The organism is Leisingera sp. ABM4_101, assembly GCF_056158725.1.
On record NZ_JBSWTV010000004.1, the window covers coordinates 1 to 57228 of the forward strand.

Sequence of the window (57228 nt, forward strand, 5' to 3'; positions counted from 1 at the left end):
TGACACGCTCTCCGGCGGCGATGGCAATGACTTCCTGAAAGGCGGCGAGGGCGATGACGACCTCTACGGCAATGACGGCAAGGATGTCTTCATCATCGACCTGACCTGGGACGGCGCCAGCTTTGCCTCCACCGACGGCACCGACACCATCCACGACTTCGACATTGACCAGGACCACGATGTGCTGCTGTTCCGTGTCACCAATGTGGGCGGCGGCCTGGGCACCTCGGCACAGGATGCCTTCGGCGCCTTGGACGGCGGCGGCGCCACCGTCACCGACAATGGCACCGACACCAGCATCAGCGCCGGCGGCGCCACGGTGAACATCCTCGGCCTGACCGGCCGCGAGGCGCCGTTCACCTCGCTGGGGCAGGACGCGATCCCGATCGGCGGCGTGGGCATCAATGCGGTGACCACCGGTGATGCCGGCTCTTACGAGGCGATCCGGGTGCTGGCCTCCGACACCGGCTTTGACGACAGCTACGACAACATTTGGGGTCACGCGGTCATCTGAGCCACCGGAACGGCGGGCCTGGGGATTTCCCCGGGCCCGTCCAGCCCTGGTTCAGGACAGCGATTTGGTCCCCGGCCAAGGATTGCATCCTTGGACCAGGGCGCTGTTCTCCAGATTTTATAACTTCAATTTCGTGCAGCCGGGGGGCTACGACAATGAAGGTAAGACGGGTATTTGATGGTCAGCGGGGCGTGCTTGCCGCCATTTTCACGGCAAGCATTTTTGTAAACCTCCTTGTCCTGACAGCGCCGCTCTACATGCTGCAACTGTTTGCCCGGGTCATGGCCTCGGGCAGCATTCCCACATTGATTGCTCTGACCACCGGCGCGTGCATCGCGCTGGTGTTCTTTTTTCTGTTTGACATGATCCGCCAGCGCCTGGTGGCGCGGCTCGGATCCCGGCTTGAGGCGCGGCTCAGCCCGGTGGTGCTGGACGGTATGATCAGCGGCCGCCTGCCGCCCGCGCTGCGCACGGCCGAACCCGTCCGCGACATCCAGGACCTGCGCGGCTTTGTCACCAGCCCGGTGTTCCTGGCACTGCTGGACGCGCCCTGGTCGGTGGTGTTCCTGCTGCTGATCTTCCTGTTCAGCCCGATCCTGGGGATGGTGGCGCTGGCGGGCATCGCGCTCTTGTTCACGCTGGGGCTGCTCAGCGAGATGATGGCCCGAAAACCGCTGGAGGAGGCCACCAGGCAAGCCTCCGAAACCAATACCGCAGTGGCCGAGATGATGACCAACGCCGGGCTGATCCACGCCATGGGCAAGACCGGCCCGCTGATCGCGCGCTGGCAGCTCAAGGCGTTTTCCGCCCTGGTGTTCAACACATTGGCCACCGACCGGGTGGCGCTGATGACCTCGCTGGCCAAGGCGGTGCGCATGGGGCTGCAGATCGCGGTGCTGGGGGTCGGCGTGGTGCTGGTGATCAGCAACCAGCTGACGCCGGGGCTGATGATTGCCTCCTCGATCCTGCTGGGCCGTGCCGCCGCACCGGTGGAACAGTCGATTGCCGGCTGGCGCGGCTTTCTGAACGCGCGCGGCGCCCATGGGCGGCTGAACATGTTCCTGGCCCATCTCGGCGCCGCGCCGGAGCGGCTGACCCTGCCCGAGCCCGAAGGCCGGCTGTCGGTGGAAAACGCCACCGTGGTGCTGCCGGGGCGGCCGGAGCCGCTGCTGCTGGATGTCAATCTGCAGCTGAAGCCGGGCCAGTCGCTGGGCCTCATCGGCCCCTCGGGCGCGGGCAAGACCACATTGGCCCATGCGCTGGCGGGCCTGCAGCCCCTGGTGCGCGGCCATATCCGCATCGACGATGCCGCGCTCAGCGACTGGGACCCGGCGCAGATCGGCCAGCATATCGGCTTCCTGCCGCAGCGGGTCGAGCTGTTCCAGGGCACGGTGGCGGAAAACATCGCCCTGATGGACCCGGACGCCAAGCCCTCGGATGTGGTGGCGGCGGCCAAGCTGGCGCAGGTGCATGAGATGATCCTGGCGCTGCCCGGCGGCTATAACGCCGAAGCGGGCCCGCGCGGCGAGTTCCTGTCGGCAGGCCAGCGCCAGCGCATCGGCCTGGCGCGCGCCTTCTTCGGCAACCGCAAACTGATCATCCTGGATGAGCCCAATGCCAATCTCGACCCCGAGGGCGAAGAGGCGCTGGCCCGGGCCATCGAGGCCGCCTGCGCCCGCGGCGCCGCGGTGGTGGCGGTGACCCACCGGATCAGCCTGTTGCGCCGCGTGAGCCATGCGGCGCTGCTGCAGGACGGCCGCATCGCCCGCTTCGGCGAAGCCCGCCAGGTGATCGAGGCGGCGGCGCAGCCGCTGGCCCGGGCCCAGGCCGCCCAGGCCCAGGACGACCCCAAGATCGCCCCCTTCCGCCACCGCAGCACCGCAGAGGGCACGGCCGGGGACACCGCAGGAAATACGGGGGACGGCCCGGGAAAGACCCCGGAGGGCCCCGCCCTCCGGACCCAGGATAAAGGAGCACGCGCATGAGCCTGGTGGACCCTGAGACCCGCAGCCCGGCCCCTGGCGCCAGCGCCGGCAGCGGCTTCCGCGACCTGATGCCCGCCGGCGACAGCCAGCAGGTGGTGCTGCCGCAGCGCCCGCCGACCCGGGTGCGCCAGCTGGTGCTGTGGATGGTTGTCTGCGGCTTCGGCCTGTTCGGCGGGCTGGTGTTCTGGTCGACCCGGGCGGAACTCACCAGCGCGGTGGTGGCGCCGGGCGCCTTCAACGTGGCCGGCGACCGGCTGGCGGTGCAGCATCTGGAGGGCGGCATCCTGCGCGAGCTGAACGCCGCCGAGGGCGCGCGGGTTGCCAAGGGCGATGTGATTGCCCGGCTCGACGGCCGCCGCATCCAGGCGCAGACGGCGATCCTGAACGGCCAGCTGGCCAGCCTGCTGGCGCAGCAGGCGCGGCTGCAGGCGGAACGCCGGGACACGCCCGGCCTGCAGCCGGGGGCCGAGCTGGCCGCGCTCACCGCCCGCACGCCAGAGCTCAGCCAGCTGGTGGCGGTGCAGCAGGATCTGCTGACCTCGAACCGGGCGCTGTACCAGGGCCAGATGGATATCACCGCCGGCCGCATTGCCCAGCTGCAGGACCAGCTGAAAGGGCGCGATGCCCGCATCAAAGCCACCGAGGAGCAGCTGGCGCTGGTGCAGGCGGAGCTGGCTGATCTCACCGGATTGTTCGAAAAGGGCCTGGTGCCCAAGACCCGCATCAGCCAGCGGCAGATGCAGCAGAGCGGCCTTCTGGGCACGCTGGGGGCGCTGGAAAGCGACCGCGGCAATGTGCTGGAGCGGATCGGCGAGATGGAGGAGCGCCGCCTGCAGGCCGGGCGCGACCGGGCGGCGCGGATCGCTGCCGAAAGCCAGCAGGTGCAGGAGCAGATCCTGGACCTGCGCCAGCGGCTGGACGCCACCAGGGACGTGGCTGAGCGCCAGACCATCCGGGCGCCGCGCGATGGCCGGGTGGTGGGGCTGATGATCAACACCCTGGGCCAGGTGGTGGAACCCGGCCAGACCCTGCTGGAGCTGATGCCCGAGGATGCGGGCCTGCTGCTGGAAACCCGGGTCGCGGTGGAGGATATCGACGAGGTCTCGCCAGGCAGCCAGGCCCGGGTGCAATTGACCGCCTACAGCTTCCGCTCCACCCCGCCGGTCCAGGGCGAGGTGGTGATGGTGGCGGCCGGCAGCAGCACCGACCGGACCACCGGCCAGTCCTATTACCCGGTGCATATCCGCATCAATGAGGCAGAGCTCGCCGCCCTGCCCAATGTCAAGGCCCTGCCCGGCATGCCGGCCCAGGCGATGATCGAGACCGGCCGCCAGAGCCTGGCCGACTATCTGATCAGCCCGGTGCTCTCCAGCATGTCCCAGGCCCTGAAGGAAGGCAGCGGCTAGGGGGAGCCGCGCTCAGCAAGGCTGCGGCCCTGGGGGGAGGGCCGCGCCTGTCCCGGCCCGCGTCAGCCGCCAGGCTGAGGCGGGCCTGCTGTTTTGCCCCGCCCGCCCCCTCCGGCCGGGCAGAACCCCTGACCCTTGGACCGCCGGGCATAGCCCTCAGCACCCTCCGCCTATCCTTTGGTGCAGCAGCGCAGGCCCGCAGCCCATGTTAGAAAGAGGTCAGCAACGGAACTCTTTCCAAGGACACATGACATGGCCCTGATCAGCACTCTCACCGGCGCCGCAACCGCCCTGACCGCCATCGCCGCCAGCAGCTTCGTCTTCACCCTGGCGCCGCTGCTGGCCCTGGTCCTGCTCTACCCGCTGGCCGCCGCCGGCGTCAGCCGCGCCATCGAATATTTCTTCGACCGCCAGGAACAGATGATCCGCCGCCCGGACCTGCCTTACTACAGCGCCAAGCCTTATTTCGGCTGATCCCCGCCCCCCGCAGGGTCTCCGCCCCGGCCGGCAGTGCAGCCCCTCCCCCGTGCTGCGCTGCCCGCCCGATGCAGCCCCCGGCAGCGGCCCTCACCTCCCCCCTCCTGAACGGGGGCCCGCGCCGGGGAATGCCCTCCCGCACAGACAGTCCCCGCAGATCCCGCACCGGCGCAAAATAGGTCCGGTCCGGACCAAATGTTTCGCGCGCGAAACATTTGGTCAACAATGCTGACCTTCTGAGGATACCTCCGGCGGAAGTATTTTGAACCGGAAAAAAGCGGCAGAGCCTCCCCCGCCCTGCCGCTTCTTTCTGGTCTTAAATACTCAAATCCCCCGGCCTGCCGGGGCGCCGCCGCGGGCTATTCTGCGGCGCGTTTCCTGACCCAGCCCAGGAACGCCGCATCCGGAGCACGCAGCCGCGGGCTGCCGGAGCGCAGCCACATGGCGCGCCACTCCGCCTCCAGCGCATAGGCGTCCGAGCCCGGGATCAGCGCCCGCGCCTGCTCCAGCGTCTGCGGCTTCAGGCTGGGCGCGTTCAGCACCGCCTCGGCAACGGCGGATTTCTGGCTGAAGCGGATCAGGTCGCCCTCCAGCTCCTCCAGCGCGTAGTCCGGCAGCGGCTGCGCGGCGATCATGTCGCGCAGCATCTTGCGGAACACCCGGCGGGGCGAGGCAGAGCCCGATTTCTTCAAGAGGGTTTCCACCGAGACCTGCCAGCTGTTCTGCCGCCCGCAATGCTTGCGCGCCAGCTCGTAGATCCGCCGCTCCAGCGGTTTCCTGAGCCGGAAGTAATCGCGGCTGAGCGTCAGCACCGATTTCGACAGCACCGCCCGGTACAGCCAGTCGCTGAGCGTCACCGCCACATTGACCATCTTGCCGCCGCGGGCCTTGCGCACGATTTCCCATTTCTCGATCAATCCGAAACCGGTGGTGACCTCCTGTTCAAACCCCGGGCCGCCGGTCACGATATTGGTGGTGATGCGGGTGCCCGCCAGCCGCTCAAACGCCTCGCGCAGGCGCCGGTAGGCATCGCCGGAGGTCTCGCGGTTGGTGGCGATCAGCAGATCATGCGCCTTCAGATGCAGGGTGCGGCTGACCTGGCGGCCGGCATTCAGCGCCGCCATCAGCTGGCTGATGCAAAAGATCAGGATGTCCTTGTCATGGATCGTCGCCAGCCCCTTGACGCTGGGGGTCACGGTGATCTCGGCACCATTGTGCTGGTAGTTCAGAATGCGCCGGTCCGGCCGTGTCGCCAGCGAGAACAGCGGATGCTCCATCGACGCCAGATCGTTCTTGGGGATCGCCCCGAAGATATCGCAGAGGAAGAAATCCCCCTGCCCCTCTGGCGGAATCGCTCCCGCCGCCAGCTCTGCCGCCATCTGCCTGTCCGCCGTCTGCTCAGCCGCGGCCTGGGATCTTCTGCCCCGGTCCCGCGACTTGTTTTATCGTGGTTTTGATTACACTCACCCTAGGGTTATCCACACCCTGCCGCAACGGGGGTTCGGAATCGTCTGATCGGGGGTTCGGAGTCATTTCAACGGGGTTTCAGAGTCACCTGGATGCCGAAATCCTGCCTGATCGCCAATGAAAAAAGGGCTTTGAACACCGGCTGCTTTCCCCCTAACTAATAAATAACTCATAATTAACTAGGCAGATTTTTTTCACCGCCCTCAGCAGCCCCCCTGCCCGCCTGCCGCAACCCTTGAATTTGCTTAGAAAAATCAGAAGGGATGCGCATTCCTCTTCCATGTGCCGTGTTTTGTGGTATTCTGGCAAAAAGGCAGCACATTGGTACTGCAGAGCAGACAGAACAGCATTTCACACGGGCAGGGCCGCAATGGCCCAAGGACAGCAGGCAGATCCTCATGGCGCGAGATATCCACAAGGCGGGCAGCAGCCTCCCCCCCTATTTCAGCATTGATCCGGAGGCGGCTTTGGCAGAGCTGGACACCCCCGCCAGCACCGCCGGTTTTGCCGAGATTGCCGCCGCCTGCGCGCAAGGCCGCGCCGACCTTGCCAGCCGCGGCATGAACGAGGAAGGCCGCAAGGAGCTGCGCCTGTTCTCCACCTGGGAGATCACCCGCTATCTGATCCCCGTCGCCCAGGCCCATTTCCGCCGGGTGCTGAAAGCCAACCCCGATCTGCCCCAGGGCCGCTCCGAGACCGAGGGCGGCGCCAAGTGGTTCACCCTGGATGAGGTGCTGCGGCTGCGCGCCTTCTTCGGCGCGCAAGGCTCCAAGGCCAAGGAATACATCCCCTACCGCCCCGAAGGGCTGCCTGCGAAAATGGTCGCGGTGGCGAACTTCAAGGGCGGGGTGGGCAAGACCTCCACCGCGGCGCATCTGGCGATGTCGGCGGCGCTCGACGGCTACAGGGTGCTGGTGATCGATCTGGACAGCCAGGGCTCGATGACCTCGATCTTCGGCGGAAGGGTGGAGGATGAATGGCAGACCGCCTTCCCGCTGCTGGCGCGCCACTACGGCGAGCATCTGCGGCTGGAGAACCAGCGCCGCCTCGACCGCGGCGACGCCCCGCAGCCGCTGGACGAGGCGCTGGATGCAGCGATGGAGATGACCGCCAGGGACGTGATCCAAAACACCCACTGGCCCAACATCGACCTCATCGGCGCCCAGCTGAACCTCTACTGGGCGGAGTTCCAGATCCCGGTCTGGCGGATGGCGGCGCGCAGCTGGAAGCTGTGGGATGCGCTGACCGAGCGGCTGGAGGCGGACGGGGTGCTGGACCAGTATGACGTGATCTTCATCGACACGCCGCCGGCGCTTGGCTACCTGACCATCAACGGGTTGTCGGCGGCCGATATCCTGCTGGTGCCGATGGGCGCGTCATTTCTGGAGTTCAACTCGACGGGCCGTTTCTTCGACATGCTGCATTCCACCTTTGCCAGCATCGAGGAGGGCGAGAACCTGGCCGCGCGTGCCCTGGGCCGGCCCGGGCTGGCGTTTGAATGGGATGCGGTGCGCACGGTGATCACCCGCTATGACAGCGCCCAGCAGGGTGAGCTGGCCGCCCTGATGCAGGCCTATATGGGCCGGGTGCTCAGCCCCCACAAACAGGATTACACGGCGCTGATCGGCCAGGCCGGCGAGCAGGTGAGCGGCATCTACGAGGCCGACTACCGCGACTTCAACCGCGAGACCTATGCGCGCGGCCGCGAGACCTTTGACGAGACCTATGCCGCCTTCAAGAAGCTCTTGATCGGCGTCTGGCACCGCGAGGTGTTGCAGGACGCGGCGGAACAGCGCGCGGCGGGCTAAGGCCCTAACAAGGAATTTCCGGCAGTATGCCTGCGCGGAGACAGACAGACAGGTCAGGACAGGATATGGCAAAACGCAAACGGCTTTCCCCGGCGCAGACGGATTACCTGACGGCCGCACCCGCCGGCAAACCCCCCCTTGGCAGCGCCTCTTCGGTGGGGGCGGCGCCGATTGCCCAGGTGGCCTCCGATGCCTCCGCCCAGGCGGCGCTGCAGGAGCTGTCCGGGGTTCTGGAAACCGCCCGCGCCAAGGGGCTGATGATCGAAGAGCTGCCGCTGGCGCAGGTCGACGAAAACCACCTGGTGCGCGACCGGATCGAGCAGGACGAGGAAGAGCTGCAATCGCTCATGGACTCGATCCGCGCCCGCGGCCAGCAGACCCCGGCAGAGGTGGTGCCGCTGGAGGATACATTTGGCGGCCGCACCCATGGGCTGATTTCCGGCTGGCGCCGCCTGACCGCCTTGCGCAGGCTCTACGCCGAGACTTCAGACCCGCAATTCGCCACGATCAAGGCGCTGGTGATCCACCCGGACAGCGCCGAGGGTGCTTATGTGGCGATGGTCGAGGAAAACGAGATCCGGGTGAACCTGTCCCATTACGAGCGTGCCCGGATCGCGGTGCGCGCTTATAAGGAGGGCGTCTTCACCCGCCGCAAATACGCGCTGCAGGCGCTGTTCGGCAATGCCACCCGCGCCAAGCGCTCCAAGATCGGCAGCTTTGTCACCCTGGTGGAGGCGCTGGATGCGGTGCTGTTCTACCCCACTGCCATCAGCGAGAAGCTGGGCCTGGCGCTGGTGCGGGAGATCGAGGCGGATGAGGGCTTTGCGGAGCGCGCGAAACAGATGCTGCAAGCCGCAGACCGCTCCAGCCCGGAGGCAGAACTGGCGGTACTGACCCGCCTGACAGAGGCGCAGCCTGAAAAAAAACCTAAGTTAGAGTCTGATTTTCCCCCGCCCCCGCCGTCCCTCGCAAAGCTGGCAGCCGAAAGCGGCACTCTCCCCCCTGCCCCGCCGTTGCCTGCGCCGCCCAAGCTGCCCCCGGTTCCGCCGCTGGTCAGCGCCCCGCGGGTGCGCGGCGCCGGCGACTGGGACGCCGCCATGCCGGGCGAGCGGATCAACCTGCCCGCGCCCAAAGGCGTGCGGCTGGCCTATACCCCCAGTGAGAAGAAGATCGAAATCAGCGGCGAGGCGGTCAGCGCCGCGCTGGTGAAGGAGCTGGAGGCCTGGCTGAAAAAGCTCTGATCAGAGCCTGGAGAACGAAAAAGGGCGCGGTTTCCGCGCCCTTCTTTTTGCCTTGTTAGAGCCTGATATTAGGTCAGTACGGTTGACCAAATGTTTCGCGCGCGAAACATTTGGTCCGAACCGGACCTATTTGGCGGCACCGTTCATCTGGCCCCGGCCCACCGCCACATAGGTCTCAAACCCGGCCCGTTTGGCGGCCTTGGGCGAGTAGATATTGCGCAGGTCCGCCATCCGCGGCACCTCCATCTTGCGGGCCAGCTTCTTCAGGTCCAGGGCGCGGAATTCATTCCATTCCGTGAGCAGCACCACCAGGTCGGCGTTCTGCGCCGCCTTATAGGGGTCCTCCTCCCATTTTACCCCGGGCAGCAGCGCCTCGCCTTCGGCGCGGCCCTGCGGGTCCACCACCCGCACCCGGGCGCCGCCGCCGACCAGGGCGGGCACGATGGTGAGCGAAGGCGCATCGCGCATGTCATCGGTGTTGGGTTTGAAGGTGACGCCCAGCACCGCGACGGTCTTGCCGTTGAACGACCCGCCGCAGGCATCGCGCAGCTTTTCGACCATCCGCGCCTTCACCTCGTCATTGACCCGCATCACCGTCTCGGTGATCCGCATCGGAAAGGCATGGTCCTGGCCGATCCGCGCCAGCGCTGCGGTGTCCTTGGGAAAACACGAGCCGCCATAGCCGGGCCCTGCGTGCAGGAACTTGTTGCCGATGCGCCCGTCAAAGCCGATGCCGCGGGACACTTCCTTGACGTCGGCGCCGACCCGCTCGCACAGGCCCGCCACCTCGTTGATGAAGGTGATCTTGGCGGCCAGGAACGCATTGGCGGCGTATTTGATCATCTCGGCCAATTCCAGATCGGTGGTCAGGATCGGGAAGTCGCGCAGGTAAAGGGGGCGGTAGATCTCTGCCATCACCTCTGCGGCGCGCTCGTTCTGGACGCCGACCACCACCCGGTCGGGCTTCATGAAATCCTCGATCGCGGCGCCTTCGCGCAGGAACTCCGGGTTGGAGGCGACATCGAACCGGGCGTCGGGATTGGCCTTGGCAATCACCTGTTTCACCTGCCGGTTGGTGCCCACCGGCACGGTGGATTTGGTCACCACCACCGCATATCCGGTCAGCGCCCCGGCGATTTCTTCCGCCGCGGCCATCACATAGGTCAGATCCGCATGGCCGTCGCCGCGCCGGGTCGGGGTGCCGACGGCGATGAACACCGCATCCGCCCCTTCCACCGCCTGCGCCAGGTCAGAGGTGAAGCTGAGCCGCCCGGCGGCCACGTTCTTCTCCATCAGCTGATCAAGGCCCGGCTCATAGATCGGCACTTCGCCGCCCTGCAACCGGGCAATCTTGCCCGCGTCCTTGTCGACGCAAATCACGTCATGGCCGAAATCCGAAAAACAAACGCCTGACACCAGTCCGACATAGCCGGTGCCAATCATCGCAATGCGCATGAGAATGCCCTTTCCCCAATCCCCTTCCGGCTGCTTTGGGGCAGCCGTTGTAATGAGTTAGAAGAATATACGCGCCCGGACAGGGCGGAAACCGGTTTTTTTAAGAGCCGGCTGAGAAGGCGGAAGATAGGTCCGGTCCGGACCAAATGTTTCGCGCGCGAAACATTTGGTCCGAAGCGGACCTATTTGGGGAGGCGGGTTTGGACAAAGAAAACGCGGCAGAGCCTGCCTGCCCTGCCGCGTCTTTGTGGTTTCAAACACCCAAAGCCCTGGGCCGGCCCCGGGCTCAGATGCTGTAATATTCCCGGTACCAGGCGGCAAAGCGGGCGACGCCCTCAGCGACGCTCACCCCGGGCTGATAGCCGGTCAGCGCGCTCAGCAGGCGGGTATCGGCCCAGGTGGCGGGCACGTCGCCGGCCTGCATCTCCATCATGGTCTTCTGCGCCTTGATCCCCAGGGCGTCCTCAAGCGCGGCGATATAGTCCATCAGCGGGGTCGGCTTGCTGGCGCCGATATTGACCACCCGGAACGGCGCCACCGGGCTGAGACTGTCCTGTTCGCAGACCGGTTCCGCGCCCGGCACCGCCTCGATCAGCCCGGTGATGCCGGAAACCAGATCATCGATATAGGTGAAGTCGCGGCTCATTTGCCCGTGGTTGTAGACGTCGATCGGCTCCCCCGCCAGCATCGCCCTGGTGAATTTGAACAGCGCCATGTCGGGCCGGCCCCAGGGGCCGTAGACGGTGAAGAAGCGGAACATGGTGGTGGGCAGCCCGTAAAGATGGGCATAGGAATGCGCCATCGCCTCATTGGCCTTTTTGGTGGCCGCGTAAAAGGACATCTGATGGTCGGCCTGCTGGCGCTCCTCAAACGGCATCTCGGTGTTGGCGCCATAGGCCGAGGAGGTCGAGGCCATCAAAAGATGCGCGGGCGGATGGGCGCGGGCGGCTTCCAGCAGCTCGAAGACGCCGATCAGATTGGCCTCCAGATAGTCGCGCGGGGCGTCGATCGAATGGCGCACCCCGGCCTGGGCGGCCAGGTGGATCACCGCATCCGGCTGGTGGTCCTCAAACAGGCCCATCAGGCGGCCCGGATCCTCCAGCCTGCCAATGACGGGGGTGAAGCCCGGGGTCTGCGCCAGCATCCCGTGGCGGCGCTCCTTCAGGGCGACGTCGTAATAGGGCGACAGGCAGTCCAGCCCGATGACCCGCCAACCTGCCGCCAGCAGCCGGGCTGCCAGGTGATATCCGATAAAGCCGGCCGAGCCGGTGATAAGAGCTGTCTGCATCCCCTTTAGGTGGCGGCTTCCTGCCGGTCTGTCAAACGCTTTGCGGCCGGGCGGCGGCGGTAAAGGATTTGACAGGGCCGGGGATTTATGAGCTTTCGGGGCCGCACATGCGGCATCAAATTCCCTCAGACAGGCAAGGAGCCCCCGGGTGAATAAAGCACAGGCAATCGGCACAGCTGCGGCAGAACCGGCAGAGACCGGAGCCGGGCAGGGGTCTGAACGGGCGGCTGAACGGGGGGCAGGCCGGCTGGTGGCGGTGGTGGTCACCCACAACCGGCTGGACAAGCTGAAAGCGACGGTGGCGCGCCTGCTGCAGAGCCCGGCCCATGAGCTGGCGGCGCTGGTGGTGGCCGACAATGCCTCCAGCGACGGCACCGCGGCCTGGCTGGCGGCCCAGGACGACCCCCGGCTGGATGTCTGCCTGAGCGAAACCAACCGCGGCGGGGCCGGCGGGTTCGAGATGGGCATGCGCCGGGCGATGGAGCATCACGCCCCGGACTGGCTGGCGGTGATGGATGACGACGGGCGGCCCGCAGCGGGCGGGCTGGCGGCGTTTCACGCCCTGCCGTGCCATCGCGCCGAAGGGCAGGCGGGGGCGCGCGGCTGGGATGCGGTGGCGGCGGCGGTCTATTTCCCGGACGGCCGCATCTGCGAGATGAACCGCCCCTCGCGCAACCCGTTCTGGCACGCCCGCGAATTCCTGCGCACCCTGCTGGGCGGCGGCAGATCGGGCTTTCACGTGCAGCCCTCCGATTACAACGGCGCGGGGATGCAGATTGATGTCACCTCCTTTGTCGGCTTCTTCATTTCGGCGCAGGCGGTGCAGCGCATCGGCTATCCGGACCCGGAGCTGTTCATCTATGGCGATGACGGGCTGTATACGCTGGGGCTGACCAAAGCGGGCGGGCGGATCGGTTTTGAACCCTCGGTGCGGTTCGAACACGACCTGTCGACCTTCCAGGGCAAGGCGGGCCAGGGCAACGCGGGCCAGGGCAAGGCGGCGGGCACGCAAAAGGCGGATGCGGCGCAGCGCGGCCGCTTCGTGCCCCTGTGGAAGGCCTATTATTACCACCGCAACCTGCTGCTGCTCTACCGGATGGCGGCGGGCTGGCTGTTCTGGCCGGTGCTCTGCGTGGTGCTGCCGAAATGGCTGATGAAGGCGCGCCAGCACGGCGGCAGCCGCCGGCTGTTCCTGCGGCTGATGGCCTATGCGGTGCGCGACGGGCTGCTGCGGCGCACCAAGGTGAGCCATGCGCGGGTGCTGGAGCTGAGCGGCGAAGGCTGATCCGGCAGGCGGGCCAGGCAGGCGGGCAAGGCAGGGGCAGGGCGGCTCAGCGGTTCAGGATATCGCGGTGGAAGCGGCCCATCAGCACCAGCCCCAGCGCCAGCAGGGACAGGCTGACGCCCAGCACAAAGGCGCTGCTGGCATAAGAGGCGCTGTAGGTGGGGTAGAAGCCGGTGCGCATCAGCCCGGTGATGTGGAGCAGCGGGTTGTACCACAGGATATCCTGGGCCAGCGGCGGCAGGTCCTCGTAGATGTAGAGAACGCCGGAGGCCAGGAACAGCGGCCGGGTGATGATCGACCAGGCCACGTCCCATAGGGGATACAGCCCCATCAGCACGCAGTTCAGAGTGCCGACCCCGAGGCTCAGCCCCATCGCCAGCCCCATCGCCAGCACCGCCGCCGGCAGGTCCAGCACCGCCCGGCTGTCGGCGGCCAGCAGCACCCCGCCGACCAGCAGCAGGGTGATCAGGATGCCGGTCAGGCTGTTCAGCAGGAACCGGGCCAGCACCGCGTCCATCCAGGTGACGGCGGGGAATTTCAGCAGCGGCTTGGAATAGCTGATGGCCCGGGCGGTGGCGCCGGAAATGCTTTGATAGAGACTGAACACCAGGTAGCCGGTGGCATAAAACAGCAGGAAGCTGGTGCCCAGCGGCGGGGTGCGGATCACCAGCGAAAACCCGGCCGCCAGGAAGAGAACGGCGGCCAGCGGCTCCAGCACCGCCCAGAGATAACCGCCCGGCGTGCGCCCGTAACGGGTCGACATCTCGCGCAGAATCAGGGCGCCGATGGTGCGCGCCGCAGCAAAGCGGCGGCGGCGGGTCCGGGGCATCTGGGCGGCGGGAAGGGCGGCCGGGGCGGCCGGAGCTGCGGAAGCAGCAGGAGAGGAGCTGGCCATGAGGGAATGCGGTGATTGTATGGTTGTGAATGGATGCGTCGCAGGCGATACTATGGAAGAAAGACGAGGCAATTACAAACGGCTGCAGGCCGGGGTAAGCAGATTATGAAACAGGAACGTCCGGCGGCGCGGCGCAAGTCCGCGGCGCAATTCCGTACTGGCCGCAAACAGTCTGGCGCAACCGCTCCGGCAGAGCCGGAGACCGGCGCCGCCGCAGAGGCCGGCCAGCCGGAGCTGCCCGCCGCCGAGGCGGGCAATGTGGAACAGCTGCCCGGCGCCCGCGGCCCCCGCGGCAGGGGCAAAGACGGCAGGGGCAAAGACGGCGGGGCAGAGGAGGGCCCGGGCGGCAAAAAACGCCGCAAGCTGCGCAAATGGCGCAGCCGCGCCAAGGCCGCCCTGGCCGAGCTGGAGGCCGCCCGCGCGCAGGCCCCGGCCTATCCGGTGGCCCGTCCGGCGCGGATGAAGAAGCGCCATTGGGGGCTGATCGCCAGCTTTGCGCTGATGGTGCTGGCGCCGCTGGCGGCCGCGGTGTTCTACCTGTTTGCCGTGGCCGAGGATCAATATGCCTCCACCGCCGGCTTCACGGTGCGCAGCCAGGACAGTTCCGGCGCCAATGACCTTCTGGGCGGGCTGGCCAGCTTTGCCGGCAGCAGCACCGCCTCAGACAGCGATATCCTCTATGAGTTCATCCAGAGCCAGGAAATGGCGGCGGCGGTGGAGGCGCGGCTGGATCTGCGCAGCCACTACAGCCAGCACTGGCCAACGGACTGGGTGTTCTCGATCTGGCCGGAGGCCACGCTGGAGGAGCTGGTCTGGTACTGGCAGCGGATTGCCCGGATTTCCTATGACAGCGGCTCCGGGCTGATCGAAGTGCAGGCGGTCGGGTTCGATCCGCAGATGGCGCAGGCGGTGACCCGGGCCATCGTCGAGGAAAGCCAGACCCGCATCAACGTGCTGAACGAACAGGCCCGCGCCGATGCGATGCGCTATGCCGAGACCGACCTGATGGAGGCGGTGGAGCGGCTGAAACAGGCGCGCGAGGATCTGACCCGGTTCCGCACCCGCACCCGCATCGTCGACCCGGAGGCCGATATCCAGGGCCGCATGGGGGTGATGAACAACCTGCAGCAGCAGCTGGCCGCGGCGCTGATCGAATACGACCTGCTGGCGGGCACCGTCAGCCCGGGCGATGTGCGCCTGAAACAGGCGCGCCAGCAGATCGAAGTGATCCGCGAGCGCATCAACATCGAGCGCCAGACCTTTGCCTCCAGCAACACCGACACCGGCGCGGTGGGCGAGGATTACCCGTCGCTGATCTCTGAGTTCGAGCGGCTGACGGTGGACCGGGAATATGCCGAGGAAACCTACCGCGCGGCGCTGACTGCGCTGGAGACGGCACGCGATGACGCCGCCCGCCAGAGCCTGTACCTGGCCACCTATATCAAGCCGACGCTGGCCGAGGAGCCGGAATACCCGCGCCGCGCGGTGCTGAGCGCGCTGACGGCGCTGTTCCTGGTGCTGATCTGGGCGATTTCGGCGCTGATCTATTACTCGATCCGCGACCGCAGCTGACATGATCCGGCTCGAGAACCTGACCAAGAGCTTCTGGCTCAAGGGGGAGCGCAAGGTGGTGATCGACAACCTGAACCTCACCCTGCCGGACGGCAAGTCGCTGGCGCTGCTGGGCCGCAACGGGGCCGGCAAGTCGACGCTTTTGCAGATCATTGCCGGCATCATGCGCCCCGATCACGGCCGGGTGGTCAGCGACGGCACCATGTCCTGGCCGGTGGGGCTGGGCGGCTCCTTCCACCGCGAGCTGAGCGGCGCCGAGAACGTCCGTTTCATCGCCCGCATCTACGGGGTGGACACCGATGAGCTGGTGGCTTTTGTCGGGGAGTTTGCCGAGCTGGGCAAATTCTACCACATGCCGATGCGCAGCTATTCCAGCGGCATGCGCTCGCGGCTGACCTTCGGCGCCTCAATGGGGATCCGCTTTGACACCTATCTGGTCGATGAGGTGACCGCGGTGGGCGACAAGGCCTTCAAGCGCAAGAGCCGCGCCGTCTTTGCCGAGCGGATGCAGCATTCCAGCGCCATCATGGTCAATCACTCGATGAGCCAGGTGCGTGAGTTCTGCGATGCGGGCCTGGTGCTGGAACATGGCAAGATGCGCTATTACGACGATCTGGAAGAGGCGATCGCGGTGCATGAGGCGATGCTGGCATAGGATATTTTCCCTTGTTAGGGACTGTTTATTAGGCTGATCCAGGGCGAGGCGCGATGAAGGTCATTCTGTTTACCGGGCATCACAAGGTGGGCTCGACATCGCTGCAGAAATTTTTGCTGCACAACCGCATGGCGCTGCTGGAGCAGGGCATCCTCTATCCCAGCACCGCGCCTGCGGGGCTGGCGCAGGACCTGCAGGCGGCGCTGGCGTGGAACCGGCCGGGGCAGCGGCTGATGCGCGGCCTGGGGCTGCGGGGGGCCGGGCTGCAGGCGGCGCGCGCGCTGGGGCGCGCCAGCTGGCCTGCCAATGTGACAGAGCCGCATAATGCGCTGGCGTTCAAACTGCTGAGCGAGGGCAGCCGCAAATGGAAGCTGCCGGACTACCACCGCGGGCTGCCGCATTCGCGCCAGATGCTGCAGGCGGTGGCGGCGCAGGTGGCGGCGCTGCAGCCGCAGGCGGTGATTCTGGCGTCGGAGGTCTTTGCCAATATGGGCCTGGGCCAGCAGGAGATGATCCGGCGCATTGCGGATCTGTTTCCCGGCGCCGAGGTCCGGATCATCACCGTGTTCCGGCAGATCGACAGCTATCTGGCGGCCTGGCACATGCAGCGGCTGCGGTTCGGCGCCCGGCTGCTGCCGCTGGCAGAGGGCGGCCTGCAGGACTATTGGGACACGGTGCATTTCGACTACCGGCAGGCGCTGGCGGGCTGGCGGGCGGTGCTGCCGGAGGCAGAGCTGGTGCTGCGCCCCTATGAAGAGGTGAAGGCGGCCGGCGGCACGGTGGCGGATTTCACCGCCGTCTCAGGGCTGCGGTTCCCGCGCGGGCTGATCCGCCGGTTCCAGGCCAATGCCAGCCTGCATCCGGCGCTGGCGGAACTGGCCCGCCTGGGCAACCGGGCGCTGGCGCCGGAGCCGGCCGCGGCGCTGCGGCAGTTCCTGCAGCGCAGCGGCGCGGCGCACGGCCTGCCGCCGGCTGCGGATGTGGAGGTTTACGGCGCCGGGCTGCGCCGGGAGCTGCTGGAGCGGTTCCGCCCGGTGCATGCCGCACTGGGGGAGCTGTCCGGCCGCCGCCCGTTCTTTGCCGGCCTGGAGGCGGCGGCGGCGGTGCGGCCGCATCCGCTGGCGGCGGCCACGGCGGCGGCGCTGGCGCAGCAGCAGCGGGATCTGTCCGGGCTGCCGGATGCGGCGGCGCGGCAGTTTTTGCAGCAGCTGCAGATTCCCGCCGCTGCGGCCTAGGGCCAGAACCCATTGATTCCACACCGCTGGTTTGGCAGATTTTCAGCCTGACAAGGCGCAGGAGCGCAGGAAATCTGTTTGATTTTCAAGATCCTGTAACGCCGTCAGGCCGAAAATCCGCCAAATCCGCAGGACGCCAAAACTGCTGCATCCCAGCGGTTTGGCCCGCTTGGAAATGGCGCCGCCATTCCCTGCGCGCGCCAAACCGCTGAAATTTTGCGGTTTTGGCGCCAGTGGTGCGGAATCAATGGGTTCTGACCCTAACGCGGACGTGTACTTCCAGGCGTAGCTGCAGTATGCAGCGGGCGGTGCAGGACGGGTGCGAAAGGGTACAGGCATGACAGACGCAGCAGCGGCGGCGGCAGGGTTTACCACATTGCAGGGGCTGATGTGGCCTGAGCTGGGGATCTGCACGGAGCAGGAGCTGTATTTGCGCACAAACGGCCCGGCCGGCCCGGTCCGCGCCGCCGATGGCAGCCCGGGCGGCTACCGGTTTTTTGCGGGCAGCTGCGCCCGTTTCGACACCTGGTTCAATCTGTTCAACGCGGGCACCTGGAAGCGCCAATGCGCCTTGCAGAGCCTGTTTCTGCTGCTGGAGGGCAGGGGCAGCTTCACGGTGTCGGTCTTTGCCGCGCCGCGGGGGCGCTCCTGGGACCGCAGCGACCACATTGTGGAGCTGGCAGAGGGCTGCCCGGTGCGGCTGGATCTGACCGCGCTGATGCAGGCGGCGGGCGATGCGGCGCTGCTGTTCTTCGAGCTGCGGGCCGCGGGCGGCGAGGCGTTCCTGGCGCAGGCGTCCTGGCAGACGCAGGATGCGCCGCGGCGCACCCCGCAGCTGGCGCTGGCGGTGACCACCTTCAAGCGCGAGGCCGAGGCGGCGCGCACGGCGGAGCGGTTCTGCGCCTTCCGCGAGCGCTCCTGGATGAAAGATCACGTGCAGCTGATCATCACCGACAACGGCCAGTCGCTGGAGCTGCCGCCGCGCGACGGGGTGACGGTGATCCCGAACGAAAACCTGGGCGGGGCCGGCGGCTTTACCCGCGGCCTGCTGGAGGCGCGCGTGCGCGGCGCCTCGCACTGCCTGTTCATGGATGACGATGCCTCCATCCATATGGAGAGCCTGGAGCGCACCTGGATGCTGCTGGCCTATGCCCAGGACCCGGCCACCGCGGTGGCGGGCGCCATGATCAGCGAGCAGCACCGCTGGGCAATCTGGGAAAACGGCGCCCGTTTCTTCACCCGCTGCCAGCCGCTGTATATGGGCACCGACCTGCGCGATTTCGAACAGACGGCGGCGATGGAACAGGAGGTCTCCGGGCCGCCGCCGCAGGAGCTGTATGGCGGCTGGTGGTATTTCGCCTTCCCGCTGGAGCAGGCCAGGCATCTGGCGTTTCCGTTCTTTGTGCGCGGCGACGACGTCAGCTTCTCGCTGGCCAACGGGTTCAATATCGTGCGCCTGAACGGGGTGGTGTCGTTCCAGGAAAGCTTTACCGAGAAGGAAAGCCCGCAGACCTGGTATCTGGATCTGCGCAGCCATATGGCCCATCACCTGAGCCTGCCGGTCCTGGATGTGGGCGCCCTGGGGGTGCTGAAGATCGCCGTCTGGTTCTTCCTGCGCAACCTGCCGCGGATGCATTACGATACGCTGGCCGCGGTCAACCTGGCGGTCGAGGATGTGATGAAGGGGCCGGGTTTCTTTGATGCAAATGCCGATATGGCCGGGCGCCGGGCCGACATCAAGGCGCTGACCGGCACCGAGGCCTGGCAGGATCTGGCGCCGCATCAGGCGCTGCCGCCGCTGCGCAGCACGCCGCCTGCCGCCTGGCGGCGGCATCTGATGAAGCTCAGCCTCAACGGGCTGCTGATCCCGGGCTTTGGCCGCTTCGGCCGCAAGATTACGCTGGAGGCACAGAACCGCAGCCATATCGGCTATGCCTGGGGGGCGGCGGAAATCACCTGCCTCAACGCGGAGCGCAGCAAATTTTACACCGTGCGCCATTCCAAATCCGCGGCCTGGCGCGAGATCCGGCGGTTTGCCGCAAACGCCCGCGCGTTCCTGAAAGCCTATGACCGGCTGGCGGCGGACTACCGGATGCAGTATGGCAGCTTCACCAGTGAAACCTACTGGCAGGCCAAGCTGAACCTGGCCCGCCAGCCTCAAGACATGCAGCAGGAAGCCGCCGAGTGAAGCTCATCAAGAAGCTGATCCAGACCTCCGGATCCAAATTCACAGCCCCAGCCCCGGCCCCCGCTCCGGCCTCAGTTCCGGCCCCGGGCGCGCCCGTCCTTCCCCGTCCCGCTGCCGCCGCGGATGCACCGCTGAAGGTGGTGCTGTTCATCGGCCACCACAAGGTCGGCTCGACCTCGCTGCAGGACTTCCTGGCGCGCAATGCGCCGGCGCTGGCGCGCCATGGCATTCTCTATCCCTTTGTGGAATTCGAAGGGCTGTCGCATATGGCGGCCGCTGCCGGCGGGCTGCTGCCGCCGCCTGACGGCAGCCTGCCGATCAACGTGCGCGAGCCGCATAATGCGCTGGCCTTCCGGATGCTGGCCGACCACAGCCATGGCAAGGTGCCGCCCTATCACAAGCGGCTGCCGGCGCTGCCGCAGATGGTGCATGCGATCCAGCAGCAGATCCGCTTTTCACAGCCGCATACGGTGATCCTGGCGGCCGAGGTCTTTGCCAATTTCAATGCCGCCGACCCGGCGCTGATCGAACGGCTGGCAGACTGGTTCCCGGGGGCGGAATTCACCATCGTGGCGACGCTGCGGCGGATCGACGAATACCTGGCCTCCTGGCACGGCCAGCGGCTGAAGTTCGGCCATAAGCTGAAGCCGCTGCGCGGGGACGGGCTGGACGGCTATCTGCGCAGCATCCATTTCGACTACCGGCGGATGGTAGAGGGCTGGCTCAAAACGCTGCCTGCGGCGCGGGTGGTGCTGCGCGATTATGCGCAGGTGCGCGCCAGCGGCGGCTCGGTGGCGGATTTCATCGCCCAGGCCGGGCTGGAGCTGCCCGGGGGGCTGGCGCCGGAGCGGCGCGAGAATGATTCCATCCACCGGGCGTTTTACGAGATCGCCCGGCTGGCCAATCACCAGCTGGAGCCGGAGCAGGCGGCGGAGCTGCGCAAGGCGCTGCGCATGGAGCTGCAGGGCCGGCTGGAGCTGCCTGCCAGCAGCAGCATCGAGCTGTTCGGGGCGGAGAACCGGGCGCGGATGCTGGAGCAGTTCCGGCCGATCGACGATTGGCTTGGCGGGGTTTGCGGGCGCAGCGGATTCTTTGCCGGGCTGGAGCAGGGGCTGGAGGTGCAGCCGCTGCCGGAGCTGGAGGCGGCGGCGGCGGTGCTGGCACAGCTGCAGGCGCTGGACTGGCAGGGCAATGACACCCTGCGCGGGTTCCTGGCAGAGCTGGCGGTCCCGGATGAAGACCCCCATGAAGGCCCCATGAAGGCCCCCGGAGAGGCCTGAGGGGCCTGAAGGGGCGGGGTCAGGAGGCGGTTTCGGCGGCTGCCGCAGGATCCCAGCGGCCATAATCCAGCGGCGCCAGCAGCGGCTGGCGGCCTGGCTTTGCCGGCGTTTCCAGATCCAGCGGATAGCCGAACTGCTGCATCAGCCGGCCCAGCCGCCGTTCCACCCGCTGGATGTCTTTTTGCGCCAGCGCGGTGCGGTATTTGGCAAAATTCCCGCTCATCAGCGGCTGGCTGATGTTTTTGCGCTGCTTGGTGCTGGCCGCAAGCTTGGCTGCCCGGTCGGTATTGTGGAACTCCAGCATACCGGGTTCAAAGGGCATCCCAAGGAAGCTGCACAGGCGCTGCAGCGTGTCTTCGGGCGCCTGCAGCAGGTCTTCGTAGCGGTGCAGGAAGACGCGGTCCGGGCCCAGCAGCCCCAGGGCATGCAGGCCGCCCTGCTGGTCTTCTTCCCAGACTTTGAGCGCCTTGCGGGTGCTGCCGAACTTGTTGCCGCCCTTGACCGCGGCCTTGGCCGAGGCCAGGTAGTCGCGCGGGTCGCGCACCTGAAAGACAAACCGGGCATCCGCAAAGCAGTCGAGCAGGAAGAACATCAGGTTGTGCAGGTTGTTTTCCTTGATGAAAACGGTCTTGCCTGCAGCTTCGGGCATCATGTCCCGGTAGAGAAACCGGGCGATGGCCTTGGGGTCGACCTGGGACTGGGCGTCGAGCCACTGTTTCACCCGTTTGGCATCGGCCGGATCCTGCAGGGCCTCGACGCGGCCGGTGGCGTATTTCTTCAGCCGGGCCCAGGCCGGAGAGGCGGCGCCGCCCTGCAGGGTCTTGTACAGGTTCAGCAGAACGATCCGGCCAAAGTGATGCGGCGGCGGCGCGTAGACCTGGGAATGGGTGCCCATGATGGTGCTGATCAGATTCGAGCCGGAGCGCTCGGAGCAGATCAGGAAAACCGGGGCAGGGGCGGCCGGGCCGGAAGCGGGGGAGGTGTGTTGCATCGGGGGATCACTTTCTGCCGGCAGCTGCGGCCGGAGCGGGCAGGGTTTCGGCGAACAGGGTTTCGGCGATCTGGGTTGAGAACTTGTCGCGCCCGGTCTGGGCCGCCAGGTGGTTGAAGTCCTGGAAATCTTCCGGATCCAGCTCAAACCTTGTGTCGGGGATGATCCGGACGCCGGTTTCCTTGCTCAGCTGGCTGACAAGGGCGCTGAAATGATTGGGCGAGACGCGCTGGCGCTGGGTCTGCAGATCGTCGCACAGGATGGGGTGGATCACCGCGCTGACCTCGTCGCTGACCTCGCGCAGCGCCGCCAGCCCGCGCCGCCAGGCCGCCACAGAGGTCTCGTCCATCGGCACCCCGCCCAGGAAGGTCTGACGGATTTCCCGGGCCCGCCGTTCCTCCCAATTGGCCGCGGGCAGTTTGGTGCGGGCCTTCTTGGGCGGGGCAATGGTGCCGCCGGCATCCTGGTCCCAGACGGTCGAGGCGTCATAATAGATCCGCTCGACACCGTCGAAAGTGCCCTTGCGGTAATCCGCGACAATGCCGATGTCGCCCACCGGGGGCAGGATGCTCAGCTGCATGATCTCCAGCTCCAGCACCGCATGCGCGATCCGCTTGTTCTGCTCCGCCATGGTGTCGCGGACAAATTCGCACAGCTCGGCAATGCCCTCGATGCTGAGCATCGCCATGCCGAGGTTGGCCGCCCGCACCCGCTGGCCGCGGCGCCGGGCCTCGGCCTCGATGGCGGGGGCGCTGATGCCGCGCATGAAGCCGGAGGAGCCGATGCACAGCACCAGGGGATCAGCGGCGGAGCGGCTGAACCCGGGGAACTTGTCGAGCATGTCCAGGGACCGCATGGCCCGGTAATGCGGGTTCTGCCGCCGCACCGAGCGGCTGGCATGGGCATTGGCCAGCGGCTCGAAACTGGCGGCGCCTTCCGGTTTTTTTGCCTGCCGGATAAAGGTCAGGATCTGGCGCAGGGACATATGCGACAGGGCCGCCACCGTGTCCTGGGTGAGTTCCAGGCCGAACCGTTTTTCCAGCTGGATGGTAAATTCGACAAAGCCCATCGAATCCAGGCCGATATCCATCAGGTTCCCGGCCTTCTCGATATCCGCGTGGGAAATGGCCGGATTGATCTTCTGGATATCCTGGACCAGCGTGTCATAGCGGTTCGCCTTGCCGGGGCCGGCCGCCTTGGCCTGGCGCTTCTCCAGCCGGCGGACCACCCGCTCGCCGATCCGGCCGCGGTCCACCTTGCCGCTGGCGTTCTTGGGGAATTGCTTCATCAGCATCACCTTGGTGAGGCTCATGTAATCGGGCAGCTTGCCGTCCAGGGCCTTCAGCAGCTGCCGCGGCAGGCCCTCCCAGCCCTCGACCACGCCAACCAGGCTGGTGGGGGTGGGGGATTTCAGCGGCAGCGGAACCACAACGGCGTTGCAGCCCTCTGCATGGCTGCGCAGCACCGCCTCGATTTCCCCCAGCTCGACCCGGTAGCCGCGGATCTTGATCTGGTTGTCGATGCGGTCGATGAACTGCAGGCTGCCGTCCGGCCCGGCTTCCACCCGGTCGCCGGTGCGGTAGTGGACCGCGCTGCGGCCTTCCGGCACCACAAAGGCCCTGGCGGTTTTCTCGGCATCCGCCACATAGCCGTCGGCGACCTGCGCGCCGGTGACCAGCAGCTCGCCGCTCTCGCCGGCGGCGGCCGGGCTGCCGTCTTCCCGCAGCACCAGCGTCTGCATGCCCGGCAGCGGCAGGCCGATCGGCACCAGGTTGAAGCGGCCCTGGATCTGTCCGGGATCGGCGGGCAGCGGGTAGCGGGTGCAGGCAATGGTGGCCTCGGTGGGGCCGTACCAGTTTTCCACCCGGTGGCCGGTGGCGCGCGCCCAGTCCTGCGCCAGATCCGCCGGCAGCGCCTCGCCGCAGAACAGGGTCAGGCGCAGGGTGCTGAGGGCGCCGGGTTTGAGCGCGCCTTGCATGCGCATTTTCTGGGCCAGGCTGGGCACCGAGAACCAGCAGGTGAGGCCATGGCGGTGCAGATAGCCGCTGGCTCTTCCAGATCCGCGGCAGAGGGCACGATCAGATGCGCGCCGGCCCGCCAGCAGACAAACATGTCATGGGCGCTGAGATCGAAGGTCAGGTCGAAATTCTGCGACATCCGGTCATCGGGCCCGTAATCCGCGACCGCAAAGACCGCATCAAGATAGGCCCCCAGGTTGCTGTGCCGGATGGCCACGCCCTTGGGCTGGCCGGTGCTGCCGGAGGTGAACAGGATATAGGCATAGGGGTTGGCGGGGGGGCTGGCGGGCTGGCGCAGGGCCGCCGGGCGCTGCACGGGCTCCCCGGCCGGCAGGGCGCCGGTATCGATCCGCTGCGGGCTGTCCTGGTCCGACGGGACCGCCAGGATCTCCTCCACCGCCGCGGCGCTGGCGCTGTCATGCAGCAGGCAGGCGGCGCCGGAGCGCTCCAGGATATAGCGGTTGCGTTCGGGCGGGAACTTGGGGTTCAGCGGCACATAGGCATGGCCGCGCAGCAGCGCTGCCAGCACCGCGGCATAGGTGCCGGGGCCGCGGCTGGCATAGATGGCGGTGACCGGGGCGCTCTGGCCGGTTTCCTGTGCGGCAATGGCGGCGGCCAGGCCCTGGGCCTGTTCCAGCAGCGCCTGATAGGTCAGCGTGATGCCCTCTGCGGTGAGCGCGGGGCGGTCCCCCCAGCGGGCGGCAGAACGCAGAAAATCATCAGCGGCATTCCAGTTTTCCTGAGCCGCGGGTGTCGGGGAGAAATCTGCCATGTGAACTACCGGTCCAGCCATAAAAAACATTGCGTTTCTCCCAAAAAAGAAGGCATGAAACAAGCCATAAATGATGCCATTTTCGGACCGCGGATCCGCGCGTCCGGCAGGTGCATTGCGCTGCGGGAGAAGGCCAATTGGTTACTAAAGTTCTGTATATTGCCGGGGCCGGACGCTCGGGAACAACATTCTTGTCGATGCTGCTGTCGCAGAATGACGACGCCCAGAATATCGGCCAGATCCGGGACCTGCCGATGGCGGTGGAAAAACACTCCCCGTGCAGCTGCCGCCGCGACGTGCCGGAATGCAGCTTCTGGGGCCCTGTCCGCGCCCGGGTCGAGGCCCGGCACGGCGCCGGGGCGATGGCGGCGCTGATGGCGGGCAAGGCTGCGTTCCGCAAGGGCGCCAATGCCGAGAGCTCCTGGCAGGACCCGGCTGCCCGGGCGCGGCTGTCGCAGGCGCATGCGGCGCATCTGGAGCGGCTGAAAACCCTTTATGATGCCGCGGCGGAGCAGGCCGGCGGGCGGATGCTGGTCGACAGCTCCAAATCGGTGGATGTGGCGATGGCGCTGAGCCTGGTTCCCGGCATCGAGGTCTATGTGCTCAACCTGGTGCGCGACCCCCGGGCGGTGGGCGTCAGCTGGGCCAAGATCATCAAGAAAAGCGACCGGTTGCGGATGCGCACCGCCAATTGGGTGGAGCGCCAGCAGCGGGCGCAGTGGCTGGGCGCCCATGACCCGGAGAAATTCATGCTGCTGCGCTATGAGGATCTGACCGTGTCGCCGCGCCAGCATGTCGAGCAGATCCAGAGCTGGGCCGGGCTGGAGCGCGCGACGCCGTTTTTCACCGATGAGCATTCGGCACGGGTGTCCTGGGCGCGGGAGCATTTGTTCCCGCCGGCCAATGCATCGGTGCTGCGCCAGCGCAAGACAGAGATTTCCATCCGCACCGCCGAAAGCTGGAAAGATCCCAAGAATGCCGCCCTGCACGCCATGGCCGAGGCCGAGACATTCCCGTTTGCCGAAGCCTTTGGGTACCGCCCCGGAGTCGCGCCGGTCCCGGCGGACCGGTAACCCGGCTGTGCGCAGACAGCCACGATACAGCCCGCTTTGGCACGGGGGTGCGCCCCCCGTGCCGGGCAGAAAGAAGGATAAGCGTCTATGACTGCAGGAAACTATCTGATGGTGGGGGCGGGGCTTTCCGGCGCCGTGATCGGCCGGCATCTGGCCGAAGCAGGCCACCGGATCACCGTGATCGACAGCCGCGGCCACATCGGCGGCAACTGCCACACCGAGCGCGACGGGGAAACCGGCGTGATGGTGCATGTCTACGGGCCGCATATCTTCCACACCGACGACGCCGAGGTCTGGGACTATGTGAACAGCTTCGAGCGTTTCCTGCCCTATAAGAACCGGGTGAAATCCACCACCCGCGGGCTTTCGGGCGATCAGGAAGTGTTCTCGCTGCCGGTCAATCTGCACACCATCAACCAGTTCTTCCGCAAGACCCTGCGCCCGGAAGAAGCGCATGATTTCATTGTCAATGAACAGGCCGATACCTCGATCGCAGATCCCCAGACCTTCGAAGAGCAGGCGATGCGCTTTGTCGGCAAGGATCTCTATGAGGCGTTTTTCAAGGGCTACACCATCAAGCAATGGGGCATGCACCCCTCCGAGCTGCCCGCCTCGATCCTGAAGCGGCTGCCGGTGCGCTTCAACTACGACGACAACTATTTCTTCCACCAGTTCCAGGGCATGCCCGAGAACGGCTATACCGCGATGATCGCCAAGATCCTCGATCATCCGGGCATTTCGGTCAAGTTAGAGACTGATTTTACCCCGGAGATGGGGGCAGAGTATGACCATGTGTTCTACTCCGGGCCGCTGGACGGCTATTTCGGCTATGAGCTGGGGCGGCTGGGCTACCGGACCCTGGATTTTGAGCGCTTCACCCATCAGGGCGACTACCAGGGCTGCGCGGTGATGAACTACGGCGAGGAAGCTGTTCCTTACACCCGCATCACCGAGCACAAGCATTTCGCACCTTGGGAAAGCCACGAGGGTTCGGTGCTCTACCGCGAGTTCTCGCGCCTGGCAGAGCCCGGCGACATTCCTTATTACCCGATCCGCCAGGTGAAGGAGAAGGAGCTGCTGGCGGCCTATGTGAAGCTGGCCGAAGAGACCCGCGGCGTCACCTTCGTGGGGCGGCTTGCCACCTACCGTTACCTGGACATGGATGTGACCATCCGCGAGGCGCTGGACGCGGCGCGCGGCTTTGCCGCCTGCCTGGAGGCGGGCGAAGCGGCGCCTGCGTTTTTCACCGCGCCGCTGTAGGGGGCGGCCCCTAGGGGCGGGGCGCCTCAGGCGGTCTGGCGGCGGATGAATTTGCGCAGCCGGGCCCGGGCGGCCTCGTCCAGCAGCTCTGCCCGGCTCCAGTCCTGGCTGCGCGCGGCGCAGAGCGCATCGGTGCGGGTGGCAAACAGGCGGGCCAGATCGCTGCGCTCGGCCTCCAGCAGCCGGGTGATGCCGTCTGCCATGGCGGCGCTCAGGTGCAGGCTGCTGCCGCGGGCGGGGCCTGGCGGGGCGCCGCGGGTGAAATCCCGCTTCAGTAGTTTCGGGCGCAGCTGCGCATAGACCGGCTGGCTGACCCGGGTCTGCACATATTCGAGTTCGGCCAGCTTGCGCGGCAGGATGCGGCTGTTGCGCCGCGGCGCCGCGGCCGGGGGCGGCAGGCCGAGCAGGCTGCAGAAATCGCTCAGCATGTCCGGCGCATCCAGATCCGCCGGCGCGTTTGAGCGCAGGATCAGGCTGTCCGCGGGCAGCTGCGCCCGCAGCATCCGGGCAAAGCCGAGAAGCGAGGGCAGCGGGAAGCCGTAGCTGTCCTCGAAACAGCGCAGGTAGCGGCCGATGCCGGGCGGGCCTGCGGCAAAGAAGGCCGCTTTATCAATCCCGAACAGCCCGGCGCGCAGAAACTGCGCATAGCTGGATTCCGCAAAGCCGTAGGGATTGCGGAAATAGGCCACCAGGCGGATCTGCCAGTCCGGCATCTGCTGCTGCAGCAGCTGCACCAGCGCGGCCAGGTTGCCGGTGCGGAACATATTGGTCCAATGCTCGCAGGACAGCAGGATGCGGCGGCAGCCGTGGCGCTCTGCCTCTGCCGCGATCTCCGCCAGGGCCGCGGGCAGGGCCCCGGCAGCCAGCCGGGCCAGCGGGATGTGGTTGCGGTAGCCATCGGGGGCGCGCTGGCTTTGCGGATAGCACAGGCCCAGCTGCAGATGCTGCTCATAGGCGGCGGCCATATGGTGCTGGACCGTGGTCGAGCCGCATTTCGGCAGGCCGGCATGCAGCCAGATCTGGCGCGGGCTGCTGCGGCGGCCGGGGGCGGCGGGCGGCGGGTGCGGGACCATGGCGGGCTCAGGCCTGGCGGCGCTGCGCGGCGGGCGCATCCGGCAGGCCAGGTAAGCCTTGCAGGCCGGGCAGGTCCGGCAGGCCGGGCAGCCCGGCCGGCGCATGGGCGGCGAGGAAGGCGCGGATCTGCTGGGCCAGCTGCGGGTGCAGCTCAGGGGCCAGAGCGTGTTTCACCCAATGCATCAGCCCGGCAAAGAACCTCCAGAACGGCTGCTGATAGAGGTCCAGGCCTTTTGCCTGGATCTCAGCGGCAATCCGGGCGAGCGGCAGGAACACGTCCAGCCGTTCGGGCCCGGTCCGGTTGGTCAGCCGCTGGCCGCCTGCGGAGACGTCATGCACCACTGCCGCATGGGTGCTGGCCAGGATCCGGCTGCCATTGAGGAAGCTGCGCCAGTGCAGTTCGATATCGTTGTGAACCAGGATCTCGGAGCAGCCGATACCGTGATCGCGCAGAAAGGCGGTCCGGTATATCTTGTTCCAGGGGTAGTTCGAGGTTTGCACCAGGCAGGCGGCGGCAAAGGGCGGGACCGGCGACAGGGCGCCCAGGCTCAGCCCGGCGCGGTCCCAGAATTCCTGGTCATAGGGCATCTGGCCAAAGCCGCCCTGCGCCTCGCGGCGGCTGTCGTGATGCTGGAACAGGCAGAAATCGAAGTCCTGGCCGGCCAGGTCCTGCAGCAGCCAGGGCAGGGCGCGGCCGGGGCGGTCATCGGCATCCAGGAACAGCAGATGGGAGGTCTGGACATGCGCCAGCGCCAGGTTGCGGGCGGCGCCGGCGCCTTTGGCGGTGCCGTGGCGCAAGAGCTGCAGCTGCCCGGCCTCCAGGCCGGCCGCGGCCAGCAGGGCGGCCTCCTGAAGCGGCTCCCGCGAGCCGTCATCCACCACCACGATCCGGCTGGCGCAGCCAAGCGCCCGCAGCATGCGCAGCAGGCGCAGCAGGCTGGCGCCGTCGTTATGCGCTGGGATGGCGACGGTCAGAGTCACAGGAAGAACAGCCGCAGGTCATGCAGTTCCAGGCGGCAGCTGCGGGGCGGCAGAAACAGCACCAGTTCAAACCATTCCGCATCCAGCGGCAGCTGCGGGCAGCTGGGCAGATGCAGGGTGTCCATATGATCGCCCGGCTCTGCCCGGGCCAGGATGTGGCGCGGGAAGAAACAGTCGGAAAACCCGCCGCCGGGCAGGCCGGCGCGCAGGCAGGGGCGGATCGCCTCATGCCCGGCAGCGGCGCTGCGGCAGGCCAGCCCGGCGTAGCGGAACGGCAGCAGGTCCAGCGGCCCCAGGTCCAGATGCAGGCCGATCCACTCCCCCGGGCCTGCGGTTTCGAGATCAAGCTCCAGCAGCCGCCCGGCCGGAGAGCGCCAGCGCCCGCCGGCCTGCAGGGCGGGATCCGCATGCAGCTTCAGCCCCTCATCCAGGGGCGTGCTGCCGCTGACTGGCCCGCCGCCGGTGCTGTCTTGCAGCCGGGCCAGGGCCTGGTTGAAGGGCGCGCAGGGGCCCAGGGGCGGGGGCAGGGTCAAGCGGATCGGTCCTTTCCGGCGGCGGCACCCGGCAGCTGCATGCCGCCGGCCGCGGGGTTCATGCTTGCAGGTCTAAGCGAAGCTCTGTATGCCCGCAACCACAGGATGCAGTCATTCTCAGCGTGTATTGCAGGCTTTCTTTCATCTTCTGGAAGGCTTTCGGGCAGCGCGCCGGGCAGAGAAAAGAGATTGGGTTGAGATGTCAGACACTTTAGTGCTGGATTGCACGTTGCGGGACGGCGGCTATTACAATGCCTGGGATTTTCCGCAAGAACTGATCGAAGCCTATCTGGAGGCCATGCGGGCGGCCCGGGTCGACATCGTCGAGATCGGCTTCAGGTTTCTGAAGAACAACGGGTTCAAGGGCGCTTGCGCCTATACCACCGATGATTTCCTGCGCAGCCTGAAGATCCCCGAAGACCTGCAGGTCGCGGTCATGGTCAACGGTGCCGACCTGCTGACCGATCTGGGGCTTGAGGCCACGCTGGAGCATCTGTTTCCGGAGCCGGCGGCGGCGGTGCCGGTTGATCTGGTGCGCCTGGCCTGCCACTTCCGCGAGGTCAAGCAGGTGCTGCCGGCCGTGCGCTGGCTGACGGAGCGGGGCTACCGGGTCGGTTTCAACCTGATGCAGATTGCCGACCGCAGCCGGGAAGAGGTGGTGGAACTGGCCCGCGAGGCGCGCGCCTGGCCGGTGGAGGTGCTTTATTTCGCCGACAGCATGGGCAGCATGACACCGGAAGACACCGCCCGCATCATCAGCTGGCTGCGCGAGGAATGGGACGGCCCGATCGGCATCCATACCCATGACAATATGGGGCTGGCGCTGCAGAACACGCTGCGGGCGCAGGCCGAGGGCGCCACCTGGCTGGACGCCACCGTGACCGGCATGGGCCGCGGCCCGGGCAATGCCCGCACCGAGGAGCTGGTGATCGAAGCCCAGGAGCTGCGCTCCCGCCCGGCCAACCTGGTGCCGCTGATGAGCCTGCTGCGGCAGCATTTCCAGCCGATGAAGGAACGCTATGGCTGGGGCACCAACCCCTATTACTTCCTGTCCGGCAAATACGGCATCCACCCGACCTATATTCAGAACATGCTGACCAATTCCCGCTTCAGCGAGGAGGACATCCTGGCGGTGATCGAGCATCTGCGCCAGGAAGGCGGCAAAAGCTTCAGCAGCGGCACGCTGGATGGCGCGCGCAATTTCTACCAGGGGGAGGCGCGGGGCAGCTGGCAGCCGCGCTCCATGCTGGAAGGGCGCGATGTGCTCATTCTTGGCGCCGGCGCCGGCGCCCGGCAGCACCGGGCCGCGCTTGAGGCCTATGTGCGCCGGGCCCAGCCGGTGGTGATTGCGCTGAACACGCACAGCGGCATCTCAGAAGAGCTGATCGACCTGCGCGCGGCCTGCCACCCGGTCCGGCTGATGGCCGACAGCGAGGCGCATCTGGCGCTGCGCCAGCCGCTGATCACCCCGGCCTCGATGCTGCCCGCGGATCTCGGCGCCCGGCTTGGCAGCAAGGAGCTGCTGGACTTCGGCATCCGCCTGGATGAGGGCCGGTTTGAGTTTTCCAGCAGCCATTGCATCTCTCCCAGCCTGCTGGTGCTGGCCTATGCGATGGCGGTGGCGGCGGCCGGCGGCGCCAGCCATGTGCTGCTGGCGGGCTTTGACGGCTACACGCCCGGCGATGCGCGCAACCGCGAGGTCGAAGAGATCCTGCGGCTGCTGGAGCAGACCCCGGGCAGCCCGGAGGTGATTTCGGTCACCCCGAGCCGCTACAAGCATCTCAAGCAAATTTCAGTTTACGGAATGTGATCCCATGACGGCCTGTGTCATTATCCCCGCCCGCTATGCCTCCACCCGCTACCCCGGCAAGCCGCTGGTGCCGCTGCTGGGCAAGCCGATGATCCTGTGGGTGGCGGAGCTGAGCGCCCGCGCGGTGGGCCAGGAGCATGTCTATATCGCCACCGAGGACGCGCGCATCGCCGAGGTGGTGGAGGCCGCGGGCTTCAAGGCGCTGATGACCAGCAGCGAGGCGCTGACCGGCACCGACCGCCTGGCCGAGGCGGCGCAGATGATCGATTACGATATCTATGTCAACGTGCAGGGCGACGAGCCGCTGGTGAACCCGGAGGACATCAAGCGCTGCGTGGAGCTGAAGGCGGCGGATCCCTCCCTGATCGTCAACGGCTTTGCCTGGATCGGTGCAGAGGAAGACCCGCACAGCGTCAATATCCCCAAGGTGATCACCACCGAGGATGACGTGATGGTCTATATGTCGCGGGCGGCGCTGCCGGCCTGCAAGGACGCCAAAAACGCGCCGGAACGCTACAAGAAGCAGGTCTGCATCTACGGCTTCACCCGCGAGGAGCTGCAGGCCTTCCAGGGTTTCGGCCGCAAGGGCACGCTGGAGAAGAGCGAGGATATCGAGATCCTGCGCTTCCAGGAGCTGGGCCGCAGGATTGTGATGTATGAGACCGCGCCCGGCACCATGGCGGTGGATGTGCCGGAGGATGTGGCCCCGGTGGAAGCAGCCCTGAAGCGGCTTTGGAACCTGTAATGGCGGCGGGCTACCAGACGCTGGTCTTTGACTGCGACGGGGTGATCCTGGATTCCAACCGGGTGAAGACCGAAGCCTTCCGCCAGGCGGCCCTGCCCTATGGGGCGGCCGCGGCAGAGGCGCTGGTGGCGCATCATGTCGCCCATGGCGGCGTGTCCCGCTATCTCAAATTTCAGCATTTTCTGGAAAACATCGTGCCGGGCCAGAGCGGGCCGGGCCTGGAGGCGCTGCTGGCGGCCTATGCCGGCGCGGTGCGGGCCGGGCTGCTGGCTTGTGCGGTGGCACCGGGGCTGGAGGCGCTGCGCGCCGCCTGGCCGGATCAGCGCTGGCTGATCGTATCCGGCGGCGACCAGGCGGAGCTGCGGGAGATCTTTGCCGCACGCGGGCTGGACGGGCTGTTTGACGGCGGCATCTTCGGCAGCCCCGACAGCAAGGACACGATCCTGGCGCGGGAGCTGGGCTGCGGCAATATCCGCCCGCCGGCGCTGTTTCTGGGCGACAGCACCTATGATCACCGCGCCGCCGCGGCTGCCGGGCTGGACTTTGTCTTCATCAGCGGCTGGAGTGAAGTGGCGGACTGGCCCGGCTATGTGCGGCAGCACCAGCTGCGCAGCCTGGCGGCGGTCGGGGATCTGGCCGGGGATCTGGCGGGCGCCTAGGCCGGCGCAAGGGAAGGCGCGGCAGGCTGGTGCCGCGGGACGGGAAGAAAAGGAGCAGCCGGTGAACACGCAAATCACATCTGCCGCGTTTGCGGCGTCCGGGCAGGATGCGGAATTCTCGCTGGCGGACTGCACGGAGCGGGCGGGCCTTGCGGAGGCGCTGCAGGCTGCGGGCGCCCGGTTTGAGCGCCTTGCCGGGGCACCGGCGGACTGGCAGCCGGCAGAGGGGCGCCCGGTGCTGGCGGTCTATGAGCGGGCGGAAGCGGCCGTCTGCAGGGGGATTGCCTGCGGCCGGAGCCCGGCGCAGTCCTTGCAGGATTGGGAAGCGCAGGCGCAGGAACTGCTGGCGTTCTGCCGCCGGAACCGGCGCCGGCTGGCGCTGGTGGAGGCGGCCGGCCTGCGCCGCGATGCGGGCCCGGCGCTGGAGCAGGCCTGCAGCCAGCTTGGCATCAGCCCTCTGCCCGGGCTGGATCTGGATCTGCCGGAGGATGCGGCCGGGCCGGTCTGGCAGGTGATTGCAGATCAGGCGGTGGCCGGCGCCGCCGGGGTGGCGGCGCTGAATTCCGAGCTTGAGGCCCGCGCGGTGCCCGCAGGCGGGCAGCCGGATGCCCTGGCCGCCGCAGAGCGGGCGGTGCAGGTGCTGAGGCCGCTGCTGCAGGATCTGGCGGCGCTGCGCGGCGCACAGGGCCAGCAGCGGGAGGCCGGGCAGCGGCTGGCCGCGCTGGAGGCGCAGGCGGCGGCGAAGCAGAGCCAGGCGGAGCTGATGCAGCTGCAGCTGCGCAGCCTGCAGGAGGCCCTGGAAGCGGAGCGGCAGACGTCGGCCCGGCTGGAGGGCACCGGCGCGGTCCTGGAGGAAGAGCGCCGGACGAAGCTGCTGCGCGGCGAAACGATCCAGAAACTGCGCGGGCAGGTTGCGGAACTGGAAGGGCAGCTCGGCGAGCGTGATGCCCAGCTGCAGGCCTTGTGGGAGTCGAGCTCCTGGCGGATCACCGCACCGATGCGGCGGATCAAGCTTGCCCTGACCGGGCGCCGCGGATCCTAGCCCTGGCGCTGCCGCAGCGTGTTCCGGCCCTAACTCAAAGGATACTTGAATGAACTACCCGAAGATTTCGATGGTGATTGGCAGCTTCAACCGGCGCAAGCTGCTGCAGCTTTGCATTGATGCGGTGCGCAAGGAGCTGGAGGGGGAAGCCTATGAAATCATCGTGGTGGACGGCGGCTCGACGGATGGAACCGTTGAATGGCTGACCCAGCAAAAGGACATCATTTCCCTGGTTCAGCACAACCGGGGGGAATGGAACGGCAAGCAGATCGACCGCAAGCCCTGGGCCTACTTCATGAACCTGGCGTTCAAATGCGCCAGCGGCAAATACATCTGCATGCTGTCCGACGACAGCCTGATCGTGCCGGGGGCGATCGTGAACGGGGTCGATCTGTTCGACGAGATGCTGGAGCAGGGGGTGAAACTGGGCGGCGTGGCCTTTTATTTCCGCGATTACCCGGTGCGCAAGAAATATGCGGTCGCCATCAATGTCGGCAATCTCTACGTCAACCACGGCCTCTATCTGAACGCGGCGATGAAAGAGGTGGGCTATTGCGATCAGGATTACCATTTCTATTTCTCCGACACCGACCTGTGCCTGAAGATGAAGGCGGCGGGCTACAAGGTGATCCGCTCCAAGACCTCTTTTGTTGAACACTACTTCGAAGCGACGCCGGAAATCCGCGCCTCCAACAATGATGACCGCAAGGAGCAGGACCGCATGCGGCTGATCTCCAAATGGGCAGGCACCGCCTATCCGGAAGGCGAGCGGGAGAAATACGAGAAGATCGTGGGGTATTGGGATTACCACCCGAGAGGCTTCGATGACCCCCTGAACACGATCCAGAAGCTGATCGATGCCAGTGCACCGGACTGAGCCGGGCCGCGGTGCCGGAGAGCCAGTGGGTGAGCAACAGGGAGTGCGCGCCGCGCATCGTTTGAATTGTGACTGAATTTACGGATTTTCTTTCGGACCGGACGCTGTGGCGCGAGGTCCTGTTTGCCGATCTTTACAGCCTGAAGCAGAAGAGCGCTGAAGAAAAAGCGGCCGTGCGGGACATCTGGCTGCGCGATTTCCTGTACTCCGATTACCGGCTGCCGCAGCAGCGCGAGACCGGCGCGCTGTTCTTCCGCAGCCTGGTGCGGGATGATTACAAGGGGCTGTTCCATGCGGTGATCGAAGCCTCGGGGATCCGCGACCGGGTGGTGGTGGAGGACTATCAGCACCGCACCCGGCCGGTCCGGCTGAATGCTGCCGCCAGCCGCTATATGCTGGAAAACGCGGGTCTGTTCGATGCGCTGGACATTGCCGATCCGCTGGAGCGGGCCTGCTGCTTCATCCGGGCCTGCAAATACGGCTTCATCCTGGATCATTTCCGGAACATGACGTTCAAGGCGCTGATCTGCTTTGCCGACATGCAGCCGGTGGAGCATCTGCTGGCCCGCTATTTCCGCGCGCAGGGGGTCACGACCGTCACGCTGCAGCACGGGCTTTACGTGGACTATGGCAGTATGGATACGGTGAATGTGATCAATTACGAGCACCAGCCGTCCGAGTATTTCCTGTCCTGGGGGCCGGAAACCTCGCAGCTGATCCAGCGCCATCATCCTGCGAACACCACGGTGGACTGCGGCAAACCGCTGATCTTCAATGCCGCCGCCGAAGCGGCAGGGCAGGCGCCGCAGCCCTATATTGCGGTATTCCTCGATCAGCAGATCTTCAACCGCCAGAACGAAGAGATGCTGCAGATTGCAACCGCCTGTGCCCGCCGCAGCGGGCGTGCGGTCAAGGTGCGGTTCCACCCGTCGGTCCGCAAGGAAGATTTTTTCCGCAAATTCCCGGATATCCGCGAGCAGCTGCATTTCCAGGATGCCGATTTTGTCATCGGCCATACCTCGTCGCTGATTTATGAGGCGCTGTCCCTGGGCTGCCGGGTGCTGCGCTATGACAGCGAGGTCCCAAGCCTGCCGTTGCCCGATAGCAGCACCTTTACCTCGCTGGAGCAGCTGGAAGCCCGCCTGGCCCTGCCGCAGCCCGAGGGGCTGGCACAGCAGTATTTCTGCGCCACCGGCGCGGCGTCGCTGCGCCGCTATGCAGGGTTTTTCCGGGAGATCCTGCCGGGCCTTGCCGGCCAGGCAGCCGCCTGACCGGCAATCCGGCGGCATGATAAAAAGGCGCGCCCCGGGCGGGGCCACGCCTTTGCCTTGCGTTTTTTCTGCGCCTTTATTTGCTGCGCCGCCTGTCCGGCCCTTGGGCCAGTCAGCAGCCGCAGGTGCCGCGCATCCCGCCCTGCAGGCTGATCCCGGCCTGCCAGCTCAGCCGCGCCTGGGGCGCGGCACATGGATATTCATTCAAATTGCCCGCTATGGGGTTTGCGGGCAATCGCAACCATGGATTTTGCCAAAACCGGCACCCGCCCCACGCGCAGGAACCGGATGTTCTGAAACCCCGTTTCAGACAGCAGTTCAGTCAATGTGCGCATGATCAGCCCCACCTGAGTGGTCCGGTTTGATTGTTAGTGCATGACCGGCCTCGGGTCCATCGGGACGAGTGTTTCCGGAGCCGGTGGGCGATAGCGCAAGGCGCTGTGTGGTCTTTTTGTGTTGTAGTGCTTCCTCCATTGTTCGATCAGGATCTGAGCCTCGCGCAGGCTGTAGAAGATTTCTCCGTTGAGCAGTTCATCGCGGAACCGGGCGTTGAAGCTTTCACAGTATCCGTTCTCCCAGGGGGATCCCGGCTCAATGTAGGCGGTCTTGGAGCCGACCGCAGCAATCCAGTCCCGGACAGCCTGTGCCACGAACTCAGGACCGTTGTCGGACCGGATGTAGGCCGGGACGCCCCGCAGGATGAACAGGTCACTCAAGGCATCGATTACGTCACCTGAGTTCAGCTTCCGCTTCACCCGGATAGCCAGGCACTCCCGGCTATGTTCGTCGAGGATGTTCAGCGTGCGGAAGGCCTTCCCATCATCGGTCCGGCAATGCACGAAGTCGTAGCTCCAGACGTGGTTGCGATATTCGGGCCGCAACCGGACACAGGAGCCGTCGTTCAGCCAGAGCCGTCCTTTCTTCGGTTGTTTCGCAGGCACTTTCAGCCCCTCACGCCGCCACAGGCGTTCGACACGCTTGTCGTTCACTTGCCAGCCTGCATCCCTCAGCAGGGCCGCGATCCGCCGGTAACCGTAGCGGCCGTATTGGCGCGCCAGCTCAATCATGTCCGCGATCAGGCGCGCCTCGTCGACCCGGCCTCGTGGCAATTTTCTCTGCGTGGAACGGTGCTGCCCCAGGACACGGCAGGCCTTCCGTTCCGACACGCTGAACCGACTGCGCACATGATCTATGCAGGCCCGGCGGCGAGCGGGGCTCAGAAGTTTCCCTTTGCGGCCTCCGACAGGATGAGCTTGTCCAGGGTCAGATCCGAAACGGCGCGACGCAGCCGCTCGTTCTCTTTCTGCAGCCGTTTGAGCTCTCTGAGTTGGTCGGTTCCCATCCCGCCGTATTGCTTGCGCCAGCGGTAGTAGGTCTGCTCGGTGATGCGCACTTCGCGGATCGCATCCACGCGCTGCAATCCCTGACCGACAAGCACCTCAACCTGCCGCAGCTTCGTGACAATCTCTTCCGGCTTGTGTCGCTTCGTTCCCATTCTGATCCTCCGTTTTCCTAAACATAACGGCGGACCACTTCATTGGGGGAGGATCAGAGGGGCTTGATGGCAACGACACGCTCAACGGCGGGGCGGGTCAGGATATCATGGAAGGCGGCCTCGGCGACGACATCTACAGAGTTGATGACAGCGGCGACACCATCGTCGAAAACGCCGGCGAAGGGTACGACCGTGTTTACACCAAAGTGGATCTCACGCTCGATGCCTCGGTTATCGTTGAAGAAATCCGCCTCACCGGGTCTCAGGATGCAGATATTGTATTCGAAGCCGAGCACAATATCTCCCTGATCGGCAACAGCGGCAATAATCTTCTGCACGCAGGCCGCAAGGACGACTTCCTGAGAGGCTACGCCGGCAATGACGATCTCGCAGCCGGCAATGGTCAGGACACGCTTATCGGCGATGAAGGCAACGATACCCTGAGAGGGGGATTGGGCGATGACCTCATGATCGGCGGTGAAGGCGACGACTATTATATCGTGCGCGAAACCACCGATAGCGTTGTCGAGCAAGCCGGCGGAGGATACGACACTGTATTGTCGAGGGTGGATTTTACGCTCGGGCAAATTCAGGAGATCGAAGTCCTGCGTGCGGGCACAGGCAACGGCGTTACCCTGACCGGGAATGACTTCGGCAACTCCGTTCTCGGCAGCTCGGGCAATGATGTTGTGCGCGGCAGCGGCGGCGCGGATACCGTCCGCGGCAACGGCGGCAACGATACAGTCGATGGCGGCACCGGAAACGATCACCTGGCTGGCGGTGCCGGCAGTGACGTGTTTGAATTTTATGCAGGCTCCGGCGATGACCGGCTGCTCGACTACGACACCGCCTCCGATAGCATTCTGTTCATCGGGTTCACAGAAGAGGATGTGGAGGTGAGCTCCACCGCCAGCGGACGAAATGCCCTGATCGAGTACGGCGATGAAAGCATCACCCTGATTGGTGTGGATACGGATTTACTGTCTGCGCTTGAGGATTCTTTTTCCTTTTCCCTCTAGCAGGCCGGCGTTCTGATCCAAACGGCTGCTGTCTGGGGCCGTTGGGGCGTGAAAGCGCCCCGCCCCCGGAAATCCGCGCCCGGCGCCATGCATGCGCCGGGCGCAGCGCCGCGCGGGCGGCGCCCGGCCCAAGGCTTTGCAGCGCATCTGCGATGCGGCGCACAGGCGCGCAGGCGCCCTGTTCCGCAGCCTACCCCTTGGCACCCTGGCCGCGGGCATAGATGTCCTCAAAGCGGATGATGTCATCCTCGCCCAGGTAGCTGCCGGTCTGCACTTCGATCAGCACCATCGGCACTTTGCCCGGGTTCTCCATCCGGTGCACCGCGCCCAGCGGGATGTAGACCGACTGGTTTTCCGTCACCAGCCGGACCTCCTCATCCACCGTCACCCGGGCGGTGCCCTCGACCACGATCCAATGCTCGGAGCGGTGGTGATGGCTCTGCAGGCTCAGCGCAGCGCCGGGATGCACATGGATGCGCTTGACCTGGAACCGGTCCCCCACCGCCAGGCTCTCGAACCAGCCCCAGGGGCGGTGGTCCTTGGGGAAACAGGCGGCCTGGCGGGCGCCTTTTTCCTTCAGCGCCGAGACCGCCTGTTTCACATCCTGGGCCCGGTCCGCCGCGGCCACCAGCACCGCATCGGGCATCGCCACCGCAATGATGTTCTCCAGCCCGATGCCGACCAGCTCCAGCCCCTCGCTTTCAGACCGCAGCAGGCTGTCCGCGCAATCAATCGCGGTGGCCGCCCCGGCGGTCACAACCCCATTGCTGTCCGCGGGGCTTTCGCGCCGGACCGCGTCCCAGCCGCCCAGATCCGACCAGCCCGCGGCAAAAGGCACAACCGCCAGGTTGTCCGCCTTTTCCATCACCGCATAGTCGATCGAGATATCCCCAGCCTCTGCCCAGGCGCCCGGATCCAGCCGCAGGAAGCCCAGATCCGGCCGGCCCCGGTCCACCGCGGCCTGCACCGGCGCGATCAGCGCCGGCGCATGGGCGCGGAACGCCGCCAGGATGGCCTTCACCGAGAACAGGAAGATGCCCGCATTCCACAGGTGCCGGCCCGAGGCCAGCATCGCTTCGGCGGTCCTGGCATCGGGTTTTTCAACAAAGCGCTTGAGCCCGAGCGGGCGCGGGGAGACATCGCCGGGCGCCGCGGTCAGCTCCAGGTAGCCATAGCCGGTCTCCGCCCGGTCCGGGGTGATGCCGAAGGTGACCAGCTGCCCGTCCCGGGCCGCCGCCGCGCCTGCGGCAACCGCCGCGCGGAAGGCCTCTGCGTCGGGCACCACGTGATCCGAGGGCGCCACCAGCATCAGCCCGTCCGGGTCGCTCTTCTCCAGCCACAGCGCCGCGGCCAGCACCGCGGGCGCGGTATTGCGCCCCTCCGGCTCGATCAGGATGGCGCCGGGATCAATGCCGGCGGCAGCCAGCTGCTCGGTCACGATGAAGCGGAAATCCGAATTGGTCAGCACCAGAGGCGGCGCGAACCCCTCCCCCGACAGCCGCCGGGCCGAGGCCTGAAACAGCGTTTCCGCGCCGGTCAGCGGCACAAATTGCTTGGGGTAGCTCTTGCGCGACAGCGGCCACAGCCGGGTGCCCGAACCGCCGCAAAGAAGAATTGGGGTAATCATCATAACCAGCCCTTGCCTTTACTTGGCGCGCAGATTGTCCAGTCCCTGGGACAGGAACCAGTCATAGGTGCCGCGCACCCCGTCCTGCAGGCTGATCGAGGCCGTCCAGCCCAGCCGCGCCAGCCGCGACACATCCATCAGCTTGCGCGGGGTGCCGTCGGGCTTGGACGGGTCGGCCAGGATCTGCCCTTCGAACCCGGTCACCTCTGCCACCAGCTGCGCCAGCTCCAGGATCGGGATATCCGTCCCGCAGCCCACGTTGATATGGCTGAGCATCGGTTCGGTCTCGCGCCCGTAGGCTTCCGCCTCCAGGCCCATCACAAACAGCGAGGCCGCCGCCATGTCATCCACATGCAGGAACTCGCGCCGGGGCGTGCCCGAGCCCCAGATGGTGACGCTGTCCAGCCCATCGCGCGCCGCCTCGTGGAAGCGGCGGATCAGCGCGGGCAGCACATGGCTGTTCTCGGGGTGGAAATTGTCGCCCGGCCCGTAAAGATTGGTCGGCATCACCGAGCGGTAGTCCACGCCATACTGGCGGTTGTAGCTTTCGCACAGCTTGATGCCCGCGATCTTGGCAATGGCATAGGGTTCGTTGGTGGGTTCCAGCACGCCGGTCAAGAGCGCATCCTCTGCCATCGGCTGGGCGGCCAGCTTGGGGTAGATGCAGGAGGAGCCGAGCTGCAAGAGCTTGTGCACGCCCGCCTGATAGGCTGCGTGGATCACATTGCACTCGATCATCAGGTTTTCATAGATGAACTGGGCCGGGTAGCTGTTGTTGGCAACGATGCCGCCCACCTTGGCCGCCGCCAGAATGACCTGGTCGGGGCGTTCCGCCTGCATGAAGGCCCGCACCGCCGCCTGATCGGTCAGGTCCAGCTCTGCGGAAGTGCGGGTGATCAGCGTCAGCGCTTCGCCTGCGGCCTGGCGCGCCTGCAGCTGGCGCAGGATGGCGCCGCCCACCATGCCGCGGTGGCCGGCCACATAGATCCGGGGTCCGGTGCCTGCCATCGCCTCAGCCTTCCACGCTGACCGGCAGATCCATGCCGTGTTCTTTCAAGAGCGCATGGCGGCGGGCGGTCTTCAGGTCTTCGGCCACCATCTCGGCGCACATTTCCTGGGTGGTGATTTCCGGCACCCAGCCCAGTTTCTCCTTGGCTTTTGCCGGATCGCCCAGGAGCGTCTCCACCTCGGCGGGGCGGAAATAGCGCGGGTCGATGCGCATGATCACGTCGCCGGCTTTGAGCGCCGGCGCCATATCGCCCTCGACCATCGCCACGGTGGCAATCTCGTCAACACCGCTGCCGGAGAACTCCAGGTGGATGCCCAGCTCAGCTGCCGACCACTGGATGAACTGGCGCACGGAGAACTGCTTGCCGGTGGCAATCACGAAATCCTCGGCCGCCTGCTGCTGCAGCATCATCCACTGCATCCGCACATAGTCCTTGGCATGGCCCCAGTCGCGCAGCGCGTCGATGTTGCCCATGTAGAGGCAGGGCTCCAGGCCTTGCGCGATATTGGCCAGGCCGCGGGTGATCTTGCGGGTCACAAAGGTCTCGCCGCGGCGCGGGCTCTCGTGGTTGAACAGGATGCCGTTGCAGGCATACATGCCATAGGCCTCGCGGTAATTGACGGTGATCCAGTAGGAATAAAGCTTGGCCACCGCATAAGGGCTGCGCGGGTAGAACGGCGTGGTCTCGCGCTGCGGGGTCTCCTGCACCAGGCCGTAAAGTTCGGAGGTCGAGGCCTGGTAGAAGCGGGTTGTCTTCTCCAGGCCGAGGAAGCGGATCGCCTCCAAGAGGCGCAGGGTGCCCATGGCATCCACGTCGGCGGTGTATTCCGGGCTTTCAAAGGAGACCGCCACATGCGACTGGGCGCCCAGGTTATAGACCTCGTCGGGCCGCACTTCCTGGATGATCCGGGTCAGGTTGGAGCTGTCGCTCAGATCGCCGTAATGCAGTTTCAGCCGGGCATGGTCCACATGCGGGTCCTGGTAGATATGGTCGACCCGCTGGGTGTTGAACGACGACGCCCGGCGCTTGATGCCATGCACCTCATAGCCCTTTTCCAGAAGAAACTCCGCAAGATAGGAGCCGTCCTGGCCCGTGATGCCGGTGATAAGAGCTTTTTTCATTGTAAAATCCTGTACTGTGTGCCGCAAACGCTTGTGCCCGTGATTAAGACAGAGCTGGCGGGAAGAGAAGAGAGAGTTTCCCGCCTAGGCGGATTCCGGGGCCGGATCATAGCCGAGACGGGCGCACAGGTCCTGGTATGACGGGGCCTGCGCGGTTTCGCCGGCCACCGTCTCCGGAACCGGCCGCCGCGGCCGGGGGCCGATCGCCGCGCCACTGCGGCCGCTGTCGCCGGACAGCTCCACGGCAGTGAAGTCCTCCTGGAAACCGGGATTGAACGCCAGTTCCAGGGCGGTGCAGATCTGCTGCATGCGCGCCTGCGGATCCGCCACGAAATCCTCGTAGCGCAACAGCTCCGCGGCGCCGTAGTGATCCAGGAAGGCGAGATAGCGGCGGGCATATTCGTCCAGCCCGCCAGGCTGCCAGTGCACCCAGTTCCGCCGCAGCAGGCTGAGATAGGAATCCAGCGGATGGCGCACGGTGACCAGCGTCCGCAGCCGGTAGCCGCCCTGTTCCAGGATCTGCTGCAGCGAGGGCCGGCTGGGGATGTCCGGGCCGCAGCAGAAATGGCTGTGGGCATGGTCGCGCAGGATCAGGTCGCGGCCTTCGGCGCGGCTGTCCGCCGCCAGCGCGGCCAGCCCGCCCAGGAAGATGCGCAGCAGTGTTGCCTGCTCCGGCGGGCAGGAGCTGAGCTTGGCCAGGCCGATCATATCGGCGGGCAGAAAACCCTGCCGGTGGGTCATTCCGCTCAGCGGGTCGACTTCGCTCAGCAGCCGGGTGCAGGGCATCGCGGCGATGCATTTGCTGATCAGGGTGCCGCCGGTGCAGGCAAAGTGATGCACCGTGCGCAGCAGCGGCTGCTGCGGCTGCCCGGCCAGGGTCTTTGCCTCTGCCAGCAGCTCCGGCAGGCCGTCCGCAGATTGCAGCCGCTCGGCCAGGGCGGGGTTGCGCTGGAGCGAGGCGGCCGCCCGGGCCAGCTGGTGTTCCAGATCCGCTGCCAGGGTCCGGTTCTGATGCGGGGCGAGGCTGCTCATGAAGCGCTGCTGCTCTTCAGGGCGGCGGCGGCCAGCACCGGCCGGGCCTCTTCCGGGGCGCTGTCATCCATCAGGTAGCCCAGGCAGGCGCTGGTGCGGCGCAGCAGATCCTCCTGCGCTTCCTGCTGCTGCTGCAGGGTGCTGTAGCGCATCTGCAATTCCTTCAGGTCCGCGTCGCGGCGGCTTTGCAGGCGCAGCGCCACGGCGAGGCTTTGCCGGGCCTCTGCCTCGGCCGCTTCGGCCTTCTCCGCTGCGGCCTGGCGGGCCTTGGCGGCGGCAGCGGCCTCTTCCAGGGCCTGGGCCTGGCGCCGGGTTTCCGCTTCCAGCTCTGCGTTGCGCGCCGTCAGCCTGCCGGCTTCGGCCTCGGCTGCGCTGCGCGCCGCAGCGGCCTCTTCCAGGGCCTGCGCCTGACGCCGGGTTTCCGCTTCCAGCTCTGCGTTGCGCGCCGCCAGCCTGCCGGCTTCGGCCTCGGCTGCGCTGCGTGCCTCGGCGGCCTCTTCCAGGGCCTGCGCCTGGCGCCGGGTTTCCGCTTCCAGCCTCTGTGCCTGCCGGCTGCTGTCCTGCAGCGCCGCGCGGGCCTCCGCCAGATCTGCCTGCAGGGCGGCAGCCTGCAGGGCAAGGGGGTCCAGTTCCAGGAAACAGGCGGGGAAATCCGGATCCCGGGCGTCCGTATGCCGCAGCCGCCATCCGGCCGCCTCCAGCAGCTGCAAAATCTCTTCCATGGGAAGGCTGTCTTCGTACAGCGCGGCTGCCGGCAGGCGGAGATAGAGATAGCGGAAGCCGCCCAGCTGCTCCAGTGCCAGCAGCTGGCGCAGGATCATCGCTTCCTGGCCGGGGCAATCGACCGCCAGCAGGCCGGGGCCGTCCGCGGCGCGCCCCGGCAGGTCCAGCAGGCCGGCCAGGGGGGCCGTTTCCACCTGCACCGTGCCGGTCTGGCGCAGGCCGGGGAAGATTTTGTCCAGCCCGTCCGGACGGCGGCAGCTGGACAGGGAGCGGAAGTTGAAGAGGTAGAAGGGGCTCTGCCCGGCCTCCTCCGCCACGGCCACCGTGCGCAGCCGGGTGCCGGCAGCGGCGCAGGCGGGCTTCAGCGCAGCGGCTCTTTCGGGGTCTGCTTCGGTCAGCAGGATATGCCTGGCGCCGCTGTCCAGGCAGGCCTGCACAGCGTCCGGACCGGCGTTGCCGATGCCGAGGTAAACCAGCGTATCAAGGCTGCCGGATTGGCGGATCCGGGCCAGTTGGGTCTGAAAGAAGGTGCTGTCTTGCATGTTATGCCTTGCTTCGTCCTGTCGGGCTCCGGCGGGGGGGGCGCAGCGGTGCGATGAGGCGGAGGAGCCGGGGTTTCAGTTGGCGGGAGGGCGTTGCGGCCTGGGCCCGGCTTTCGTCCAGCTGCTGCTGCAGCCTGCCGGAACGGGCTGCCAGGGCGCGGATTTCACGCCCTGCAGCCTGCAGCGCCTGTTCCTTCCCGGCAATCTTCTGCTGCAGCGCCTCTGCCAGGCTGCGGTTCAGCGATTGCAGCGTCTCCAGCTCGTGATGCATCAGGTTCTTCTGCTCCTGAAGCCAGGCGATCTGCGCGCTGGCGGCCTGGTAGGCCTGTGCCGCGGCGGCCGGATCCGGGCCGGGCGGGGCGTCAGCATCCGGGTCAGGATGGGGCAGGGCGGCGTCCTGCAGGGCCCGGGCCAGGCCGGGGATAGTGCCGTCCTGCGGCAGGCAGGCTGCGGCCAGGGCCAGCAGCACCGGGTCTTCTGCCGGCAGGGGGTGCGGGGGCGCCAGGTTCTCCGGGGCAGCGGCACAGGCCTGGCCGGAACCGGCCAGGACCTCTGCCGGAGACCGGAGAAACCGGCCCAGCTCCGCGGCGGCAACCTGCGGCCCCCCGTCCTGAAGCGCCTGCAGGATCTCCCGGGCCTGCGCGGACCAGGCAGCCAGCGCCGCCTCCGGCGGCTGATCCTGCAGGAAGGCCTGGTACAGGCAGCGTTCCGGCAGGGTATAAAGCAGCAGTGCAGGACCGCGCCCGGCCTCCAGCGGGCGGTGCAGCCGGGCCAGGCCCAGGCGGGCGGACAGCGCCTCCAGCGCCGGGCCGCAGGCGGCATCCGCCGGGTACCAGATATACTGCACCGGGGCCTCGGCTGTCTTGGCTGTCACATCCATTTGCACGGTCTTTTGCATCTGCCTGGGGCATGTTCCCGGACAGCAATCTTACTGTCGGCAGGCGAAGTCAACCGCAGAGGGGCCTGGAGGAGAGTTCCGGGCTGCGCTTGCGCGGCGATCGGGGTAAGAGGGGGCAAACAGCAGGCGGGCAGAGACGCATGATCAGGATCTACATGGAAGGCAGGCATATCAAACGGTCGCCGCTCAGTTACAGAGCCCTGGCGCCGCTGTTTGAGGGCTGGGCAGAGCGTGTTGCAGAGCCGGAGCAGGCGGATCTGTTGCTGTTTGCCCATGTCCTGGACATTGAAGAGGCGCCGCAGGCGGTCATCGCGGCCTGGCGGCGGCGCCAGCCGCCGGTTGTGCTGCTGTCCGAAGAGCCGTTCTGGGACACCATCTGGGGCCGCCGCCCGCTGCAGCGGGAGCTGATCGTGGAAACCCGCTTCGGGGCGGTGCCTGCGGTGCAGCTGAATCATGCCACCAGCGGTATCTTCCGGTTTGCGCGGATCCCCTATTACCTGCTGACCAACCCCCGGTTCGCCAATGCCTATGCGGCCCGTTTCAGCCGCAATGCAGCCTTGGATGCGGCGGACTGGCAGGCGTGTTTCGAGACCCGCGGCACCGATCTTGCCTTCATGTTCGAGCGCCGCCCCGAGCCCTATCATGCGGTGCACTGGCCGGAGGGCGGCATCACCGGCCTGTGCTCCTGGCGCACAGAGCTGGCCGAGGCGGTGCAGGCCGGTGCCGTGGAGCGGCTGGGGCAGAGCTGGCAGGGCGGCAAGAGCCGGTTTCAGCAGCGCAACTGGCATCTGGACAAGATCACCCGCCTGGACCGCCGGGCCCGGATGCTGGGGGCCTTTGAGAACACCCATCAGCCGGATTATCTCACCGAGAAGATCTTCGATGCGTTTGCCTGCGGGTCGGTGCCGCTGTATTTTGCCGCGCCGGAGCACCGCATTCATGGCTTCGGCCTGCCGCAGGAGTCCTGGATCAATCTGCACGGCCAGAGCGCGCCGGAGGCGGCGGCGCGGCTGGAGAGCCTGGGCTGCGGCCGGGAATGGGTCCGGAACTGGGGCCGGGCGCGGTTTGCGGCCTATGCCGGCGCGCAGCGGCAGCTGGCGGATCTGTTTTGCGACCCCGCGCTTTGGCTGGCAGAGCGCAAGCGGCTGGCCGCGGCGGTGAAAGCCGGGCTGGCGGCGGTGCTGGAGGGGCAGCCGGGCTGAGCCTGGCGGCAGCCGGACCGGTCAGGCCATGGCCAGCAGCTCAATCTTGCGGAAGACGGCCTGGAACTGCGCGGTTTGAAAGAACAGGTTCAGTTCGCAGCCGCTGCTGCGCGCCAGCAGATCCGGGTCCAGCGGAATATGCGCGATCTGTTCCTGCGCGTCGCCGGTGCAGACAACCGGGCGGGCGGAGATCTCGGTGAAACCGCCGCTTTCCAGATGGCAGCGCAGGGTGGGGGTGTAGATCAGCAGATCCGGGCCGGCGGCGGCCGCCAGCAGGCCGAGGTAGCGGGCCTTGCGCAGCGGCGCCAGCTCCAGCCGGATCCCGAAGCTGGCCCAGAGGCCGCTGTCGCCGTTTTCCAATCTGAGGGCAAACCCCTCTGCGGCCGGGGCGCAAGACAGCCTGGCCTGGCCTGCGGGATCGGTGGACAGCCACAGATCCGCGGTGGGGCCAAGAGGGCAATGCCCCGGTGCGGACGTCTGCTCAGGGGCATGCTGCAAGGCTTGAAGCTGGGCAATGGCGGTGGCAAATGCTGGGGGAGGCACGGGTCTCTGGCTTTCTGATCGTCTGAATACAGCGGTAAGATGTCCTGGGGCACTTCATAGGCCAGTCGGCAGGGGCTGGAAACACTTGTTGTGACACAGGCTGCCGGGCCATAAGCACAGGAGCAGGCCGCTTTTCAGGCCGCAATGCTGATATTTGGAGCAGGAACATGATTACCCCAATTCTTCTTTGCGGCGGTTCGGGCACCCGGCTGTGGCCGCTGTCGCGCAAGAGCTACCCCAAGCAATTTGTGCCGCTGACCGGCGCGGAAACGCTGTTTCAGGCCTCGGCCCGGCGGCTGTCGGGGGAGGGGTTCGCGCCGCCTCTGGTGCTGACCAATTCGGATTTCCGCTTCATCGTGACCGAGCAGCTGGCTGCCGCCGGCATTGATCCCGGCGCCATCCTGATCGAGCCGGAGGGGCGCAATACCGCGCCCGCGGTGCTGGCCGCGGCGCTGTGGCTGGAGAAGAGCGACCCGGACGGGCTGATGCTGGTGGCGCCCTCGGATCACGTGGTGCCCGACGCAGAGGCCTTCCGCGCGGCGGTTGCCGCAGGCGCGGCGGCGGCCCGGGACGGGCAGCTGGTCACCTTCGGCATCACCCCGGACCGGGCGGAGACCGGCTATGGCTACCTGGAGCTGACCGCGGCGCCCGGCGATGTCTCCCCGCGCCCGCTCGGGCTCAAGCGCTTTGTTGAAAAACCCGATGCCAGGACCGCCGAAGCGATGCTGGCCTCGGGCCGGCACCTGTGGAATGCGGGCATCTTCCTGTTCTCGGTGAAGGCCATCCTGGCGGCGTTCCGCGCCCATGCGCCGGCGCTGATCGCGCCGGTGCAGGCCGCGGTGGACCGGGGCCGGCCGGATCTGGGCTTCCTGCGGCTGGATCCGGGCGCCTGGGCAGAGGCTGGGGATATCTCGATCGACTATGCGGTGATGGAAAAGGCGGACAACCTAGCGGTTGTGCCTTTTGCCGCGGGCTGGTCGGATCTGGGCGGCTGGGACGCGGTCCGGCGCGAAAGCCCCGCGGACAGCAATGGGGTTGTGACCGCCGGGGCGGCCACCGCGATTGATTGCGCGGACAGCCTGCTGCGGTCTGAAAGCGAGGGGCTGGAGCTGGTCGGCATCGGGCTGGAGAACATCATTGCGGTGGCGATGCCCGATGCGGTGCTGGTGGCCGCGGCGGACCGGGCCCAGGATGTGAAACAGGCGGTCTCGGCGCTGAAGGAAAAAGGCGCCCGCCAGGCCGCCTGTTTCCCCAAGGACCACCGCCCCTGGGGCTGGTTCGAGAGCCTGGCGGTGGGGGACCGGTTCCAGGTCAAGCGCATCCATGTGCATCCCGGCGCTGCGCTGAGCCTGCAGAGCCATCACCACCGTTCCGAGCATTGGATCGTGGTCGAGGGCACCGCCCGGGTGACGGTGGATGAGGAGGTCCGGCTGGTGACGGAAAACCAGTCGGTCTACATCCCGCTGGGCGCGGTGCACCGGATGGAAAACCCGGGCAAGGTGCCGATGGTGCTGATCGAAGTGCAGACCGGCAGCTACCTGGGCGAGGATGACATCATCCGCTTTGAGGACATCTATGCCCGCGGCCAGGGCGCCAAGGGATAGGCTGCGGCCGGGGCGGCGGAACAGGGCGCTCCCGCGCCTGTGCGCCGCATCGCAGATGCGCTGCAAAGCCTTGGGCCGGGCGCAGGCGGGAAGAGGGGAGCTTTGATGCCCGGTGACGGGCGGGAGCCTGCCGCGGCGGGACTGAAACGGGCAGCAGTCAGCGCAGCAGCCATTCCTCCACCTGCGGCGACACCTGCCGCATCCGCCGCCAGCGTGCGCCTGCGGGCTGGCCCTTGCGCAGCCGCAGCTTGCCCACCAGCCCGGTGAGCGCCCATTCCGGGCGGCGGCTTCGCGGCACATAGGGCCGCTCCGGGTCATAGGCCGGGTTTTCCAGCGGCTGGCCGTCTGCGCCGCGCTGGGGGCTGCCGTAGCCGTCGCGCAGCCAGCGCTGCTTCCATTCCCCCATGTCGCCGTCGCCGATCACCGCCGGGTTGCCGCTGATCACGCCGATCGGATCTTCGCCGGGGGCCGCCGGGCGGATCTTCTCCCCGTCCAGCACCACGGCCAGGCCGCGGCGGTCTTCGCCCCGGGGATTGCCGTCGGCCCATTCGAACCATTCGGCGTAATCGGCGCCGCCGCCGGACCAGGCGCCGGAGCAGCTGCCGTTGCCGTCCGCCCCCAGCCGGAAATCGGCGCTGCCATCGCCGGCCAGCAGGTAATCGGTGCTGCTGCCCTGGATCTCCAGATGCGCCGCGGGGCTGGCAGTGCCAAGCCCGGCGCGCCCGTTTGCGGTCAGCGCCAGCGCGGTGGACCAGGCGCTGCCATCGGCAGAGAGCTTGATGGAGAAATCATCAGAGCCCGCCAGCCCCATTTCGGCGCGCCCGCTCCAGCCCGACTGGAACAGCAGCGCGGCGGTGTCGGCACTGCCCGCCTTGTTGATCTTGAGCTGATGGCCGGCACCCGCATGGGTCAGCAGCGTGGCAGGCCCGGCCGCTGCCAGCGGATTGGCGGCATCGGCGGCGGTGCCGACGCCGAGACGGGCCAGGTTCTGGGTCTCCGCAGGCGGCAGGATCCAGGCGCTGCCGTCCCAGACCCTCAGCTCTGCGTCCAGGCGGCTCCAGGCGCGCCAGCCGGGCAGGGGGGCGAGGAACAGCCAGCCCTCGCCCTGCCAGACCGCGAGCTCAGACCCGTGCCCGGCCCAGGCCCCGGCTGGCGCGGGCGCCAGCGCATGGGTCTCGCCCAGGGCAGGCGCGGCGGGCGGGCTGGCGGCGCTGAAGCTTTCGACGCTGAGCTGCACCAGCGCATCCAGCATCTGCAGCGCTTCGTTATGGGTCACATGTTTCTGCGCCTGGGCAGGCATCAGATAGGGCAGGGCGAGGATCGGCGAGGTCTGGGTCATGGAGAGAGGGCTCCGGCAGGGGCTGAGGAACGGGATCCGCGCCAGTTTGCCAGAGCGGTCTGAAACCGGCGCTAACGGGGCGTACGCTGCAAATGCAACGGCTGGCCCGGGCGGTATGCGTGCCCCTGCCTGTTCCCGGCTTGTCTTGGGTCTGTTTCCGGTCTGTTCGTTCAATTGTCGTCAATCTGTAAACAATCGCCCTGAATTCGCCTGTTTTGCCGCCCGCTTTGCGCCCGCAGGCGCCGCCAGGGTCAGCCCCGGGCCGCAAGCGCAAAGGAGCGGGGCATGGCATTGGTATTCAACGGGCGTATCGCCGCAGAGGATCTGATTTTCGGCACCGACCTGCGCGATCTGGAAATTGCGGTGCAGGATGGCCAGGCCACGCTTTATGCCATCACCGGCATGAATGGCGGCATCAGCCGCTGGCAGCTGGACGAGGCAGGCGGACTGCCGCAGCTGGCAGGCCAGCAGCTGCATGGCCAGGCGGGCATCCGCACCGGCGCGTTCCACCTGGCCGGGGCCGGCGGGGCGGTGCGGCTGCTGCAGGAGCAGACGGCCCGGAGCGAGATGACCTTTTATGAGCTGGACGGCAGCGGCAGCCTGGGCGGCCAGCAGCGCGGCAGCCTGGCTGGGGCTGAGGCGGGCGGCTTTGGCGCGGTGGCGGTGCTTGAGCTGGCGGGCGGCGCATCGGTGTTCTACGGGGTGGGGGCGGATGGCGGCGCCCTGCAGGGCTGGCGGCTGGATGCGGAGGGCGATGTGCAGGCGCAGGCCGTTTTGGCAGGCGGCAGCGCGGCTTACAGCCTGGACCCGGCGGCGCTGCTGGCCACGGTGCAGACGGCGGGCGGGCCGCTGCTGCTGGCGGCGGATGCGGCCGGGGTGCGCAGCTTCCGCGCCGATGCGGAGACCGGCGCGCTCAGCCCTGCGGCAGAGCTGGGGGCGGCGCAGGGGCTGGCGGTCTCCGGCATCTCTGCGCTGGAAGGCTTCACCGCGGGCGGCCAGGCCTGGGTGCTCCTGGCGGCGGCGGGCAGCAGCTCGCTCACCCTGATGCGGGCGGGGGCGGACGGCGGCCTGCAGGTTGCGGCCCAGCTGCAGGACACCGCGGCGACCCGCTTTGGCGGGGTGTCGGCGCTGGATGTGGTGCAGGCCGGAGACCATACCCTGGTGCTGGCGGCGGGCAATGACGGCGGCCTCAGCCTGTTCACCCTGACCCCGGGCGGGGCGCTGATCCATCTTGAAAGCCTGGAGCATATGCCCGGCCTGGGGCTGCAGAATGCGACCGCGCTGAAGGCGGTGGCGGCGGGCGGCCATCTGCAGGTTTTTGCAGCCTCCGGCAGCGACGGCGGCATCAGCCAGTTCACCCTGCCGCTGGCGGACCTGGGGGAGGCGGCCCGGGCGGCGGCGGGGCAGGCACGGCTGGAGGGCAGCGCCGGGGCGGATGTGCTGGAGGGCGGTCCGGGGGCGGCCGGGCTGGCCGGGCACGCGGGCGATGATGTGCTGGTGGCGGGTGCGGGCGGCGGCTGGCTGGAGGGCGGCAGCGGCGCCGACGCCTTTGTCATCAACCCGGCGGCAGGGCGGGTCACGGTGCGCGATTTCACCCCCGGCGAGGACCGGCTGGACCTGTCGCTGTTCGAGGGGCTTTACAGCGCCGCCCAGCTGGAGGCGGGCAGCCGCAGCACCGGCATGGTGCTGCAGGCGGGGGAAACCGCGGTGGTGCTGATCAGCGCTGCCGGCATGCCGCTGGAGCTGGAGGATATCTTCGGGCCGGACCTGCGCTTTGCCTTTCCGGAGCGCCAGGGGCCGGGGGACACCCTGCCGGGCGGCAGTTTCTATGGCGGCAGCGGCGATGACAGCCTGCAGGGCAGCGGCAGCGATGACCTGCTGGCAGGCGGCGGCGGCAACGACCGGCTGGCGGGCGGCAGCGGTGATGACAGCCTGATAGGCGGCAGCGGCAATGACTGGCTGGCGGGCGGCATGGGTGATGACCGGCTGGCGGGCGGCGGCGGCGGCGACAGCCTGATAGGCGGCAGCGGCAATGACTGGCTGGAAGGCGGCGGCGGCGATGACCGGCTGACCGGGGGCAGCGGCAATGACAGCCTGAAGGGCAGCGGCGGCAAGGATCTGCTGAAAGGCGGCAGCGGCGGGGACCGGCTGCAGGGCGGCAGCGGCGGCGATACGCTTAAGGGCGGCGGCGGCAGCGACACCCTGGCCGGCGGCGGCGGCCGGGACAGCCTGAAGGGCCAGGGCGGGCAGGACAGCCTGGCGGGCGGCGGCCGCCATGACAGCCTCAAGGGCGGCGGCGGCGGTGATACGCTGGACGGCGGCCGGGGCCGGGACAGCCTGAAGGGGCAGGGCGGCGATGACCGGCTGACCGGCGGCAAGGGGCAGGACTGGCTCAGCGGCGGCGGCGGCAGCGATGTCTTTGTCTTTGCCCGCGGCCATGGGCGCGACACCATCTCCGACTTCCGCCCCGGCCGCGACCTGATCGATCTGGAGGCGGCGGCGGACCGGTTTGCGGATCTGGAGCTCAGCCGCCAGGACGGCGGCACGCTGATCAGAACCGGGTCGGGCAAGATCTTTCTGGAAGACCTGCGGCCGGGGCAGCTGGAGGCGGATGACTTCCTGTTTTGAAGGGCCTGTTACGAAGGGGGCCGCGCCGGGGCCTGTCTGGCCTTGCCGCCGTGCCGCGCTATTTGAGAAGTCCCGGCCCGGCGCCTGCCGGAGGGACTGCTGCGGGGGGCGCAGGCAGAGCCGGCAGGCGCCGGGGCCGGCGGGGGGCATATGAAGGTTCTGATTTTCACAGCCGCGCAGGAGGCGGCGGCCTGCGCCGCGGCGCATCTCACCGGGCAGGTCCGGGCGCATCCCGCCAGCGTGCTGGGGCTGGCCACCGGCGGCACCATGCTGCCGGTCTATGCGCAGCTGGCTGCGGCCTGCCGCCAGGGTCTGGTGTCTTTTGCCCGCGCCTGCGGCTTCAGCCTGGATGAATACACCGGCCTGCCCGCGGGCCACCCCTGCTCCTACCGCAGCTACCTGCAGGCGCATCTGCTGCGCGGCACCGATTTCAGCCCGCAGCGGCTGCATCTGCCGCGCGGCGATGCGGCGGATGCGGCGGCGGAGGCGCAGCGCTATGAGGCGCTGGTGGCGGCCAGGGGGCCGGTGGACCTGCAGCTGCTGGGGTTGGGGCAGAATGGCCATATCGGCTTTAACGAGCCCGGCTCCAGCCTGGACTCGCGCACCCGGGAGATCCGGCTGGATGCCGGCACCCGCAAGGCCAACAGCCGGTTCTTCCCGGCAGGCGAGGCGCCGCCGGAAACTGCCATCACGATGGGCATCCGCACCATCCTGGACAGCCGGGACGTCCTGCTGCTGGCCACCGGCGCGCAGAAGGCCGCGGCGGTGGCGGCCATGATCGAAGGCCCGCTGAGCCCCCGGTGCCCGGCCTCGGCGCTGCAGACGCACCGCCGCGCCACGGTGGTGCTGGATGCGGCGGCGGCCTCCGGCCTGAAACGGCATTTCGCGGCGGAGACGCGGGCGGGGCAGAAGGCGCAGGCGGGGGCGGCGGCCCGGACCTAGGATCAGGCAAAACGGCCCGGTAAATCGGCCTGGCAGGCGCGGCCGGCTGCGGGACGCGCGCGGGGCTTATTCCATCTCAGGATGCAGCGCGGCGGCGGTGCGTTTGCGCTGCGCCTTGGACAGCATATGGATTTCCGCCACAGCGGCAAAACCGGCCCAGCTGCCCGCCACATAGCACAGACCCATGATCCAGGCCGGGGCGCTGAACAGGATGGCGCTTGCCAGCGCGCAAAGCGTTCCTGTCAGAACGCAGAATGCGAGTATTGCGAACACTGCTCTTGCTCCTCTTTGGGGCAAAGGTAGCAGGTTTTCCGCGTTTTTTAAGGTCAATTCTGCGCCGTTTTCCGCGACCGGCAGTGATCTGCGGACGGCCTGCGCGCCGCCGCCCCTGCGGCGGCGGCGCTATTGCTCCCAGATTTTGAACAAGTCCTTGAAATAGCTTACAGTATGGCTGATGCCCTTCTCCAGCGGGATCTTCGGCTCCCAGTCCAGATGCTGCTTGGCAAAGCTGATGTCGGGGCACCGCTGGGTGGGGTCGTCGCTGGGCAGGTCGTGATAGCTCAGCACCGAGCGCGAGCCGGTCTTGCGGATGATCAGCTCCGCCAGCTCGCGGATCGAGAACTCCACCGGGTTGCCGAGGTTGACCGGCCCGGCAATGCCATCGCCGCTGTCCATCAGCCGGACCAGCCCGTCGATCAGCTCATCGACATAGCAGAATGACCGGGTCTGGCTGCCGTCGCCGTAGATGGTGATCTCCTCGCCGGCCAGGGCCTGGCTGATGAAATTGGACACCACCCGGCCGTCGCGGGGGTGCATCCTGGGCCCGTAGGTGTTGAAGATCCGCGCCACCTTGATCGGCACCCCGTGCTGGCGGTTGTAATCGAAAAACAGCGTCTCGGCGCAGCGTTTGCCCTCGTCATAGCAGGAGCGCAGCCCGATCGGGTTCACATTGCCCCAGTAATCCTCGCGCTGGGGCGAGATATGCGGATCGCCGTAGACCTCGCTGGTGGAGGCCTGCAGGATCTTGCATTTCAGCCGCTTGGCCAGCCCCAGCATGTTGATTGCCCCATGCACCGAGGTCTTGGCGGTCTGCACCGGGTCGTGCTGGTAGTGGACCGGCGAGGCCGGGCAGGCCAGGTTGTAGATCTCGTCCACCTCCACATAAAGCGGCAGGGTCACGTCGTGGCGCATGAATTCGAACCGCGGGTGGTTGTGCAAATGGTCGATGTTGCGCTTGGTGCCGGTGAACAGGTTGTCGGCGCACAGCACCTCATTGCCGGCCTCCAGCAGCCGGTCGCACAGATGCGAGCCGAGGAAGCCCGCCCCGCCTGTCACGAGGATTCTTTTCCGCATCCGGTAGTGTCTAGGCATATGTGCTCCGCTTTCCTGCTGTGGTTCCGGTTTAAGGTGACGATGTGTGCTGCGGCTGCCCGTCCGGAGAGCTGTCTGGCTGGCTGTCCGGCTGGCGCGGCATGAGCCAGTCCGGCAGCGGCCCGTCCTGCTGCGCGTTCCGGTGCCCCTTCAGCAGCGCGGCCAGGTGCCGGGTGTCCTGTGCGTAGTGGCGGATGATCTCCTGTTCCAGGCCGGGGCTCAGCGGCGCCGGGCGGACGGCGGCGGCATTGGCCGTCTTGAGGCGTTTGATGATCCCGAAGGAGCGGACCCCAAGCATCTTCTTGACCGGGCGCGTGGCCAGCTCGCGCAGCGGCCCGCCGCGGGCGATGGCATAGCTCAGCAGCCTGGAGCGGGCGCGTTTGGCGGCATTGATCCGGGGAAACTCCTGGCGCCCGTCGTCGGGCAGGCCGAGAAACTCCAGCGCCCGGCGGTAGACCCGGCCGGTGTCGGCCTGCATTTCCTCCTGAAACAGCACCAGGGTCTGCGCCCGCGGCACCGTCTGCCACAGCCGCTCCAGCATCGCGCCAAAGGCGGCGGTGCGGGTATAGACCAGGGTCTGCGGTGCCCGGCAGCGGCGCGGGATGCGGCTGCCGCCGGCGCGCGCCTCCGACAGCCGCCAGGCGGTTTCGAATTCCGCCGCGTCCTCGTCGAAGGCATTGACCAGCTGCCGGTGCAGCGAGGGCAGCATCCGGACCGGGTCGCGCAGCATGACGATGAAGCGGGCATCCGGGCGGGCCCGCAGGATGGCGGGAACGGCGGTCTGCGAATAGAGATACCAGACCGAGGCCTCGGCCAGCAGCCGGGTTTCCGGCCCGGGCGCAAAGAAGGTGCGGTAGCGCTCCGGAGCGGTGCTGCGCTGCAGGCCGGGCAGGTCATCGCAGAAGTGATGCGGCTCCTTGGGTTTGCTGAAGGCGACCTGCGGGTGGGCGGCCAGATACTGGGCCAGCGCGGTGGTGCCGCATTTCGGCGCCCCGATAATATAGCCCCGCGGAGGGAAAAGCCTGTCTGCGCCGGCGGCTGCAAGTCGCATATGAATAACGGTCCGGTAAAGGGTCCTGCGGGCCGGAGCGCCGCAGGACGCGGCATTGGAAACGGGTTACTGAACGTCCGACCCGTAAATATAAGCCGGTTGCCGCCAAAGGCGACTTCCGCTGCCCCGGCCCATCCGCTGCCCGCCCGCTGCCAGCCTGCTGCCCGGGCCGGCTCCCGCCAGGATTGCATTTTTCAACCCCGTCCCAGCCGGGGTCCGGCCCGGCTGCGGCCGTGGCCCCGGCGGCGCCCGGCGCCGGGGCCCGCCGGGGCGGATCCGGCGGATCCGGGCCGTGCCCGGCCGCAGGCGGCGCTGGCCCGGGCGGGCCGGATTTTGTCCCCATTTGGGGGCATACCGGCCTGCCGCCCCCGCGGTTTAATGATCTGGCGGCCTGTGCTGCCGCGGCGGGCCGTTCTGCGGGCCCGGAACTGTGCAGCCTGCGGCCCGGGCACCCCCGGGCGGAGGCCGGGCAGACTGCAGGAAGCTGCCGGGCCGTCAGCGCCGCCGCGTGTGTTTGCGGGGGCTTCGGCTGCGGGGGAGCGCGTGCGTTTGGTAATTGGTTTCAGTTTGTTAGTGAGGGGGCATCGTGTTCATTGATGAAAGCGGCCTGGCATCCGGACGTGATCTGCAGCGGGGCGCAAAGGCGCGCTCTGCGGAGCAGGTCCGGGCCAGTATCCTGCCGGTCCGGGAGCGGCCGGGAATCAGCCCTGCGGGACTTGCAGCTGTGAGGGACAGTGCTGCACGGCAGCGGCGGGCCGGACGGCGGGTGCTGTCCGGCTTCCGGCCCCGGTCGGAAGCGTTTCACCGGGTCTATAACACGGTTCTGGCGGGAGGGCTGTTTGTCCTGGCGCTGCCGGTGACGGGGCTGATTGCGCTGCTGGTGCTGCTGACCCAGGGGCGTCCGGTGTTCTACCGGGGCGTGCGTGTCGGCCAGCATGGCCGGGTGTTCGGCATCCTGAAATTCCGCACCCTGGACACCGCGGCAGCCGCCAAGCTGACCCGGGACCGGGTGCTGCCCAACGGCTCCGGCCTGGAGACGCCGCTGGGCGGCTTCCTGCGCGAGACCCGGCTGGATGAGCTGCCGCAGCTTCTGAATGTGATCGCCGGCGACATGAACATCTGCGGCCCGCGCCCGGTGCGGCCGGAGATCGCCGAGATGCAGCGCGCCGGGATCCGCAATTACGACGCCCGCTTTGCGGTCAAGCCGGGGCTGCTGGGCCCGGC

Annotated in this window: 47 protein-coding genes and 2 pseudogenes (1 of these 49 only partly in view); 26 read left to right on the top strand and 23 right to left on the bottom strand. The window is 67.3% G+C overall.

The genetic code is table 11. The features are described 5' to 3' along the window. The 4 genes and pseudogenes from ACXAEK_RS22605 to ACXAEK_RS22620 all read left to right on the top strand — a co-directional run. Window positions 1–514, top strand: a pseudogene (locus ACXAEK_RS22605) (calcium-binding protein); the annotation flags it as partial. 155 nt (window positions 515–669) lie between these two features. Further along, window positions 670–2499: a type I secretion system permease/ATPase gene (locus ACXAEK_RS22610; RefSeq protein ID WP_475045565.1), complete on the top strand. Its 1830-nt coding sequence runs from the start codon at window positions 670–672 to the stop codon at window positions 2497–2499. Next, on the top strand, window positions 2496–3905 hold the full coding sequence (locus ACXAEK_RS22615; RefSeq protein ID WP_475045566.1) for an HlyD family type I secretion periplasmic adaptor subunit: 1410 nt from the start codon (window positions 2496–2498) through the stop codon (window positions 3903–3905). The genes ACXAEK_RS22610 and ACXAEK_RS22615 overlap by 4 nt, the downstream gene beginning before the upstream one ends. Window positions 3906–4157: 252 nt before the next feature. Beyond that, on the top strand, window positions 4158–4379 hold the full coding sequence (locus tag ACXAEK_RS22620; protein WP_475045567.1) for a hypothetical protein: 222 nt from the start codon (window positions 4158–4160) through the stop codon (window positions 4377–4379). Between the two features lie 362 nt (window positions 4380–4741). Here ACXAEK_RS22620 and ACXAEK_RS22625 read toward each other — a convergent pair whose 3' ends face one another. After that, window positions 4742–5761: a replication initiator protein A gene (locus ACXAEK_RS22625; protein WP_475045569.1), complete on the bottom strand. Its 1020-nt coding sequence runs from the start codon at window positions 5759–5761 to the stop codon at window positions 4742–4744. Window positions 5762–6247: 486 nt separating this feature from the next. On the opposite strand from ACXAEK_RS22625, the gene ACXAEK_RS22630 reads away from it, so the two are divergent. After that, window positions 6248–7657, top strand: a complete 1410-nt coding sequence (locus ACXAEK_RS22630) for an AAA family ATPase (protein WP_475045570.1) — start codon at window positions 6248–6250, stop codon at window positions 7655–7657. A gap of 65 nt (window positions 7658–7722) precedes the next feature. After that, window positions 7723–8898, top strand: a complete 1176-nt coding sequence (locus tag ACXAEK_RS22635) for a ParB/RepB/Spo0J family partition protein (protein ID WP_475045571.1) — start codon at window positions 7723–7725, stop codon at window positions 8896–8898. Between the two features lie 126 nt (window positions 8899–9024). Here ACXAEK_RS22635 and ACXAEK_RS22640 read toward each other — a convergent pair whose 3' ends face one another. After that, window positions 9025–10353 (bottom strand): UDP-glucose dehydrogenase family protein, encoded by a 1329-nt coding sequence (locus ACXAEK_RS22640; RefSeq protein WP_475045573.1) that lies wholly within the window; start codon window positions 10351–10353, stop codon window positions 9025–9027. A 286-nt stretch (window positions 10354–10639) separates the two neighbouring features. After that, a complete protein-coding gene (locus ACXAEK_RS22645; protein WP_475045575.1) occupies window positions 10640–11641 on the bottom strand; it encodes an NAD-dependent epimerase/dehydratase family protein in 1002 nt (333 codons plus the stop codon). 148 nt (window positions 11642–11789) lie between these two features. Between ACXAEK_RS22645 and ACXAEK_RS22650 the strand changes: the two genes are divergently transcribed. Then, on the top strand, window positions 11790–12926 hold the full coding sequence (locus tag ACXAEK_RS22650) for a glycosyltransferase (protein WP_475045576.1): 1137 nt from the start codon (window positions 11790–11792) through the stop codon (window positions 12924–12926). 46 nt (window positions 12927–12972) lie between these two features. Here the strand turns inward: ACXAEK_RS22650 and ACXAEK_RS22655 are convergent, their stop codons facing one another. After that, on the bottom strand, window positions 12973–13755 hold the full coding sequence (locus tag ACXAEK_RS22655; protein WP_475045577.1) for an ABC transporter permease: 783 nt from the start codon (window positions 13753–13755) through the stop codon (window positions 12973–12975). A gap of 171 nt (window positions 13756–13926) precedes the next feature. Here ACXAEK_RS22655 and ACXAEK_RS22660 point away from each other — a divergent pair, with 171 nt between their 5' ends. The 5 genes from ACXAEK_RS22660 (at window position 13927) to ACXAEK_RS22680 (ending at window position 20751) form a co-directional block, all read left to right on the top strand. Then, window positions 13927–15393: a KpsE/RkpR family capsule polysaccharide export protein gene (locus ACXAEK_RS22660; RefSeq protein ID WP_475045579.1), complete on the top strand. Its 1467-nt coding sequence runs from the start codon at window positions 13927–13929 to the stop codon at window positions 15391–15393. Window position 15394: 1 nt separating this feature from the next. Then, window positions 15395–16048: an ABC transporter ATP-binding protein gene (locus ACXAEK_RS22665; protein WP_475045580.1), complete on the top strand. Its 654-nt coding sequence runs from the start codon at window positions 15395–15397 to the stop codon at window positions 16046–16048. A 53-nt stretch (window positions 16049–16101) separates the two neighbouring features. Beyond that, window positions 16102–17283: a hypothetical protein gene (locus ACXAEK_RS22670; protein WP_475045581.1), complete on the top strand. Its 1182-nt coding sequence runs from the start codon at window positions 16102–16104 to the stop codon at window positions 17281–17283. 337 nt (window positions 17284–17620) lie between these two features. Next, window positions 17621–19471, top strand: a complete 1851-nt coding sequence (locus ACXAEK_RS22675) for a glycosyltransferase family protein (RefSeq protein ID WP_475045583.1) — start codon at window positions 17621–17623, stop codon at window positions 19469–19471. Then, window positions 19468–20751: a hypothetical protein gene (locus tag ACXAEK_RS22680; RefSeq protein WP_475045584.1), complete on the top strand. Its 1284-nt coding sequence runs from the start codon at window positions 19468–19470 to the stop codon at window positions 20749–20751. Before ACXAEK_RS22675 ends, ACXAEK_RS22680 begins: the two co-directional genes overlap by 4 nt. Before the next feature lie 19 nt (window positions 20752–20770). Here ACXAEK_RS22680 and ACXAEK_RS22685 read toward each other — a convergent pair whose 3' ends face one another. The 3 genes and pseudogenes from ACXAEK_RS22685 to ACXAEK_RS22695 form a co-directional block, all read right to left on the bottom strand. Then, window positions 20771–21742 carry a sulfotransferase family protein gene (locus tag ACXAEK_RS22685; protein ID WP_475045585.1) on the bottom strand — a complete coding sequence of 324 codons (972 nt, stop codon included), beginning with the start codon at window positions 21740–21742 and terminating at the stop codon, window positions 20771–20773. A 7-nt stretch (window positions 21743–21749) separates the two neighbouring features. After that, window positions 21750–23036: an acyl carrier protein gene (locus ACXAEK_RS22690; RefSeq protein WP_475045702.1), complete on the bottom strand. Its 1287-nt coding sequence runs from the start codon at window positions 23034–23036 to the stop codon at window positions 21750–21752. Further along, a pseudogene (locus tag ACXAEK_RS22695) lies at window positions 23010–24562 on the bottom strand (amino acid adenylation domain-containing protein); the annotation flags it as partial. The pseudogene ACXAEK_RS22695 and the gene ACXAEK_RS22690, both read right to left, overlap by 27 nt. A gap of 107 nt (window positions 24563–24669) precedes the next feature. Here ACXAEK_RS22695 and ACXAEK_RS22700 point away from each other — a divergent pair. Further along, window positions 24670–25605 (top strand): sulfotransferase, encoded by a 936-nt coding sequence (locus ACXAEK_RS22700; RefSeq protein ID WP_475045587.1) that lies wholly within the window; start codon window positions 24670–24672, stop codon window positions 25603–25605. Between the two features lie 87 nt (window positions 25606–25692). Beyond that, complete coding sequence (glf, locus tag ACXAEK_RS22705; RefSeq protein WP_475045588.1) at window positions 25693–26865, top strand: UDP-galactopyranose mutase; 1173 nt, start codon at window positions 25693–25695, stop codon at window positions 26863–26865. A gap of 26 nt (window positions 26866–26891) precedes the next feature. Here the strand turns inward: glf and ACXAEK_RS22710 are convergent, their stop codons facing one another. From ACXAEK_RS22710 to ACXAEK_RS22720, 3 genes are read right to left on the bottom strand one after another with little or no spacing between them, the layout of a single operon-like run. After that, entirely contained in the window at window positions 26892–27938 is a 1047-nt protein-coding gene (locus ACXAEK_RS22710; protein WP_475045589.1) for a hypothetical protein, read from the bottom strand. A gap of 7 nt (window positions 27939–27945) precedes the next feature. Then, window positions 27946–28920 carry a glycosyltransferase family 2 protein gene (locus ACXAEK_RS22715; protein WP_475045591.1) on the bottom strand — a complete coding sequence of 325 codons (975 nt, stop codon included), beginning with the start codon at window positions 28918–28920 and terminating at the stop codon, window positions 27946–27948. Then, entirely contained in the window at window positions 28917–29453 is a 537-nt protein-coding gene (locus ACXAEK_RS22720) for a hypothetical protein (RefSeq protein WP_475045592.1), read from the bottom strand. The genes ACXAEK_RS22715 and ACXAEK_RS22720 overlap by 4 nt, the downstream gene beginning before the upstream one ends. A gap of 199 nt (window positions 29454–29652) precedes the next feature. Here ACXAEK_RS22720 and ACXAEK_RS22725 point away from each other — a divergent pair, with 199 nt between their 5' ends. From ACXAEK_RS22725 to ACXAEK_RS22750, 6 genes are all read left to right on the top strand, one after another. After that, complete coding sequence (locus ACXAEK_RS22725; protein ID WP_475045593.1) at window positions 29653–31263, top strand: aldolase catalytic domain-containing protein; 1611 nt, start codon at window positions 29653–29655, stop codon at window positions 31261–31263. Window positions 31264–31267: 4 nt separating this feature from the next. Further along, window positions 31268–32008 carry a 3-deoxy-manno-octulosonate cytidylyltransferase gene (locus tag ACXAEK_RS22730; RefSeq protein ID WP_475045594.1) on the top strand — a complete coding sequence of 247 codons (741 nt, stop codon included), beginning with the start codon at window positions 31268–31270 and terminating at the stop codon, window positions 32006–32008. Next, complete coding sequence (locus ACXAEK_RS22735; protein ID WP_475045596.1) at window positions 32008–32667, top strand: HAD family hydrolase; 660 nt, start codon at window positions 32008–32010, stop codon at window positions 32665–32667. The genes ACXAEK_RS22730 and ACXAEK_RS22735 overlap by 1 nt, the downstream gene beginning before the upstream one ends. Before the next feature lie 61 nt (window positions 32668–32728). Continuing rightward, window positions 32729–33709 (top strand): hypothetical protein, encoded by a 981-nt coding sequence (locus tag ACXAEK_RS22740; protein WP_475045597.1) that lies wholly within the window; start codon window positions 32729–32731, stop codon window positions 33707–33709. 49 nt (window positions 33710–33758) lie between these two features. Beyond that, the gene (locus ACXAEK_RS22745) at window positions 33759–34586 is read left to right on the top strand and encodes a glycosyltransferase family 2 protein (protein WP_475045598.1); all 828 of its coding nucleotides are present in this window, start codon (window positions 33759–33761) and stop codon (window positions 34584–34586) included. A 68-nt stretch (window positions 34587–34654) separates the two neighbouring features. Continuing rightward, the gene (locus ACXAEK_RS22750; protein ID WP_475045600.1) at window positions 34655–35857 is read left to right on the top strand and encodes a hypothetical protein; all 1203 of its coding nucleotides are present in this window, start codon (window positions 34655–34657) and stop codon (window positions 35855–35857) included. A 200-nt stretch (window positions 35858–36057) separates the two neighbouring features. Here the strand turns inward: ACXAEK_RS22750 and ACXAEK_RS22755 are convergent, their stop codons facing one another. Both ACXAEK_RS22755 and ACXAEK_RS22760 read right to left on the bottom strand, forming a co-directional pair. After that, window positions 36058–36192 carry a hypothetical protein gene (locus tag ACXAEK_RS22755; RefSeq protein ID WP_475045601.1) on the bottom strand — a complete coding sequence of 45 codons (135 nt, stop codon included), beginning with the start codon at window positions 36190–36192 and terminating at the stop codon, window positions 36058–36060. Between the two features lie 33 nt (window positions 36193–36225). Then, window positions 36226–37352 (bottom strand): IS3 family transposase gene (locus ACXAEK_RS22760; protein WP_475038988.1). Its coding sequence is split into 2 segments (ribosomal slippage): window positions 36226–37088 and window positions 37088–37352, totalling 1128 coding nucleotides; the frame shifts between segments, so codons are not numbered across the junction. A gap of 41 nt (window positions 37353–37393) precedes the next feature. Here ACXAEK_RS22760 and ACXAEK_RS22765 point away from each other — a divergent pair. Next, complete coding sequence (locus tag ACXAEK_RS22765; protein WP_475045704.1) at window positions 37394–38371, top strand: calcium-binding protein; 978 nt, start codon at window positions 37394–37396, stop codon at window positions 38369–38371. 190 nt (window positions 38372–38561) lie between these two features. Here ACXAEK_RS22765 and ACXAEK_RS22770 read toward each other — a convergent pair whose 3' ends face one another. From ACXAEK_RS22770 to ACXAEK_RS22795, 6 genes are all read right to left on the bottom strand, one after another. Beyond that, window positions 38562–39998 (bottom strand): mannose-1-phosphate guanylyltransferase/mannose-6-phosphate isomerase, encoded by a 1437-nt coding sequence (locus tag ACXAEK_RS22770; RefSeq protein ID WP_475045612.1) that lies wholly within the window; start codon window positions 39996–39998, stop codon window positions 38562–38564. Window positions 39999–40016: 18 nt separating this feature from the next. Next, window positions 40017–41006: a GDP-L-fucose synthase gene (gene fcl, locus ACXAEK_RS22775; protein ID WP_475045603.1), complete on the bottom strand. Its 990-nt coding sequence runs from the start codon at window positions 41004–41006 to the stop codon at window positions 40017–40019. Between the two features lie 4 nt (window positions 41007–41010). Then, entirely contained in the window at window positions 41011–42129 is a 1119-nt protein-coding gene (gene gmd, locus ACXAEK_RS22780; RefSeq protein WP_475045604.1) for a GDP-mannose 4,6-dehydratase, read from the bottom strand. Between the two features lie 84 nt (window positions 42130–42213). Then, entirely contained in the window at window positions 42214–43161 is a 948-nt protein-coding gene (locus tag ACXAEK_RS22785; protein WP_475045605.1) for a sulfotransferase, read from the bottom strand. Continuing rightward, complete coding sequence (locus tag ACXAEK_RS22790) at window positions 43158–44426, bottom strand: hypothetical protein (protein ID WP_475045606.1); 1269 nt, start codon at window positions 44424–44426, stop codon at window positions 43158–43160. Before ACXAEK_RS22790 ends, ACXAEK_RS22785 begins: the two co-directional genes overlap by 4 nt. A gap of 1 nt (window position 44427) precedes the next feature. After that, window positions 44428–45306 (bottom strand): hypothetical protein, encoded by an 879-nt coding sequence (locus tag ACXAEK_RS22795; RefSeq protein ID WP_475045608.1) that lies wholly within the window; start codon window positions 45304–45306, stop codon window positions 44428–44430. Between the two features lie 158 nt (window positions 45307–45464). Here ACXAEK_RS22795 and ACXAEK_RS22800 point away from each other — a divergent pair, with 158 nt between their 5' ends. Then, complete coding sequence (locus tag ACXAEK_RS22800; RefSeq protein ID WP_475045609.1) at window positions 45465–46526, top strand: glycosyltransferase family 10 domain-containing protein; 1062 nt, start codon at window positions 45465–45467, stop codon at window positions 46524–46526. Between the two features lie 21 nt (window positions 46527–46547). On the opposite strand, the gene ACXAEK_RS22805 is transcribed toward ACXAEK_RS22800, so the two are convergent. Next, on the bottom strand, window positions 46548–47069 hold the full coding sequence (locus tag ACXAEK_RS22805) for a hypothetical protein (protein WP_475045610.1): 522 nt from the start codon (window positions 47067–47069) through the stop codon (window positions 46548–46550). A gap of 167 nt (window positions 47070–47236) precedes the next feature. Here ACXAEK_RS22805 and ACXAEK_RS22810 point away from each other — a divergent pair, with 167 nt between their 5' ends. Continuing rightward, window positions 47237–48673, top strand: a complete 1437-nt coding sequence (locus ACXAEK_RS22810; RefSeq protein ID WP_475045612.1) for a mannose-1-phosphate guanylyltransferase/mannose-6-phosphate isomerase — start codon at window positions 47237–47239, stop codon at window positions 48671–48673. A gap of 157 nt (window positions 48674–48830) precedes the next feature. On the opposite strand, the gene ACXAEK_RS22815 is transcribed toward ACXAEK_RS22810, so the two are convergent. Further along, window positions 48831–50012 carry a peptidase G2 autoproteolytic cleavage domain-containing protein gene (locus ACXAEK_RS22815; RefSeq protein WP_475045613.1) on the bottom strand — a complete coding sequence of 394 codons (1182 nt, stop codon included), beginning with the start codon at window positions 50010–50012 and terminating at the stop codon, window positions 48831–48833. A 285-nt stretch (window positions 50013–50297) separates the two neighbouring features. Between ACXAEK_RS22815 and ACXAEK_RS22820 the strand changes: the two genes are divergently transcribed. Together ACXAEK_RS22820 and nagB are read left to right on the top strand one after the other, a co-directional pair. Next, a complete protein-coding gene (locus ACXAEK_RS22820; RefSeq protein WP_475045614.1) occupies window positions 50298–52640 on the top strand; it encodes a calcium-binding protein in 2343 nt (780 codons plus the stop codon). Between the two features lie 150 nt (window positions 52641–52790). Continuing rightward, window positions 52791–53582, top strand: coding sequence for a glucosamine-6-phosphate deaminase (nagB, locus tag ACXAEK_RS22825; protein WP_475045616.1), 792 nt, complete (start codon window positions 52791–52793; stop codon window positions 53580–53582). 66 nt (window positions 53583–53648) lie between these two features. Here nagB and ACXAEK_RS22830 read toward each other — a convergent pair whose 3' ends face one another. The 3 genes from ACXAEK_RS22830 to ACXAEK_RS22840 form a co-directional block, all read right to left on the bottom strand. Further along, on the bottom strand, window positions 53649–53855 hold the full coding sequence (locus tag ACXAEK_RS22830; protein ID WP_475045617.1) for a hypothetical protein: 207 nt from the start codon (window positions 53853–53855) through the stop codon (window positions 53649–53651). 129 nt (window positions 53856–53984) lie between these two features. Next, on the bottom strand, window positions 53985–54953 hold the full coding sequence (locus ACXAEK_RS22835; RefSeq protein WP_475045619.1) for a UDP-glucuronic acid decarboxylase family protein: 969 nt from the start codon (window positions 54951–54953) through the stop codon (window positions 53985–53987). 31 nt (window positions 54954–54984) lie between these two features. Further along, window positions 54985–56004 carry a sulfotransferase family protein gene (locus ACXAEK_RS22840; protein WP_475045620.1) on the bottom strand — a complete coding sequence of 340 codons (1020 nt, stop codon included), beginning with the start codon at window positions 56002–56004 and terminating at the stop codon, window positions 54985–54987. 586 nt (window positions 56005–56590) lie between these two features. On the opposite strand from ACXAEK_RS22840, the gene ACXAEK_RS22845 reads away from it, so the two are divergent. Beyond that, window positions 56591–57228 carry the 5' portion of a sugar transferase gene (locus ACXAEK_RS22845; protein WP_475045622.1) on the top strand. Its footprint extends 604 nt past the window's final position, so only the first 638 of its 1242 coding nucleotides appear in the window; its start codon is at window positions 56591–56593; its stop codon lies beyond the right edge, outside the window.

Coding starts and splice junctions, on each gene's coding strand:
- ACXAEK_RS22610 (WP_475045565.1), top strand. CDS start 670: ATGAAGGTAAGACGGGTATTTGATGGTCAGCGGGGCGTGCTTGCCGCC.
- ACXAEK_RS22615 (WP_475045566.1), top strand. CDS start 2,496: ATGAGCCTGGTGGACCCTGAGACCCGCAGCCCGGCCCCTGGCGCCAGC.
- ACXAEK_RS22620 (WP_475045567.1), top strand. CDS start 4,158: ATGGCCCTGATCAGCACTCTCACCGGCGCCGCAACCGCCCTGACCGCC.
- ACXAEK_RS22625 (WP_475045569.1), bottom strand. CDS start 5,761: ATGGCGGCAGAGCTGGCGGCGGGAGCGATTCCGCCAGAGGGGCAGGGG.
- ACXAEK_RS22630 (WP_475045570.1), top strand. CDS start 6,248: ATGGCGCGAGATATCCACAAGGCGGGCAGCAGCCTCCCCCCCTATTTC.
- ACXAEK_RS22635 (WP_475045571.1), top strand. CDS start 7,723: ATGGCAAAACGCAAACGGCTTTCCCCGGCGCAGACGGATTACCTGACG.
- ACXAEK_RS22640 (WP_475045573.1), bottom strand. CDS start 10,353: ATGCGCATTGCGATGATTGGCACCGGCTATGTCGGACTGGTGTCAGGC.
- ACXAEK_RS22645 (WP_475045575.1), bottom strand. CDS start 11,641: ATGCAGACAGCTCTTATCACCGGCTCGGCCGGCTTTATCGGATATCAC.
- ACXAEK_RS22655 (WP_475045577.1), bottom strand. CDS start 13,755: ATGCCCCGGACCCGCCGCCGCCGCTTTGCTGCGGCGCGCACCATCGGC.
- ACXAEK_RS22660 (WP_475045579.1), top strand. CDS start 13,927: ATGAAACAGGAACGTCCGGCGGCGCGGCGCAAGTCCGCGGCGCAATTC.
- ACXAEK_RS22665 (WP_475045580.1), top strand. CDS start 15,395: ATGATCCGGCTCGAGAACCTGACCAAGAGCTTCTGGCTCAAGGGGGAG.
- ACXAEK_RS22670 (WP_475045581.1), top strand. CDS start 16,102: ATGAAGGTCATTCTGTTTACCGGGCATCACAAGGTGGGCTCGACATCG.
- ACXAEK_RS22675 (WP_475045583.1), top strand. CDS start 17,621: ATGACAGACGCAGCAGCGGCGGCGGCAGGGTTTACCACATTGCAGGGG.
- ACXAEK_RS22685 (WP_475045585.1), bottom strand. CDS start 21,742: ATGCAACACACCTCCCCCGCTTCCGGCCCGGCCGCCCCTGCCCCGGTT.
- ACXAEK_RS22690 (WP_475045702.1), bottom strand. CDS start 23,036: ATGCTGATGAAGCAATTCCCCAAGAACGCCAGCGGCAAGGTGGACCGC.
- glf (WP_475045588.1), top strand. CDS start 25,693: ATGACTGCAGGAAACTATCTGATGGTGGGGGCGGGGCTTTCCGGCGCC.
- ACXAEK_RS22710 (WP_475045589.1), bottom strand. CDS start 27,938: ATGGTCCCGCACCCGCCGCCCGCCGCCCCCGGCCGCCGCAGCAGCCCG.
- ACXAEK_RS22725 (WP_475045593.1), top strand. CDS start 29,653: ATGTCAGACACTTTAGTGCTGGATTGCACGTTGCGGGACGGCGGCTAT.
- ACXAEK_RS22730 (WP_475045594.1), top strand. CDS start 31,268: ATGACGGCCTGTGTCATTATCCCCGCCCGCTATGCCTCCACCCGCTAC.
- ACXAEK_RS22735 (WP_475045596.1), top strand. CDS start 32,008: ATGGCGGCGGGCTACCAGACGCTGGTCTTTGACTGCGACGGGGTGATC.
- ACXAEK_RS22745 (WP_475045598.1), top strand. CDS start 33,759: ATGAACTACCCGAAGATTTCGATGGTGATTGGCAGCTTCAACCGGCGC.
- ACXAEK_RS22755 (WP_475045601.1), bottom strand. CDS start 36,192: ATGCGCACATTGACTGAACTGCTGTCTGAAACGGGGTTTCAGAACATC.
- ACXAEK_RS22770 (WP_475045612.1), bottom strand. CDS start 39,998: ATGATTACCCCAATTCTTCTTTGCGGCGGTTCGGGCACCCGGCTGTGG.
- fcl (WP_475045603.1), bottom strand. CDS start 41,006: ATGGCAGGCACCGGACCCCGGATCTATGTGGCCGGCCACCGCGGCATG.
- gmd (WP_475045604.1), bottom strand. CDS start 42,129: ATGAAAAAAGCTCTTATCACCGGCATCACGGGCCAGGACGGCTCCTAT.
- ACXAEK_RS22785 (WP_475045605.1), bottom strand. CDS start 43,161: ATGAGCAGCCTCGCCCCGCATCAGAACCGGACCCTGGCAGCGGATCTG.
- ACXAEK_RS22790 (WP_475045606.1), bottom strand. CDS start 44,426: ATGCAAGACAGCACCTTCTTTCAGACCCAACTGGCCCGGATCCGCCAA.
- ACXAEK_RS22795 (WP_475045608.1), bottom strand. CDS start 45,306: ATGGATGTGACAGCCAAGACAGCCGAGGCCCCGGTGCAGTATATCTGG.
- ACXAEK_RS22800 (WP_475045609.1), top strand. CDS start 45,465: ATGATCAGGATCTACATGGAAGGCAGGCATATCAAACGGTCGCCGCTC.
- ACXAEK_RS22810 (WP_475045612.1), top strand. CDS start 47,237: ATGATTACCCCAATTCTTCTTTGCGGCGGTTCGGGCACCCGGCTGTGG.
- ACXAEK_RS22815 (WP_475045613.1), bottom strand. CDS start 50,012: ATGACCCAGACCTCGCCGATCCTCGCCCTGCCCTATCTGATGCCTGCC.
- ACXAEK_RS22820 (WP_475045614.1), top strand. CDS start 50,298: ATGGCATTGGTATTCAACGGGCGTATCGCCGCAGAGGATCTGATTTTC.
- nagB (WP_475045616.1), top strand. CDS start 52,791: ATGAAGGTTCTGATTTTCACAGCCGCGCAGGAGGCGGCGGCCTGCGCC.
- ACXAEK_RS22835 (WP_475045619.1), bottom strand. CDS start 54,953: ATGCCTAGACACTACCGGATGCGGAAAAGAATCCTCGTGACAGGCGGG.
- ACXAEK_RS22840 (WP_475045620.1), bottom strand. CDS start 56,004: ATGCGACTTGCAGCCGCCGGCGCAGACAGGCTTTTCCCTCCGCGGGGC.